We start from the raw sequence: 57360 nt of genomic DNA, 5'->3' as shown, positions 1-57360 counted from the left end.
TTTCCTCGCGCGAACGCCCTCACCCATCATAGTCAATCCAGTCCCGTTTCTTTCGTGCGCGAAGGCCATGTGGCCGCCTCACCCGTTTCCCTCATCTCTGCCCGTTCGAGCACCCGCATCTATTGCGGCGTCGTGAGCAATTGTGGCCCGGCGCCTTCTTCTCCAAGGACATCATCGGGATTGCGCAAAGGGCAATCTTTCAAGGAAAGACAACCACATCCGATGCACGAGCCGAGCTGATCGCGCAACTGCGTCAAGGCCGTGATCCGCTCGTCCAACATCGCGTGCCAGTCCTGACTGATCTTCGCCCATTCGTCCACCGTGATCGGCGTCGCGGGAAAGCGGTCGAGGTGCTGCTTGATGATCGAAAGCGACACCCCGGCCTTCTGCGCGACGCGGATTATCGCGATCCGGCGCAAGGTGCCACGGGCATAGCGCCGCTGATTGCCGCCTGTCCGCCAGCCCTCGATCAAGTTTTTCTTTTCGTAGAAATGGATCGTGGAGACCGCGACGCCGCTGCGGCGGGCCAACTCCCCGACACTTAGCGCTTTTTCCCGATTGACCGGCATCGTCCCAACCTCTCCACTTGCATTCGCTGCAAGAGGCAGCGGTCCGTGCGATCCACGAGGTGCCACAGATAGTGCTTGACCTCAACCATTGTTGAGGTTGTACGTGAAGTGTCGGATCGCCCCACAAGGGGCACCAGTCAGCGCAACTCGAGCGTCCGGAGCCGACATGAATTCTTCGCCTGCAAACCTGCCGAAAACCTGGGAAAGGTCGGCCTCTTCCACGACCGCCCGCAGGGGGAGGCTGGCATGAGCGAATCGCAAACCAGCCCCGAAACGCAGACCGAGCCCCAGACCTTGGAGAGCCAGACCCCGGACGACGCGAGCGCCTCGCCGCGCCGCACACGGACCATCATCGTCACCGTGCTCGTGCTGGTGGTGCTGATGGCCGCGCTGTATGGCTGGCGGACCTGGCGCATGGGCGGCGGCGCAGGCTGGCCCCAGCAGGCGACGCCGGTCACCGCGACCGTGCTTGCCGCGCGCACCGTGCCCGATACGATGGACGTCGTCGGCTCGCTCAGCGCGGTGCGCGAAGTCACGCTGGCGCCGGAAACCAGCGGGCGCGTCTCGGGTCTTCATTTCCGCGCCGGGCAGCACGTGGGTGCCAATGCCCTGATCGTCCAGCTCTATGACGGCCCGGAAAAGGCTGACCTGGCCGCCGCCCGCGCCCGCGCGGACTTTGCCGCGCTTCAGCTCAAGCGCTCGGAAGAACTGGCACCGACAGGCGCGGAACCGCGCGAAGTGCTCCAGCAGCGCCGCGCCGAACTGGCGCAGGCCCGCGCCGAGGTTGGCCAGATCGAAGCGCGCCTGCGCCAGAAGCAAGTGCGCGCGCCCTTTTCCGGCAAGCTCGGCATCCGCCGCGTGAACCCGGGCCAGTACATGAACCCAGGCGATCCGGTCGCCACGCTGACCGCGCTCGACCGGCTCTACGTCGACTTCACCCTGCCCCAGCAGGACCTGGGGCGCCTGGGCGACGGGACCAGCCTGACACTGACCAGCGATGCCTGGCCTGGCCGTACCTTCACCGCGCGCATCTCCACCATCGAGCCGCAGGTGAGCAAGGACACGCGCAACGTGACCGCGCAGGCCGTGCTCGCCAACCCCGACGGCGCGCTGCGCCCGGGCATGTACGTCTCGGTCGCACTGAAGCTGGGGGAACAGGACGACGCGCTCGTCCTTCCCGTCACCGCGATCCAGACCTCGGCGCAGGGCGACAGCGTGATCGTTATTCGCGGCGAAAACGCGCGCAAGGGCGGCAAGGCGGAGATCGTGCCCGTCACCACCGGCCGCCGCATGGGCGACGAGGTGGTCGTGACCGGAAAGCTATCGCCCGGCGACGTCGTCGTTGCGCAAGGCCAGCTGCGCGTGCAGCCGGGCAGCGAAGTCACCGTCGCGCAGCTGATCGGCAGCGAGGCCACCAAGACCCCCAAGGCAGCGACTCCGGCCAAGGCCGACAACGCCGATGCAGGAGCGCGGTAAGATGCGCTTCACCGACCTGTTCATCCGCCGCCCCATCGCGGCCATCGTGGTCAGCCTGCTGATCCTGCTGGTGGGCATCTCCGCCGTCTTCGGGCTGCAGATCCGCCAGTACCCGCGCATGGAAAGCGCCACGATCACCATCGACACCCAGCTTCCCGGCGCCACGCAGGACGTCATGCAGGGCTTCGTCACCACTCCCATCGCGCAGGAGATCGCGACCGCCAGCGGGATCGAGTACCTCTCCTCCACCTCGACTTCGGGTAAAAGCCATATCGCGGCCAAGCTGGTGCTGAACGCGGACGCCGACCGTTCGATGACCGAGATCCTCTCCAAGGTGCAGCAGGTGAAGTACCGCCTGCCCGAAGGGGCCTTCGACCCGGTCATCTCCAAGATCACCGACGGCGCCTCGGCGGTGCAGTATATCAGCTTCACCAGCCCGACGATGGCGCCTTCGCAGATCAACGACTTCGTGACCCGCGTTGCACGGCCCCTGCTGACCTCGGTTCCGGGTGTCGCTTCGGTCGAGATCAATGGCGGCGCGCCGCTGGCCATGCGCATCTGGGTCGATCCCGACAAGCTCGCCGGACGCGGCATGACGGCGGGCGACATTGCGACGGCACTGCGCGCCAACAACGTCCAGGCCGCCCCCGGCCAGCTCAAGGGCAGCGCGACCGCCATCAACATCACCGCCGAGACGGACCTTCGCAGTGCGGCCTCGTTCCGCGACATGGTGGTCAAGACGGGCCCGGATGGCATCGTGCGCCTGGGCGACGTCGCCACGGTCGAACTGGGCGGCCAGAACTACGACGATGCCGCGATGGGGGCGGGCAAAGACGCGATCCTGCTGCCGATTTCGCCTACGCCCGACGGCAACCCGCTCGAGATCGTCGATGCGGTCAACGAACTCCTGCCCCAGCTCGAGCGCATGGCGCCTCCGGGTCTGGAGATCAAATCGATGTTCGACCGCGCGCGCTTCGTCGACGCCTCGATCGAGGAAGTCGAGCACACTCTGGTCGAAGCCGTCATCATCGTGATCGTCGTCATCTTCCTGTTCCTCGGCACCTTCCGGGCCGTCATCATCCCCATCGTCACCATTCCGCTCTCGCTGCTGGGAACAGCCGCGCTGATGCTGCTCTTCGGTTTTTCGCTCAACCTCCTCACCCTTCTTGCGATGGTCCTTGCCATCGGCCTTGTGGTCGATGACGCCATCGTCGTGGTCGAGAACATCCACCGCCACATCGAGGAAGGTCTCTCCCCCATCAACGCGGCGCTCAAAGGCGCGCGTGAGATCGTGGGGCCGGTCATCGCCATGACCATCACCCTTGCCGCCGTCTATGCGCCCATCGGGCTCATGGGCGGCCTGACCGGCGCGCTCTTCCGCGAGTTCGCCTTTACCCTTGCCGGATCGGTGATCGTCTCGGGCGTCGTCGCCCTGACGCTCTCCCCGATGATGAGCAGCCGTCTCCTCCACAACAAGATGGGCGAGAGCCGCCTCGAAAAGACCATCGAGCGCTCGATGCACGGCCTCACCCACCGCTACGAGCGGCTACTCGGCAAGACGCTGGTCAATCGCGCGGCAGTCCTTGTCGCGGGAGCGGCGATCCTGGCGGCAAGCGTCGTCTTCTTCCTGGGCGCCAAGCGCGAACTCGCACCGCCCGAGGACATGGGCTACGTCTTCGTCCAGACCAAGGGCCCGCAGTACGCCAGCGTCGACTACACCGTGCGCTTCTCCAAGCAGGTCGAGGCCCTGTTCCACGACCTGCCCGAGTTCGACGGCAGCTTCTACGCGATGGGCGGCGCGCAAGGCGCCAACATCGGCTTTGGCGGCATCATCCTCTCGCCCTGGGCCGAGCGTGAACGTACCGCGGAGGACGTGCAGCAGGAACTGGCGGGCAAGACCGCAGGTGTCACCGGCGTCACCTCCACCGTCTTCCAGGACAGTCCCTTGCCCGCGGGCAGCGGCGGTCTGCCGGTGCAGATGGTGATCCGCTCGCCCGATGACTTCGCCGCGATCAACCGCACGCTTGACCAGCTCAAGGGCGCGGCCTGGCAGAGCGGCCTGTTCGCCTTCGTCGATGCCGACCTCGCCTTCGACAGCCAGCAGGCGCACATCACCGTGGACCGCGACAAGGCGGGCGACATGGGCATTCCCATGTCGGAAATCGCCGACACACTGGCGCTGATGGTGGGCGAGAATTACGTCAATCGCTTCAACTGGCACGACCGCTCCTACGACGTGATCACGCAGGTCCCGCGCGGTGAGCGCGCCACCCCCGGGGATCTCGGCGGCTACTACGTGCGCACCGGATCGGGCGATCTTGTCCCCCTTTCCACCGTCGCCAAGGTCGAGATCGAGCCCCAGCCCAACCTCCTGCCCCAGTTCAACCAGATGAACTCGGCCACGATGTCGGCCGTGCTCATGCCCGGCGTAACGATGGGCCAGGCGGTCGCCTTCCTGCAGGCGCAGGACCTGCCCGAGGGCACCAGCGTCGACTGGCTCTCGAACAGCCGCCAGTATGTCCAGGAGGGCAACCAGCTGACGGTCTCCTTCGCCTTTGCTCTGGTGGTCATCTTCCTGGTCCTCGCCGCCCAGTTCGAGAGCTTTCGCGATCCGCTGGTGATCCTCGTCACCGTGCCGCTGGCGATCTCGGGCGCGCTACTGCCGCTGTTCCTGGGCTTTGCCACACTCAACATCTACACGCAGATCGGCCTTGTCACCCTGATCGGGCTCATCACCAAGCACGGCATCCTGATGGTGTCCTTCGCCAACCAGATGCAGCGCGATGAAGGCTGGAGCCGCCACGAGGCCATCGCCCACGCCGCCGCGGTGCGTATGCGCCCGGTGCTGATGACGACCGCGGCGATGGTGGCGGGGCTTGTGCCCCTGCTCTTCGCTTCGGGCGCGGGCGCGGCCAGCCGATTTGCCATCGGTATCGTGGTGGTGATGGGCATGCTCATCGGCACGCTCTTCACGCTCTTCGTTCTTCCCACCATCTACACGCTGCTGGCGGGCGATCACCGCGCCCACGCGCCGGAGGACGAGGACGCCTCCGAAACCGACGCCGCCTCGCGTGAAGGGAGCCTTTCCCATGCCTGACACCCCCACCCCGCCCCGGCGTAGCGGGAGACGCCTTGCGGCTCTCCTCGCGCCCCTTCTGGTTGGCGCCTGCGCCGTGGGACCGGATTATTCCGCGCCCGCAACGCCGCCGCGCGCCGCAGGCGACTTCGTCACCACCGATGCCCGCTTCGATGCCGTAGCGCCGCTGCCGGACGACTGGTGGCACCTCTACAAGGACCCTGTCCTCGACGCCCTGGTCGAACAGGCACTGACCGCCAACACGGACTTGCGCGTGGCCAACGCAAACCTTGCCCGCGCGCAGGCCGTCCTGTCGGAAAGCCGCGCCGCGCGGCTCCCCACCACCAACCTCAATGGCGGGCTCTCCTGGGGCGATGCCGTCCAGTTCGGTGGCGGAGGCCAGGGGGGCGGTGGCGGCCAGGGCGGCGGCGGCTTTGCGAACCTCGGCGAAACGCAGGTCACCACCAACGCCAACGCCAGCCTTGCCTGGGAGGCGGACCTGTTCGGCCGCGTGTCCCGCTCCATCGAGGCCGCGCGCGCGGATGCCGCCGCGATCGAGGCCGCGCGCGACGGCGTACGCGTGCTGGTCGCGGCCGAGACCACTCGCGCCTACCTCCAGGCCTGCACCCAAGGGCAGGGACTGGACGTCGCGCGCCAATCGGTCGAGACCACGCGGCGCACGCTTGAACTGACGCAGGCGCTGGAGCGCGCGGGCTCAGTGGGGAAGGCGGACGTGGAACGCGCCGGGAGCGCCCACGCATCTGCACGCGCCGCCCTTCCCACCATCGAGGCCGGGCGCCGCGTCGCCCTGTTCGAGCTGGCGGCCCTGCTGGGCCAGACCCCGGATTCCGTCCCTCAGGCAGCGCGGTCCTGTTCCGCCCCCCCATCCCCCGGGGCCGCGCTACCGGTCGGCGACGGCGCCGCGCTTCTGCGGCGCCGTCCCGACTTGCGCGAGGCCGAACGCAACCTCGCGGCCGAGACCGCGCGGATCGGCGTTGCCACCGCGGACCTCTACCCGCGCATCTCGCTGGGCGGCTCGGGCAATTTCCTTCGCAACGACATGATCAAGGGGAGCGACTCGTTTTCCTTTGGCCTGGGCCCCCTGATCAGCTGGACCTTCCCAGACTTCGGCGCGGCCCACGCCCGTATCCGGCAGGCCGAAGCGCAGACCGATGCCGCGCTCGCCCAGTTCGACGGGCAGGTCCTGACCGCGCTCAAGGAAGTCGAGCAGGGCCTCTCGCGCGTCGCGGGAGGGGAAGCGCAGATGGCGGATCTGGATGAGGCCGAGACCCGCGCCGAACGCGCCTGGCAGTTGACGCAGCAGCGTCAGCGGGCGGGATCGTCCTCGGCGCTGGACGTGCTGGCAGCGCAAGCCGATCTGCTCGCCGCGCGCCGGGCCGTGGTGGAGGCGCGCGCGCAGCTCGCATCGGACCGGGTCGACCTGTTCAAGGCGCTGGGCGGAGGCTGGCAGACGCCGCCCGCCTCCTGATCCGCCTACCGTCACGCACACACGAAAAGGGCCGCTCCCCCATCGGGAAGCGGCCCTTTCTCGTAAGCGCTGCGCGCGAGCGGCTTACTTCAGGTTGTCGTTGAAGAAACTCTCGATTGCATCGAAGGGGATCACATCGGTCTTGTCGTAGAGGTCGACGTGGTTGGCGCCCGGGACGACATGAAGCTTGATGTTGTCGTCGTTCGCCACGTCCTCGCTGAAGTAGGCCGAGTGCGCCTCTTCGCCGATGACCAGAAGCGCCTTGCGCGGCGCGATCCAGTCGAGTTTGTCAAGCAGCGGGAAGTTCATGAACGAGGGACCGCTGGTCATCGTGAACTGCGCGATCGAATTGGGGTGATAGCCGCGCGGACGCGAGTAGAATTCCCCGAACTCGGTACCGACCGGGTTGTTCTCCGGATCGAGTTCAAGCAGCGCGCCGCGCGGGGTCAGCGTGGCGGGTTCGCCTTCGAATTCGGCGTAGCGGTGCTCGGCGATCTGCGCGAGCTGGGCCTTGCGGTCCTCTTCGCTCAGCGAACCGCCGAAGCCCTCGGCGTGCATGCGCGAAATGTCGTACATGCTGGCCGTCGCGATGGCCTTGATGCGCGGGTCGACCGACGCCGCGCTCAGCGCGAAACCGCCGCTGCCGCAGATGCCGAGCGCGCCGATCTTCTCACGGTCCACGAATTCACGCGTCCCCAGGAAGTCGACCGCCGCGTGGAAATCTTCCACGAACACGTCGGGCGAGGACAGGTGGCGGGTCTCGCCGCCGCTATAGCCGTTGTACGAAGGATCGAAGGTCAGCACCACGAAGCCGCGCTGCGCAAGCTCGTTGGCGTAGACGCCCGGGCCCTGCTCCTTCACGCCGCCATAGGGTGCGCCGATGACGAGCGCGGGAGCGGGCGTGGTCTCGTCGAAATCGACGGCGGTGTAGAGATCGGCCGAGATCGTGATGCCATAGCGCGTCAGGTAGCTGACGGGCGTGCGCACGACGTTGTCGCTGAGATCGAAAATGTAGTTGTCGGCAAGTGCCATGGGAAATTCCTTTTCTGGTCGGGGCGGGCGCGCAGCTGCCTGTACGGTCTTCGTGCGCGCCCTGCCGGTCAGCCCCGGTGCGACCCGAGGGGCTGTCGAGAGACGGGGTCTTGCCGGATCAGTCCTTCTTGACCGGACCCGACAGGTACTCCTCGTCGGAGACCGCTTCCATCCAGTTCACCGGGCTGCCGTCGATGGCTTCGGTGATGGCGATGTGCTGCATGTAGGTGGTGTCGGTCGCGCCGTGCCAGTGGCGCTTGCCGCAGTTGCACCACACCGTGTCGCCCGCGCGGATCTCGGTCTTTTCACCGCCTTCGCACTTGTGCCAGCCCACGCCCTGCGTGACGTAGAGGGTCTGGCCGGCCGGATGCGTGTGCCAGTTGGTGCGCGCGCCCGGCTCGAAGTTGACGATGGCGAAACCGGCGCGGGCGGGCTCGGGCGGATTGAAGATGCGGTCGATCCGCACGGTGCCGGTGAAGGTCTGTTCGGGGCCCTTGATGGCTTCGGCGGTGCCATTGCGAAGGACGACGGCGTCCTGCTTGGTGAGGTCGTTCGTGTCGCTCATGATTGTGTGCTCCTGCATTCGATAGCAGGCGAGGTGCCGGCCATCCCGGAATGGTTCCCATGTGCGCCCTCCCCCGCCGCTCGACAATGGCCTCGTGCCTATACACAGTGTTGAGTTGAACTCATGGACCCGACACGCAACTGCTGCGTTAGAGGGGCATCGTGCAAGGTCCTGCGCGCCCGTTTTGCGGTTGGAGACCGGACCACCGCGCACCCTCGACGCACCACATTTCAGGAGACTGCCCCATGTCGAAATTCGCCCTCGCCGCCGTCCTTGCCGGAGCGGGCCTTGCCTGCAGCGCCTCTGCACTCAGCGCACAGGACAAGGGCCAGGATGCCGATCAGGTCGTGGTCAGCCAGTCCGAAGTGGAAGGGACCAACCCGCCCGCCGACTACTTCACCGGCGAGGTGTACCTCTACATGCTGACCAAGCCGACCGCGCCCGGCCAGGCGGGCACCGCGCTCGTCACCTTCACGCCCGGCGCGCGCACCAACTGGCACACCCACCCGGCTGGTCAGACCTTCTACGTCACCCAGGGCTGCGGCTGGACCCAGGCCGAAGGCCAGGCCCCGCAGCGCGTCTGCGCGGGCGATATGGCCTACGTGAAGCCGGGCGTGCGTCACTGGCACGGCGCGACCGCGAACGAGGCGATGTCGCATATCGCCATCACCGAGTCGCTAAACGGCAAGAACGTGGAATGGCAGGAGCCCGTCACCGACGCGCAGTTCTCCGGCCCTGCCAACTGACCCCCGCGCCAGCAGCACACCGCAACCGCCTGCCGGGAAGAGAGTTATCTCCACCCTGCGGGCCGGTTGCGGTCTCGCGCGCAAAGGCTCATTAGGGGCCCATGTCCATAAGTCGCACCGACATCGCCGATTTCTCCTACTTCCTCGCGATTGCCCGCCACGGCAGTTTCCGGAAGGCCGCTCTCGAGATCGGCGTCAGCCCTTCGGCGCTCAGCCACTCGCTGCGGGGCCTGGAAGAGCGGCTTGGCGTGCGCCTCCTCAACCGCACCAACCGCTCGGTCACGCTGACCTCGGCCGGCGAGGAACTGCGCGAGGCGATCAGCGATCCCTTCGCCCGGATCGACCAGGCGCGCGACGCGCTCAACCGCTTCCGCGATACGCCCACGGGCCGCATCCGCCTCAATGTCGCGGCCGATGCCGCCGCCCTGCTCCTCTCGCCGGTGATCCCGGTGTTCATGGAGCGCTACCCCGATGTCGAGGTCGACATCGTCGCCTCCAACCGCATGGTCGATGTCGTTGCCTCCGGCTTCGATGCCGGGATCCGCTACGGCGGCACCGTACCCGAGGACATGATCGCGCAGCGCCTCTCGCCCGACATCCGCTGGATCGTCGCCGCAGCTCCCGCCTATCTGGAGCGCTTCGGCACCCCGCAGGACCCGGAGGAACTGAAGGAGCACCGCTGTCTGGGCGTACGGCTCGGCGATGACCGCATCTACCGCTGGGAGTTCATGGGCCGCGACGGCGAGGAATTCGACATTGCCGTCCCTGGCCAGATCACTGTCGATGAAAGCCGCTCGATGGTCTCCATCGCCATTGGCGGCGGCGGCCTGATGTATGGGCCCGAACCGGTTGTCGCGCCCTTCATCGCCAGCGGCCAGTTGCAGACCGTGCTCGATGACTGGGCGACCACCGGCCCGGGTTTCCAGATCTATTATCCCAGCCGCCGACAGGTGCCCACAGGGCTGCGCCTGCTGATTGAGCTCATCCGCGAGATGGCCCCGCTCGGCCTCTGAGGGGTGTCGTTGCGTTCCCGGGCCATGGATGAAAATGGCTCAACGCTCCATCGAACACGCGGCGGCTAATCGCAAAGCCTCCCCTGTCCTATCTGGAGAAGCGAACCACCGCTTTCCAGCATAGGACACCGATATGACCAAGGCTTACGGCGCCACCGCCGCCGACCGTCCGCTCGAGGAAATGACCATCACGCGCCGCGCGCCCGGCGCCAACGACGTTGCCATCGCCATCGATTACTGCGGCGTGTGCCATTCGGACCTGCACACCGTGCGCGGCGAATGGGGCGGCACGCTGTTCCCCTGCGTCCCCGGCCACGAAATCGTCGGCCGCGTCACCGCCGTGGGCGCCGATGTCACCGCCTTCAAGGAAGGCGATGTGGTGGGCGTTGGCTGCATGGTCGACAGCTGCCAGCACTGCAGCCCGTGCGAACAGGGCCTCGAGCAGTTCTGCGAGAACGGCATGACGCCCACCTACAACGGGGACTGCGAGGAAGCCCCGGGCCACACGCTGGGCGGCTATTCGCAGGACATCGTGGTGAGCGACAAGTTCGTGCTCAAGATCACCCATCCCACCGAGCAGCTCGCCGCCGTGGCGCCGCTGCTGTGCGCGGGTATCACCACCTATTCGCCGCTGCGCCACTGGAAAGCGGGCCCGGGCAAGAAGGTCGGCATTGTCGGCATCGGCGGTCTTGGCCATGTCGCGGTCAAGCTCGCCAAGGCGATGGGCGCGCACGTCGTCGCCTTCACCACTTCGGAAAGCAAGCGCGAGGACGCGCTGAAGCTGGGCGCCGACGAGGTCGTCGTCTCGCGCAATGCCGGTGAGATGGCCGCGCACCGGGGCAGCTTCGACTTCATCCTCGACACCGTCGCCGCGCCGCACAAGCTCGATGATTACACCGGCCTTCTCACCCTCGACGGCACGCTGACCCTCGTCGGCCTGCCCGACAGCCCCCACCCGTCGCCCAACATCGGCTACCTCATCATGGGCCGCCGCTCGATTGCCGGTTCGCTCATCGGCGGGATTCCCGAGACCCAGGAAATGCTCGATTTCTGTGCCGAGCACGGGATCACCGCCGACATCGAGATGATCCGGGCCGATGGCATCGACGAAGCCTACGAGCGCATGAAGCGTTCGGACGTGAAGTACCGCTTCGTGATCGACATCGCGACGATGGACGCCTGAGCCCAACCGGCCCGTCCTCTCCCCCATTCCATTTCAGGAGTACCTTCCATGAACCCCACTTATGATTTCTCCGGCCAGGTTGCCCTCGTCACCGGCGCCGCTTCCGGCATGGGCCTTGCCGCCGCCGAGGCTTACGCCAAGGCTGGCGCTTCGGTCGCCATGCTCGACAACCGCGCCGACGCGCTCGCCGAAGCGGCCAAGGGCCTTTCCGACAAGGGTTTCACCGTCCTTCCCGTCACCTGCAACGTGCTTGAAGCCAGCGAAGTCGAAGCGGCGGTTGCCAAGGTCGTGGAGACCTACGGCCGCCTCGACATGGCCTTCAACAACGCCGGCATCCAGAGCGATGTCGCCGACCTGGCCGAGACCGAAGTCGAAGCCTTCGACCACATGACCGGCATCAACCTTCGCGGCGTGTTCCTCGCCATGAAGTACGAGCTGGCGCAGATGAAGAAGCAGGGTTCGGGCGCCATCGTGAACAACTCCTCGCTCGGCGGCTTCGTCGGCGTTCCGGGCCGTTCGACCTACCACGCGGCCAAGCACGGCGTGCATGGCCTGACCAAGACGGCCGGGCTTGAATACGCCGCGCAGGGCATCCGCGTGAACGCGGTCGCACCGGGCATCATCAACACCCCGATGGTGGCCGAGATGATGGAACGCGAGAACGCGGTGGACGCGATGATGCGCGACGTGCCGATCGACCGGCTGGGCACCGCCGAGGAAGTTGCGAACGCCGTCATGTGGCTGTCGAGCCCGGGCGCCAGCTTCGTGGTCGGCCACGTGATCGCCGTCGATGGCGGCTACGTCGCCCGCTGATCCCGGCCTCCGACAAGACGAGAAGAGGACACTTCCCATGCCCCACGTCGCGATCAAGATGTACCCCGGCCATAACGAGGCCGAAAAGCAGGAACTGGCCGACCGCATCACTGCCCTCATCGCCGAGACCCTCGGCCATGGCGCGCATTCGGTCTCGGTCGGGATCGAGGACGTGTCCCCTTCGAAATGGATGAACAGTGTCTACGCGCCGGAAATCCAGGCGAAGGAAAAGACCCTGTTCAAGCGCCCCGGCTACGGCCCTCTGGCCTGATCCGGACGAGCGCCGACGGGACGATGAACGCATCTCATCGTCCCGTCGCATTTTCCTCAAGGCGGCAAACGGGAGCCATGAGGGGTGCCACTCGTCATTCCAATACGATACTGGAGAAGACAATGAACAAGCACATCCTCGCCGCGGCCGCAGCCGTCGCCATGCCCGGTGCCGCTTCGGCCGCCGAATCGGTCGCGCCCGACTACATGCAGCGCGCCGCCCCCGCGCTTGCCCGCTACACCGACAACGTCCTGTTCGGTGATGTCTGGAAGCGCGAAGAACTCTCGCCGCGCGACCGCAGCGTGGTGACCCTCTCGGTGCTCGTCTCGACCGGCAAGAGCGCGCAGATCCGTCCCCACCTCGAACGCGCGCTCGACAACGGCGTGACGCCCACCGAGATCGGCGGCCTCATCACCCAGCTCGCCTTCTACTCGGGCTGGCCCAACGCCGTCTCGGCCGTCCAGATCGCCGACGAGGTGTTTCAGGAGCGCGGCATCGAGGCGTCGGCCATCCAGCCCGCGACGACCCCGCTCAACGACAAGCCCGCCAACGATGGCCAGCGTGAGAACGCGGTGAACAACGGCGTGGGCCAGATCGCCCCGACGCTCGGCGAGATGACCAACGAAGTGCTCTTTGACGAACTCTGGCTGCGCCAGGACCTGGCCCCGCGTGACCGCAGCCTCGTGACCATCGTCGCGCTGACCGCCAGCGGCGACGCTGACCAGCTTGGCTTCCACCTCCAGCGCGGGATCGAGAACGGTCTCACCAAGGCGGAACTGGGTGCGGCCATGGGCCACCTGGCCTTCTACGCGGGTTGGCCCAAGGCCTTCTCGGGCGCGACCGCGCTCGGCAAGCTTGGCAACGGCAACTGATCGCCTGAATGACCGGCACCAGCTCACCCAAAGCGCACCGGGACGCAGGCGCGCAGCGTGAAGCCACGCAGGCGCTGACCATCGTCTCGCTCGCAACGGCCCTGGTGCTGGTCGTCTTCACACTCCCCCTCACAACGCTTGCCGCCACGTCCGAGGCGCTGGGCGCAGGCGCGGGCGCCCAGGCCTGGATCCTGAGCGCGATGCCGCTGGGCTGCGCCATCGGCCTGCTCCCCGGCGGCGCGCTGGCCGACGATTACGGCCGCAAGCGCGTGTTCGTGGCGGGCCTTGCCATCATGGGCGCAACCCTCGCCGCGGGAGGCCTGGCGACCGGCCCCATCCCGCTCATCCTCCTGCGCGTGGCGCAGGGCATGGGCGGCTCAGGCATCATGGCCGCCGGGCTCGGCCTCCTGGCTCAGAGCTTCCCCGATCCCACCCGCCGCCGCCACGCCACCGGCATCTGGGCGATGGCGCTGGGCGCAGGCGTTGCGGCAGGCCCATTGCTTGCCGCCGCACTTGAAGTCCTTGGCGGATGGGCCATGGTCTATCTCGTCGAAGGCATCATCTCGCTCACCCTCGCGGCGGCAGCACACCGCGTCCTTCGCGAATCCCATGCCGGAACGCCGCGCCCGCTCGACCTTGGCGGCACCATCACCCTCGGCGGAGGCATCGCCTCCCTGCTTGCCGCGATGACGCAGGCACGCGGCACCAATTCCGGCACGCTAGTTCTCGGCCTGATCGCTTTGGGCCTGCTCCTTCTCACCGCCTTCGTCCTGATCGAGAAGCGCCGGGCCGCGCCCATGCTCAACCTCGATCTGTTCCGCCGCCCCGACTTCACCGGAGCAACCCTGGGCGCCTATTTCTCAGGCGCGGGCGTGCTCGGCCTGATGTCGGTGAGCGCCACCGTACTCGAGCGCGCCTACGGCCTCTCGCCCGTGATCGGCGCGCTTGTCCTCATGGCCTGGTCCGCGACCAGTTCGGTGACCGCCATGGGCGCGCGCTACCTCCCCGAAAGCGCCACTCCGCCCCGGATCATCGTCGCCGGGCTTCTTGCCTGCGGGATCGGCCAGTTTGCGACCGGTTTTGCCGATGAAATGGGCGGCGTCATCGGCTTCATCCCCGGCATGCTGCTGGCGGGTGCGGCCAACGGCTACCTCAACGCCGCGCTCGGCCAGCAGGCCATCGCCAGCGTACCGCCGCGCGATGCGGCCATCGGCAGCGGCGCGAACAATACCGCGCGCTACCTCGGCTCGGCGACCGGCCTTACCCTGGTCGCGCTGATGATCGCGAATGCGCCGGGCGGCGATATTCTTGCCGGTTGGCGGCAGGCCGCGATCGTCTCGGCCGGACTGTCCGTTCTTGGTGCGGTCCTTTGCCTTGTGACCCTGCGGCCGCGCCGCCGGGAGCCCGAGCCTAGCTGACATCCCACCCCACGGCGCCAGGCCTTTCTGACGAGAACGCTATCAACGCTGCGCGCCTACTCTGTGCGGGAAGAGGCTTGCGCCATAAAATGATTGCGCTAACAGTAGCCCGACAAGAAGACATGGGAGCGGGTAATGAAAAGCGCGATATCAGCGGGCATGGCCCTTGTTCTGGGCGGAACATCGCTGGCGGCCAGCGCCGCGCCCGACAGCGCCGTGCGCCACATCACCATTGACGCTGCAAAGACCACAGGCCCGATGGACCGGTTCGCCACGCAGTCGGTCGGCTCGGACTTTCCCGGAACGCTCATCCGTCCCGACAGCCAGGCCCAGCTCCAGACCGTCTCCGATGAACTGGGCTTTCGCTACATCCGCTTTCACGACATCTTCCACGATACGCTGGGCACGGTGCAGGAGGTCGACGGGAAGATCGTCTACGACTGGACCGGGATCGACCGGCTCTACGATGCGCTGCTGGCCAAGAACATCCGCCCCTTCATCGAGCTGGGCTGGACCCCTGCCGTGATGCGCACGTCCGATCTCCAGCTGTTCTACTGGAAGGGCAACACCTCGCATCCCCAGCCCGACAAGTGGCGCGATCTGGTTCACGCCTTCGTCACACACCTGCGCGATCGCTACGGCGCGGCCGAAGTGCGCCGCTGGTACTTCGAGCTGTGGAACGAGCCCAACCTCGACGGCTTCTGGGAGAACGCCGACCGCGACGCCTATTTCGGCCTCTACGCCGACACCGCGCGCACCATCAAGGCCATCGACCCGGCCCTGCGCGTCGGCGGTCCCGCGACAGCGGGCGCGGCCTGGGTCCCGGAATTCCTGTCCTATGCCCAGGCCAATGGCCTGCCGGTCGATTTCGTCGCGACCCACAGCTACGGCGTGGAAGGCGGCTTCCTCGATGAGGAGGGCAAGCAGGACACCAAGCTTTCGGACAAGCCCGACGCGGTCATTTCCGATGTCCTGAACGTACGCGAACAGATCGATGCCTCGGCCTACCCCGGCATCCCGCTCTTCTTCACCGAGTGGAGCACGAGCTACACCCCGCGCGACTTCGTGCACGACAGCTACATCTCGGCCCCCTACATCCTCTCGCGCCTCAAGGGCACGCAAGGCGCGGTTCAGGGCATGAGCTACTGGGCCTATACCGACCTCTTCGAGGAACCAGGCCCGCCGCCCACCCCTTTCCACGGCGGCTTTGGCCTGATGAACAAGGACGGCATCCGCAAGCCCGCCTGGTTCACCTACAAGTACCTGAATGCCCTTCGCGGCGACGCCATTGCGGTCAAGGACACGCAGAGCTTCGTCGCGCGCGACGGACAGAATGTGGCCGCCGTGATCTGGGACTGGCAGCAGCCCGAGCAGAAGGTCAGCAACAAGCCCTTCTTCACCCGCCTCGTGCCGACCGCGAAAAGCCGCCCGGTCGAGCTGCATTTCGACCACTTGCGCCCCGGCACCTACCACCTCCAGGTCCACCGCACCGGCTATCGCCGAAACGACCCGCTCTCGCTCTACATCGACATGGGCATGCCCGCGGCCCTCGATGCCGACGAGATGGCGCAGATGCAGGCCGAAACCGCCGACCGGCCCGAAAGCGACCGCGTCGTCAGCGTGGCGCAGGATGGCACGCTTGACCTTTCGCTTCCCATGCGCCGCAACGACGTGACTCTCGTCACGCTCGCGCCCGCCACCAACTGATGCGCCGCGTGCGCCTGCCTCTTTCGGAGACCCTCTCGTGACCCTTTCCCGCCGCAGCCTGTTCAAGGGCACCGCCGCCGGCGCCGTGGCCGCATCCGCCGCACCGCTCGCCGCCAAGAGCCTCGCGCAGATGCCCGAGGGCTGGAGCACGGGCGCGAACGGCCAGCGCAAGGCCGATCTGGGCAACGGCTATTTCCGCAACCCCATCGTAGCGGGCGATCACCCCGATCCCTCGATCCTGAAGGACGGGGACGTCTACTACATGACGTTTTCCTCCTTCGATTCCTATCCCGGCCTCGTTATCTGGCGCTCGACCGACCTTGTGAACTGGGCCCCTGTCGGCCCCGCGCTCCACACCAATATCGGCACCGTCTGGGCGGTCGACATCTGCAAACACGACGGACGCTTCTACATCTACATTCCCGCCGCGCCCGCGGGGAAGCCCTGGGGCATCTACGCGATCTGGGCGGACAAGATCGAAGGCCCCTGGAGCGAACCGGTCGACCTCAACATCCCGGGCTGCATTGATCCGGGCCACATCGTGGGCGAGGACGGCAAGCGCTATCTCTTCGTCAACGGCATCCGCAAGGTACGCCTCACCGACGATGGCCTCGCCACCGACGGCGAGGTCGAGCCCGCCTACGATCCCTGGCGCTTCCCCGACGAGTGGGTGACCGAGAACTTCGCGCCCGAAGGGCCCAAGCTGCTGCGCCGGGGCGAATGGTTCTACATCGTCACCGCCGTAGGCGGCACGGCGGGCCCTGTTACCGGCCACATGGTCATTACCGCGCGCTCGCGCTCGGTCCATGGCCCCTGGGAGCATTGCCCGCACAACCCCATCGTGCGCACCACCAGCGTCAACGAACCGTGGTGGTCACGCGGCCACGCCACGCTCGTCGAAGGCCCCTCGGGCGACTGGTGGATGGTCTACCACGGCTACGAAAACGCGATGTACACGCTGGGCCGCCAGACCTTGCTCGAGCCGATCCGCTGGACGCAAGATGGCTGGTTCGAGGCGATTGGCGGCGATCTCTCGCTGCCCCTCCCGATCCCTGCCGGAGGCGCGCGTTCGGCCTCAGCCCCGGCGCTGTCGGATGACTTTACGGCCAACCGCATGGGCACGCAGTGGTCTTTCCACGCCCCCAAGGCCGAGGACGGGACGCGCGCCAGCTATCGCAGCTCCAGCCTCGAGATCGCCGCGCGCGGGACTTCGCCGGCCGATTCCAGCCCGCTCACCTGCACCGTCCCGGACCGCAGCTACGAGGCCGAAATCTCGCTCGACCTCCTCGATCCCGCTGCTGAGGCGGGCCTTATCCTGTTCTACAACGACAAGGCCTTCGCAGGCCTAGGCTTCACCGCCGAAGCCCTCAAGCTCTTCGAGTATTCGCAGGAACTGGAGTGGGCGGCCATTCCCCTGTCCACGCGGACGCTGCGGCTTCGTCTGACCAACATCGAGAACGTGATCACCTGGCACTATTCCACCGACGACGGGGCGACCTGGCAGCGCCACGGCACGCGCATGGAAGTCTCGGGTATGCACCACAATGTCTTTGGCGGCTTCTTGGCCCTGCGCATCGGTATCTACGCGGCGGGCCAAGGCTCGGTGCGCCTCCGCAACTTCACCTACGAGGGCCTCGCCGCCCCCACCAACAAGGTGATCCAGACCTGACTTCTCACAGCGTCTGGCCGTCGTCGATGCGAATGTCGGCGCCGGTGATGCAGCGGCTCTCGGCCGAGAGCAGGTGGAGCAATGTCGTATCGAGCGCGTCCTCGTCCATCAGGCGTCGACGCGGCATCGCCGCCACCTGCCGCTGGCCCGCCTCGGTCTCGAACCAGTCTCCGGCGAGTTCCGAGGCAAAGTAGCCCGGTGAGATCACGTTCACGTTGGGGCCGGTGCGCACCCATTCGTTGGCCAGTAACCGCCCGAGATGGCTCACCGCCGCCTTCGAGGCGCTGTAGGCGACAAGACCGCTTCCCTGCGTCTGCGCGGTGATGGAGGAGACCAGGACGATCCGACCGTCGGGTGCGCAATCTGCCGCGACCATGCGCCGGGCGGCCTCACGCGCCGTCAGAAAGGCCCCGCGCACATTGACCGCGAAGACGGCATCGAAATCCGCGACGCCCAGGTCGAGCGCCTTGCCGCTCCGGTTCATCCCCGCGTTGACCAGCACCGAATTGACGGAGCCGAAGTACGCCTCGATCCGGTCGAAGGCCGCGACAAGGTCCTCTTCCCGCGCGACGTCTCCGGCCACCGCAAGGGCCGCCCCTCCTTCTTCGCCGATCTCAGCCACCACGCGCGCAAGCGCCTCTTTGCGACGGGCCAGCAGCGCAACCTTCGCCCCGCGCCGCGCGGCCTTGCGCGCGACATGCGCACCGAGCCCGGAGGACGCTCCCGTAACCAGAAGCGTACGCCCTTCCATGCCACGTTCGGATGCCATCACCACTCTCCTGCTCGCCGCCACAGACAATATTACTTGCTTGATTAAATAATCATCTGCAAGGTGCGCCCTGTCAACACGGCAGGAAGGATGCGCCATGGATTTCGAGCTGACAGAAGAACAGTCCATCCTGAAGGACACGCTGCAGCGCTACCTCCAGGACCAGCACGATTTCGAAGCGCGTGGCCACACCCTGCGCGATCCCGTATGCGCCCGCGCGCTGTGGGACGGACTTGCCGAAATGGGCCTTACCGGCGCCCCCTTCGCGGAAGAGGTCGGCGGCTTTGGCGGAGGCCCGGTCGAGGCGATGATCGTGCAGGAGGCCCTGGGCGAAGCGCTCGTCTGTGCGCCCTGGAGCGAAACCGTGATCCTGTGTGGCCGCCTGCTCGAAGCCATCGCCACACCTGCCAGCTTCCAGCTTCTTGCAGACCTCGTTTCTGGACAGGCGCGCCCGGCGCTCGCGCATTGGGAGCCACAGGCCCGCAATTGCCTGCACCATGTCGCGACGACCGCCACCGCCGAGAGCCAAGGCTGGCGCCTCGACGGCGGCAAGGCGCTCGCCATAGGCGCGCAGGATGCGTCCCACCTTCTTGTCACCGCCCGAACGTCAGGTGCGGTGCGCGATGCGGCCGGAATTTCGCTCTTTTGCCTTCCCATCGACGCCCCCGGCCTGGACTTGGCCCCCGTGCGGATGATCGACGACCGCACCGCGTGCGATGTCACGCTTGCAGGCGTCCTGGTACCGGACACGGGCCTCCTTGGCGTCCGCGACGCAGTGGCTCCTGCTCTGGAACAGGCCGATGAAGACCTGCGCGCCGGTCTTCTCGCACAGGGTGCCGGGATCGCGCGCCGCATGTACGAGGACACCGTCGAATATACCCGCCAGCGCCACCAGTTCGGCCAGCCCCTCGCCCGCTTCCAGGCTCTGCAACACCGCCTAGTCGACATGCTGATGCAGGTGGAAATGGCGCAATCAGCAAGCCACCTTGCCACGCTGAGCCTGACTGCGCCTCCCGCAGAACGTCGCGCTGCAATCGAGGCCGCGACGATCGTGACCCACGAGGCACTGCGCTTCGTGGGCGAGAACGCGGTGCAACTGCACGGCGCTATGGGACTGACCGACGAGCTGGCTGTCAGCCACTACTTCCGCCGTGCCACGGCCCTCATACAGCAGCTGGGCTCGCACGACCACGCGGTCTCGACTTACGCCCGGACCTTGAAGGCCGCCGCCTAGGCCGAGGCCCCTCCTTGCTCACAAGCCAACCACGGCCCGCGCCAGGATGTTGCGCTGGATCTCGTTGGACCCGGCGTAGATCGAGGCCGCACGCTCGTTGAAATAGCGCAGTGGCGCCAGAGCCTGCCACGCCTCGCCCCCCACATAGCCGCCCACCGGCACCTCATGCAGCGGCGTCGGCCCGCCCGGGCGCACGGCATGGGGCTGATAGGCCAAGGCGCGGGGCCCCGCCGCCTCGAGCGTCAACTGCGTGAGCGCCTGCGCGGTTTCGGTTCCCAGAACCTTCATCATCGAGGACAGCGCCCCCACGCTCGCGCCCTTCTGAGCGCCCGAGAGCAGGCGCAATTCCATCGTGCCCAGAACCCGTATGCGCGCGCGCAAGGCCGCAAGACGCCCGGCGAAGTGCGGATCTTCGATCAAGGCGCGCCCGTCGCCTCCCGCCTCACCGGCCGCGAACCGTGCAAGCTGGGCAGCTCGGGCCGCCAGATCCGGCGCGTAAGCGCTCCCCCCACGCTCGAATTCGAGGAGGTACTTGGCCACCGACCACCCCTCCCCGACCGTGCCCAGCACCTGGTCGGCCGGAACGCGCACGTCGGAGAAGAAGACCTGCGACTGCACTTCCTCGCCCGACGCCATGAGCATGGGGTGCACCTCGATGCCGGGACTGTCCATCTCCAGCAGGAGGAAGGTGATCCCCTTCTGCGGACGATCCTCACGCGCGGTGCGCACGAGCGCGAACATCCAGTTGGCCTCGGCCGCATGGGTCGTCCAGATCTTCGATCCGTTGAGCACGAAGGCATCCCCGTCGGCCCGTGCGGCCATCTGCAGCGAGGCCAGATCCGAGCCTGCTCCCGGCTCGCTGTAGCCCTGGCAGAAGAAGACCTCACCCGAGAGGATGCGGGGCAGGAACCGGGCCTTCTGCGCCGGCGTCCCGAACCGCACCAGAACATGGGCGACCATGTGGATGCCCATGGGCGAGAGCGAAGGGGCTCCGGCCGCGATGCGCTCGCTCTCGAAGATGTAGCGCTGCGCCGCGCTCCAGTCCTGCCCCCCGTGTTCGACCGGCCAGTGCGGCGCTGCCCAGCCCTTTGCATGCAGGATCTTTTGCCAGCGCATACTGGCTTCGTGATCGGGATAGACGCTCGTTGCCAAGCGCCCCGCCGCGATCAGTTCCTCGTCCAGATTATCGGTCAGGAAGCTGCGCACCTCCTTGCGGAAAGCCTCTTCTTCGGCGCTCCAGTCCAGGTTCATGCTCAGGACACCCCCGCCACCGGAGCAGGCTCGCTCTTTACCATTGCGGCGAGGCGCTGCCCGATCAGATCCTCGGCATCGGCCACGATACGCTGTACCAGTTCGGCCACGCTTGGCACGTCGTGAATGAGCCCCTGGACGAGCCCCGCCGTCCAGATGCCCCGGTCCAGGTCACCGCTCTCCAGTCCCTCGCGTCCGCGCGCGCCCTTCACGAGGTGCGCGATGTCCTCGAAGGGACGGCCCTGCCCTTCCGCCTCCACGACCTCCAGCGAAATCGCGTTGCGCGCGACCCGGGCCGTATTGCGGTAGCTGCGGAAGATAAGCTTGGTCGCGCGCTCGTCGTTGGCGACAAGCGCCTGCTTGAAATTGGCATGGATCGGCGCCTCGCGCGTCGCGCAAAAGCGCGTGCCCATGTTGATGCCGTCCGCACCGAGCGCGAGGGCCGCGACAAGCCCGCGCCCATCCCCAAAACCGCCGCTGGCCAGGATCGGCACCGAAAGCCGGTCGGCCGCAGCCGGAATCAGGATCAGGCCCGGAATATCGTCCTCCCCCGGATGCCCGGCGCATTCGAAGCCATCGATGGAGACGGCATCCACGCCCATCCGCTGAGCGGACAACGCATGTCGCACCGCGGTGCACTTGTGGATCACCTTGACCCCGTTGGCCTTGAAATGCGCGACGTGCTCTTCGGGCCGATACCCCGCGGTCTCGACGATGCGAACGCCCGACTCGATGATTGCCGCGCGGTACTCGGCATAAGGCGGCGGCGTGATCGAAGGCAGGATCGTGAGGTTCACGCCGAAGGGCCTGTCGGTCATCGAACGCGTCCGCGCAATCTCCTTTGCGAGCGCCTCGGGCGTAGGCTGGGTCAGCGCTGTCAGGAACCCCAGAGCCCCGGAATTGGCAACGGCGGCAACGAGTTCGGCCACCCCCACCCACATCATGCCGCCCTGCACGACCGGATGCGCGACGCCGAATTCCCGTGTGAAGCGTGTCTGCAACATGCCCAGTGCCCTCCCATCGGCTCTTGTCAAATCTTGCGCCACTGTTATTTATTCAACCAATTAATTCAAGAGGGGAGTTGCAGGATGGCAAGCGAAGAGGCCTTGGACGCCGTGCGCGAGAGCGCACAAAGCATCAACGATGTCACCACGTACGCGCGTGTCGGAACCGTCGCGGTCATCACGCTCGACTCGCCCCCGGTGAACGCCCTGGGCGGTGCTGTGCGGCAAGGACTGATGGACGCCTTTGCCAAGGCAGAGGCCGATCCGGAGGCGCACGCCGTTGTGCTCGCCTGCGCGGGACGCACCTTCATTGCGGGCGCGGACATCCGCGAGTTCGACGCCCCCGATCCGGACGCTCCAGACCTTCTCGACGTCCTCGCCCGCATCGACGCCTGCCCCAAGCCGACTGTCGCGGCAATCCACGGGACCGCGCTGGGCGGTGGGCTCGAAACGGCGCTGTGCTGCCACTATCGCGTTGCCACGCCGTCGGCGAAGGTCGGCCTGCCCGAAGTCGCGCTCGGGCTTCTTCCGGGAGCTGGCGGCACGCAGCGCCTCCCCCGGATCGTGGGAGCGCAGACGGCTTTGGAGATGATGGTCCTGGGAAAGCCGGTCGCGGCCTCCCGGGCCCACGAGAACGGTCTGATCGACGCCATCATCGAGGGGGACCTGCTCAAAGGCGCCATCGCCTTTGCCGAGAACGCGGTGCACAGCGGTGCGCCGCCGGTTCCCGTACGCGAATGGAGCGAAGGCCTGTCGCTCCCGCACGATGCCGAACTCTTCGCCCGCTTCCGCGCCGACAATTCTCGCGCCTTCAAGGGCTACCAGGCGCCGGAGAACATCGTGCGCGCGGTCGAAGCAGCAGTAACGCTCCCCTTCGAGGCGGGCATGCGCCGCGAGGCCGAACTCTTCCAGGAGCTTTTTGCCAGCCGCCAATCGGCCGCGCTGCGCTACTTGTTCTTCGCCGAGCGCCAGACCGCGCGCGTCCCCGATCTCCCCGCCGACACGCCCAGGCGGCCAATTGCGCAGGTCGGGGTGATCGGTGCCGGCACGATGGGAAGCGGCATCGCCATGAATTTCCTCAGCGCCGGGATACCCGTCACGTTGGTCGAACAGGAGGAGGCCGCGCTCGAACGGAGCGTCGCCACGATCCGGCGCAACTACGAAATATCGCTGAAGAAGGGCAAGCTCACACAGGCGAAGCTCGATGCCTGCATGGAGCGGCTGCACCCCAGCCTCGACATGGCCGATCTTGGCGAGGCCGACCTCGTCATCGAGGCCGTCTTCGAGAAGATGGCGCTCAAGCAGGAGATCTTCGCCCGGCTTGATGGCATTGCCCGGCCCGGTGCTATCCTTGCCACCAACACCAGCTTTCTGGACGTCAACGCGATTGCCGCAGCGACCTCGCGCCCCGGAGACGTCATCGGCCTCCACTTCTTTTCTCCCGCCAATGTCATGCGTCTATTGGAGGTTGTGCGCGGCTCGGCGACACGCCCGGACGTCGTCGCGACGGCGATGAGCCTCGCCCGCACGATTGCGAAGATCCCGGTGCTTTCCGGCGTTTGCGATGGGTTCATCGCAAATCGCATGATGACCCCGCGCATGGACGCGGCGCAGGCGCTGATCCTCGAAGGCCCCCTCCCCTGGGAGGTCGACAAGGCCATGGTCGACTATGGGTTTGCGATGGGACCTTTCGCCATGCTCGACCTGGTCGGGCTCGACGTGATCGGGTGGGATCCGGCAACCAGCACGTCCTCCACGGTCACGCAGGTGCTGTGCGAAACCGGCCGCTGGGGCCAGAAACGCCAGGCCGGTTTCTACGACTATGACGAGACGCGCCGCCCCAGCCCTTCGCCTGTCACCGAAGCGCTCGTGCGCGAGTTCCAGTCCCGCGCCGAAACGCCGCCGCGCCGTTTCTCGGACGAAGAGATCGTCGAGCGCCTGCTGCTGCCTGTTGTCAACGAAGGCGCGCGCATTCTGGAGGAAGGCATCGCGCTGCGCGCCTCGGATATCGATGTGGCCCTGGTCATGGGCTACGGCTGGCCGCCTGCGACGGGCGGGCCGATGTTCTGGGCCGACACCGTGGGGCTCGGGAACGTCATTGGAGGGCTTGAGGCCATCGGCGAGGCACCCGCCCCGCTCCTGCGCCGTCTGGCCGAGGCAGACGCCACGCTCCACACCTGGCCCGAAGCCGCCTGAGGGAGATACGCGAAATGGCAGAGACTTCCCGGCTCGACACCAGCCGCCGCACGATCTTTGAAAGCGAGCACGAACTCCTGCGCGACCAGGTCCGCAAGTTCTTCGCCAGCCACCTTCTTCCCCACCTCGACCGGTGGGAGGAACAGGGCATCATCGACCGCGCCTTCTGGACGCAATGCGGCGAGGCGGGCCTGCTGTGCCCCGGCATCCCGGAAGAGCACGGCGGACTTGGCCTCGACTTCCGGGCCAATGCGGTGATCGGGGAGGAACTTGCCTACGCAGGTTCCTCGGCCGGCATCGTGCTGCAATCGGACGTCACGGCGGACTACATCGCCCACTACGGCTCACCCGAGCAGAAGGCGACATGGCTTCCCCGAATGATCTCGGGGGATGCGGTGGTCGCCATCGCCATGACCGAACCGGGCACCGGCTCCGACCTCCAGGCGATCCGCACCAGCGCACGGCGCGAGGGCGAGGAGTTCATCGTCGACGGTGCCAAGACCTACATCACCAACGGCCAGCACGCCGACCTCGTGATCGTGGTGGCCAAGACCGACCCGACGCTCGGCGCCAAGGGCCTCTCCCTGGTGCTGGTCGAGGCAGACCGGCCCGGTTTTGCGCGCGGACGCAATCTCGACAAGATCGGCCAGCATTCCGCCGACACCTCCGAACTGTTCTTCGAAGGCGTGCGGGTTCCGGCCAGCAATGTCATCGGTCAGGAAGGGCGCGGCTTTGCCTACCTTGTCCAGCAACTTCCCCAGGAGCGCCTGACCATTGCCGTGGGCGCGCAGGCGAGCGCCCAGCGCGCCTTCGACGAGGCGCTGTCCTTCACCCGCGAGCGCAAGGCCTTTGGCAAGGCCATCCTCGATTTTCAGGCGACCCGCTTTACCTTGGCCGAAATGGCGAGCGAACTCCAGGTGGGCTGGGCCCATCTCGACTGGGCGATTGCCCGCCACGTGGCAGGCGAACTGACCGTGGAGGAAGCCGCCGCAGCCAAGCTCTTCCACTCCGAACTCCAGAACCGCGTGTGCGACCGCGCGCTGCAGCTCCATGGTGGGGCAGGGTACATGAATGAGTACGCGATCGCCCGCCTCTGGCGCGACGCGCGGGTCTCGCGCATCTACGGAGGCACGAGCGAGATCATGAAGGAAGTGATCGGCCGCGCACTCTGAGCGGCCGACAGCTTCAGGTGTAGCGCGGATCCTCCCACCAGGGGAAGAAGTCGGGCATGTCCTGCGAGACCCGATCGGGAAACTGGGCAGGACGCTTTTCCAGGAAGGCCCCGACACCCTCGTGGGCATCACCGCTGCGCCCCCGGGCGAGAACCCCGCGGCTGTCGATGCGGTGTGCCTCCATCGGGTGTGCCATGCCCAGTCCCCGCCACATCATCTGCCGTGTAAGCGCCACAGAGACCGGCGCGCTCGCCTCGATATAGGATCGCGCACGCGCCTGTGCCTCCTCCAGCAGGCTTTCGCGCGGGACGACCTCGCTCAGCAGCCCTGCCCCCAGGGCTTCGGCTGCCGGGACCAGCCGCCCGCTCATCGTCCAGTCAAGCGCGGCCGAAATTCCGACGATGCGTGGCAGGAACCAGGATGAGGCCGCCTCGGGCACGATTCCCCGGCGCGCGAAGACGAAGCCGATGCGCGCCTCCTCGCAGGCGAGGCGCACGTCCATCGGCAAGAGCATCGTCGCTCCGATCCCGACGGCAGCGCCGTTCACCGCGCCGATCACGGGTTTCAGGCATTCGAACATGCGCAGTGTCAGCCGCCCCCCGTAATCGCGCGCGGCCTCGGCGGCATAGTCGATCGAACCGTCCGCGCGGACCGGCGAATCAGCACTGCCCGCCCCTTCGAATGCCTTGGTGCCCATTTCCAGGTCCGCCCCCGCACAAAAAGCGCGCTCGCCCGAACCGGTGACGATCACCGCACCGATCTCGTCATCGCTGTCGACCCGGTCGAAGGCGTGGATCAGTTCCTCCATCATCCGGATCGTATAGGCGTTGAGTTTGTCCGGGCGGTTCAAAGTGATCGTCGCCACCCGGTCGTGAACCGCAAGATCGATCTGCTCATAAGCCATTGCCGTACTTGCCATGGCACTCCTCTCCTCGTGTGAGTTCAACCACTCTGCGTGCCCCTTGGCAGGCCGGGAACTGGTCGGAACGCCTCCCATCGCGTCTGCCGCCGACGCTACCCTTCCAAAATTCATTGTTCAATTAATTAAATTCAATGGTACGATGCCACCGCGCCGGACCGAGACCGGCCAAGACTATCCGGGAGAGGGGAACAATGCCTGCCGAAACCGCCTATATCGTCGACGCGGTGCGAACCGCCGGAGGACGCCGCAAAGGAAAGCTCGCCGAGTGGCATCCCGCCGACATGGCCGGGGCCACGCTCGATGCGCTGGTCGCACGAACGGGCATGGACCCGCAGGGGATCGAGGACGTCATCATGGGCTGCGTGACGCAAGGGGGGGAGCAGTCGATGCACGTCGGGCGCAACGCAGTGCTGGCCTCCTCGCTGCCCGAAACGGTGCCCGCCGTCACCATCGACCGCCAGTGCGGGAGCAGCCAGCAGGCCCTGCACTTCGCCGCGCAGGCCGTGCTCTCGGGTACGCAGGACGTGGTCATCGCCGCCGGGGTCGAATCGATGACGCGCGTCCCCATGGGCTCAACGATGTCGCTCTTTGCCGAAGCGGGCCTGGGCATCCCCAAGTCGCCCCGCCAGGAGGAGCGCTACCCCGGCATCGTCTTCAGCCAGTTCAGCGGCGCTGAGGCAATGGCACGCAAGCACGGGTTCTCCAGGGACGACCTCGATATCTTCGCGCTCGAAAGTCACCGCAAGGCCATTGCCGCCACGAAGGCCGGACATTTCGAGGCCGAGATCGTGCCCCTTCCCATTGAAACGCCCGAAGGCCCCGAACTCCACCGACGCGACGAAGGCATCCGCTTCGATGCCACGCTGGAATCGATCCAGTCGGTCAAGCTGCTCGCCCCCGAAGGGGTTATCAGCGCGGCCAACGCCAGCCAGATCTGCGACGGTGCCTCGGCCGCGCTCATCGTCTCGGAGCGCGCGCTCAAGACCTTTGGTCTTACCCCGCTTGCGCGCATCCACAGCCTGACGGTCACCGCAGGCGACCCGGTAATCATGCTCGAGGAGCCGCTGTTTGCAACCGACCGCGCACTCGAAAGGGCCGGGCTCAAACTTGCGGACATTGACCTTTTTGAAGTGAACGAGGCCTTCGCCTCGGTCCCGCTCGCCTGGCTGCGCCATACCGGCGCCGATCCGGCAAAACTCAATGTCCATGGCGGGGCAATCGCGCTTGGCCACCCGCTCGGTGCCAGCGGAACGAAGCTCATGGCGACACTCGTCCACGCGCTGGGCACACATGGCAAGCGCTATGGCCTCCAGACCATGTGCGAAGGCGGGGGCATCGCCAACGTCACCATCATCGAGCGCCTCTGAACGGGAGAGCCCCCATGAAGATCGAAACCACAACCAGCGCCGTCATCACCGGCGGCGCTTCGGGCCTTGGCGAAGCAAGCGCGCGTGCTCTGGCCGCGCGCGGCGCGAAGGTCGCCATCTTCGACCTCCAGGCCGACAAGGGCGAGGCTCTGGCCCGCGAACTTGGCGGCACCTTCTGCCGGGTCGATGTGACCCGCGAGGAGGAGATTGCCGCTGGCTTCGCCGCCGCGCGGGCCGCCCACGGGCAGGAGCGAATCCTCATCAACTGCGCAGGCACAGGAAGCGCCTTCAAGACCGCCTCCCGCTCGCGCAAGGACGGGTCGATCAGCCACTTCCCGCTCGACGTCTTCCACAAGACCCTCGCGATCAACCTCATCGGAACCTTTGCCTGCATCGCCATGAGCGCCGCAGGGATGCTCACGCTCGATCCGATGGAGGAAGGTGAGCGCGGGGTGATCGTCAACACCGCCTCGGCGGCTGCCGAGGATGGTCAGGTCGGCCAGGCCGCCTATTCGGCCTCCAAGGCGGGCATCGTCGGCATGACCCTGCCGATTGCCCGTGACCTCATGGGCGAGGGCATACGGGTCAATTCCATCCTGCCCGGCCTGTTCGATACACCGCTGATGAACGCCGCGCCTGCCCTTGTTCTCGATGCCCTCGCGGCCTCGGTGCCGTTCCCCAAGCGCCTTGGCGATCCGGCCGAATTCGCCGCGCTCGCGCTGTGCATGGTGGAGACGACCTACTTCAACGCGGCGGCCGTGCGGCTCGATGGCGCTATCCGCATGCCGCCGCGCTGAAGCTGGTAAACCGCGCGAACGCCGCGTCAGTTGACGCCGCGTTCGCGCCCTTCCCAATAGGGATCGCGCAGCTTGCGGCGCATCACCTTGCCCGAAGGCGTGCGCGGCAGGCTGTCCACGAAGTCGACCGATTTGGGGACCTTGTGCCCACCGATCCGCGTGCGTGCGAAGGCAAGGATATCGGTGTCCTGCGCCTCTGCCCCCGGCTTCAGAACCACCACCGCCTTGACCGCCTCGCCCCAACGCGCGTCGGGCACGCCGATCACGGCCACTTCGGCAATCGCCGGGTGGCCGTAGATCGCGTTCTCGACCTCGGCCGGATAGACGTTCTCGGCCCCGGTGCAGATCATGTCCTTGAAGCGGTCGCAGATATAGAGATAGCCGTCCTCATCGAGATAACCCGCATCGCCGGTCTTGAGCCAGCCTTCGCCATCGAGGACCTGCGCCGTCTTGTCCGCCGCATGCCAATAGCCCAGCATGTTGGCGACCGAGCGGGTCTCCACTTCGCCCACCTCGCGCACGCCGAGCGCGCCGCGCGTAGAGGGATCGACAATACGTAGCTCCACGCCCGGCATCGGCAGGCCCGCTGCGCGCATCCGCTCGTTCCCCGCCGGGTCATGGTCTTCAGGCGGCAGGTAGACCACGGTCCCGCAGGTTTCGGTCATGCCATATTGCTGCACGAACTCGCAGGCAAAGACCTCGGTCGCCTCGCGCAGGAGATCGAGCGCGATGGGACTGGCGCCGTAGAGCATCGTGCGCAGCTGCGGAAAGGTCCGCTCGCGGATACCGGGACGGGTCAACAGGATCTGGATCGCGGTGGGCACCAGGAAGGTCTTGCTAACCCCCTCCCCGGCCAGCGCGGCGATGAAGGCATCGGGCAGGAACTCGGCGTGGATGAGCGTCGTCGCGCCATTGAAGAAGCCGACGATCGCCCAGCCCACCCCGCCAATGTGGCCAAGCGGCAGCGCGACAAGGTTGACGTCCCCCTCATCCCATTCGTTCCAGCGCATCCCGGCACGCATCGCATCGCGCCGCCCGGAGAGGATATTGGCATGGCTGAGCACCACGCCCTTGGGCTCGCCGGTCGTGCCCGAGGTGTAGAGCTGGAGTGCTGCGCTAGCCGGATCGACTTCGGGCAAGGTGCCGGAGGCGCCCGCCTGCCTTCGCCAGTCCTCGAACAGGCGGCACGAGCTTCCCGGTGCCATCGCGATGCAGCCTTCGGGCCCACCATAGGCTGCGAAGCTATCGAGATGGGCAAACTGGTCTGCCTCGAGGAACAGCAGGCGCGGCGCGCAATGCGCCAGGATCGCTTCGGCTTCGGGAACGGCCAGACGCCATTGCAGCGGCACCAGGACCGCGCCGAGGCGCGCGGCTCCGAACAAGAGTTCGAAGAAACGATCACTGCCCTTGCCGATGAAGGCCACCCTGTCCCCGGCGTTCACGCCCTCAGCCGCCAGCGCATGGGCGACCTCGGTCGCGCGTCGGTCCAGCTCGCGCCAGGACGTGATCCGCGCACCGAAGCGCATGGCCGCCCTGTCGGGGCGATCCTGCGCGAAATAGGCCGGGATATCTCCCAGCCGCGGCATGCGCTCGAAGTCGATGGCCTGCGCCTTTCCGGCAGGTACACCGCTTCGGTGAGTTCGGACGTCTCCCATCGTCGTTCCCCTGTCCCGTTATCGTTCCGGACGTCTTACCTATCGACTCTCCATCAAATTAATTACTCAATTAAAAAACGTCACGCAAGGCTGCTGTCAGAGCATCACGCTTTCCAGAAGGATCCCAGCGACATGCTCGCTGTAGCGGCAGCGCAGGTCGTCATCGATATCCTCCACACCGAAGGCGAACTTGAGCGAATGGCGCGCATTGAACAGGTGGTCGCACGAGCCGATCACCGAGAAATAAAACATCATCGGGTCAATTGGACGAAACAGCCCCTCACGCTCACCCTGCTCGAGAATACGGCGCTGCGCATCGGCCAGGGTCAGGGTGAAACGCTCGGCAATGAACCGTGCGGCCTCCGAATCGCTTTCGAGCGAAAGCGCGGCCACGAGCCGATTCATGTAGGGGTAGCGCCAATAGGTCTTGATCACACCGAATACATGGTGGCGCAGCTTCTGATCCGCGGGCATGTCCGCGCTCACCAGCGCCTCCAGGTTGCCGAACGTGCCGCCCGCATCGCGCTCCAGCAGAGCCATGAAAAGGCCCGCCTTGCTGCCGAAATGGTAGCGGATCAGCGCCGCGTTGAGCCCCGAATGTTCGGCGATGTCGGCAAAGGTCACGTCGGCCGAGTTGCGCTCGACCATGAGGCTGCTCGTGGCATCGAGCAACAGATCCGCCGTCGAGGCCTTCGCGCCCTTCTTGCGCCGTCCGGGCGAGCGCTTCCTCGCGCCTGCTTCACCAACTGCCACTCAAACCTCCCTTGCGCCTGCCCCTGCAGGCCGATGTCGGACAGGACTACCGCGCGTCATAGCCGCGTGGACACGTAGCCCAGTTCAATCGCCCGCTGCGCCGTGCGCAGCCGACCGTTCTCTTCCAGCTTGGCGCTGGCCTTCTTCATGTGAAACCGCACGGTGGGCGTCGCGAGCCCGAGAATCGTTGCGATTTCGCTGTCGGTCTTCCCCGCCGCCACCAGCTTGAGGCATTGCACCTCGCGCCGGGTGAGCGCGCACAAGTCGATCTCGGGCGCGCCATGCGCGAGGGTGTCGCAGGCCGAGATGAAGCGCGCGGCCAGCCCGTGGAGCCGGAGGGCATGCGCCTCGAACAGGGGGCGCACATCCACGCCTTCCCCGTCGCTCGCCCAGACCACCGCACCCAGCGTGCTGCGCGGCAGACGTACCGGCGCGATGATCGCGCTGCGCACAGCATAGTTCACGCTGCGCCCCAGTTCTTCCAGACGGGGCGTCACCTTGACCGGGCGCCAGCTGCCCACGGCTCCGTCCATGTAGTAGAAGGGATCGCCCAGGTTGCGGATCAGCGCCACCATGGCGTTGCGCAGCGCCAGATCGCCCTTCTTCCAGTATCCGGCCGCGGGGCGGGTGAAATCGAACAGGCTCGCAACCGGTTCGCCGCGCTCGTCCAGCGTGGGCCGCGCCGAACTGATATCGGCACAGGTCGCGACGAGCGGCAGCCCGAGGGACCGCCCTTCCTCGCGCAATTGGAGCGCCAGTTGTGCCAGTTCGCTGTTACCCGCCATACCCCTATCAGATCCGATAGCTTCCGCTTCGGAAGTACAGAATGTAATTATGCAAGTAAACAAAATAAGGCCAAACCCCACAAAGGGGAGGCAGGAGAGGGGAACGAGAGATGCGCAGAACAGCACTGGCCAGCAGCACGGCGTGGATGGCGATCGGAGCCGCCTTCCTGCCCCTTCAGGCAGCCCGGGCTCAGGACGAAGCCGCAAGACCAATGAGGGCCGAGCCCAGCATGCCCGAAATCATCGTCACCGCCCAGCGCAAAAGCGAAAGCATCTACGAGGTACCGCTGGCCGTGCAGGCGCTGGGGCAGGATACACTGGAAGACCTGCGCATTGACGACGTCAACGCGCTGGCGACGGCGGTCCCGGGCCTGAGCGTTGCGCCCGCCTATTCGGGCGTGCCGATCTTCACCCTGCGCGGCATCGGCTTCAACACGGTCAATATCACCGCGACCTCGACAGTCGGCATCTACCAGGACGAACTGGCCTACCCCTACCCCTCGATGGCCGGAGGTCCGATCTTCGACCTTGAACGCGTCGAGGTGCTCAAGGGCCCCCAGGGCACACTCTATGGGCGCAACACGACCGCGGGCCTGATCGACTTCATCACTGCCAAGCCCTTGCTGGGTACGACCTCGGGACGAGTCCAGGCCGAGTTCGGCAACTACCAGACGTATAACCTGGAGGGGATGCTCAACCTGCCGCTTGGCGATATCGCAGCGCTGCGTGTTTCGGGCCGCTGGGAGAACAGCGACAAGGGCTGGCAGGTGGACCAGCTGCGCGGGGATCGCCTTGGCGAGAAGGACCGTCTGGCCGGGCGCGCCTCGCTGCTTATCGAGCCGGGAGACGACTTCTCGGCCTTTCTGTCGGTCTCGGGCTGGCGCGACCGTTCGGACACGCAGGCGGGCCAAGCTATCAGCCTCAACCTTACCAACCGCCTCTCGCTGGCCGCGCCATCGTTCGGGCCGGGTGATGCCAACGTGCCGGGCCTGCTCGACTACCTCGACACCTACCAGCCGAACAAGGCCAGCCAGGCTGGGTTCAATACCACACAGCAGCTTTCGCAGACCCTGGGCCTTGCCCCGGGCATCGGTGCGCCAAAGGCCGACAGCGATTTCATTTCGGCCCAGCTGCGGCTGACCTGGAGCCCCAACGACCGCCTCAGCTTCATCTCGATCTCGGGCTACAACGACTTCTCGCGAAATGACGTGGTCGACTTCTCGGGCGCGCCCTACGAGATCATCGCCACGCGCTACGACGCCGGGATCAAGTCGTTTCAGCAGGAGTTCCGGGCCGAGATCGACGGGGATGGCTTCGACCTCACCCTCGGCGGGTATTACGCCCACGACAAGATGCACGAGAGCACGGTCTTCCTCATCGGGGAGAACTCCTCGGTGCGCTACCTGCGTCTCGCCACGCTCGGCCTCATGGCCGATCCTGTAGCCAATGCGATCTTCAATACCTCGGGCTATACCCCGGCGGACGTCGTCAATGCGTTCCGGGCTGGCGGGGGCGGAGCGCGCTCGAAGTCGGAGACGATGAGCGCCTTCATGAACGGCGAAGTCGAACTGACCTCGCAGCTCACGATGTCGGGCGGCATGCGTGTGGGGATCGACAAGACCGAACTCAACGGGTGCTCCATCGACGTCAACGGCAACTACCTGCCCATCGTCAACACGGCCGCACGCGCGATCATCTTCCAGACCTATGGCGTCATCGCCCCCGAGGTCGTGAAGAACGGCTGCACGACCTACGATCCGGTCACCAACACCGACCACGAGGTCTATTCGCGGCTCAACGAGAGCAATTTCTCCGGCCGCCTTGCGCTGCAGTACGAGCCCAATGCCGACACCCTGCTCTTCGCCTCGGTCGCGCGCGGGATCAAGTCGGGCAATATCCCCATCGTCCCGGCCAACCGCGCGGTGCAGTTCACACCGGCGACGCAGGAGAAACTCACCGCTTACGAGATCGGCGCGCGCCTGGGCTTCTGGGGCCACCGCGCGCAAGTCAATGTGACGGGCTTCTACTACGACTACACCGACAAGCAGTTCAGCTCCTACGTGCCCGATCCCACCTTCGGCGCGCTGCAGAGGCTGGTGAACATACCCAAGTCCCGCGCCTGGGGCATCGACGGCGAAATCGTGCTCCAGCCGATCAACGAACTGACCCTGACCTGGAACGCGACCTACCTCGACACCAAGGTCAAGAACTACACCGGCGCCAACGCGGCCGGGATCCCGACCGACTTCACCGGCGCGAACTTTTCCTTTGCACCCAAGTTCTCGACCAGCGGAACCGCGCTCGTGGTCGTGCCGGTGTCGACCAACTTCGATTTCCGCGCCAGCCTCAATGCCAGCTACCAGTCCAAGACCCACTCCGACTTCGGCGAGGATCCGCTCTTCGCGATCAAGGACTATTTCCTGCTGAACGGCAGCATCGGCGTGCAAAGCGCGGACGGAAACTGGGGCCTCTCGCTCTGGGCACGCAACCTTACCAACACCTATTACTGGACCAGCGTGGTCGACAACCAGAACCTCAACGTGCGCTTCGCAGGCATGCCGCGCACCTATGGCCTTACCCTGTCCTACGGCTTCTGAAGGAGACACAGATGGCCCTCACGCAGACAGCTTCCGCTTCCGCCTCCTCCGCCAACGCGGGGCCCGGCGCGAAGCCCGCCCCTCGTCCCGCCATCGACTTTGCCAGGCCGGCGCGGGCTCCGGCCTGGTACGAGCCGGACTCGGTGGCCTGGCAGGTCTACAAGAACCCGGTCTCGCTGTTCATCGGGGGGATCACGGCGGTCCTCCTGGAACTGGGCGAGCCCAGGGTGCGCGAAGGGGTCTGGGGGCATTCGATCTTCCCCAAGGACCCGATCACACGCCTTCGCCGCACCGGGCTCGCCACCCATGTCAGCGTCTATGCGCCGCGCGAGGTGGCGAGCAAGCTGATCGGCGGGGTCGTACGCATGCACGAGAAGGTGCGCGGCACCACGCCCGACGGGGAGCCCTACCACGCCAACGACCCGGTCCTGCTCGACTGGGTTCAGGCCACCGTCGGCTATGGCTTCATGGAGGCCTATGCGAAATGGTGCCGCCCGCTCAGCGACGAACAACGCGACCGCTTCTACGCCGAGAGCAAGCCCATCGCAGGGTTGTTTGGGGCGACCGGAGCCCCGCTGAGCCTCGCCGAGCAGAAGGCCTGTTTCGAAGACATGCGTCCGCGGATCGTGGCCCATTCGATCGTCTTCGAATTCCTCTCGATCATGGAGCGCACGCCGGCCGTTCCCACGCCCTTGCGCCCGTTCCAGCGCATGATGATCCGCGCCGCAATCGCCACGCTACCCGAATGGACGCAGCGCCAACTGGGCCTCACCGACAGGCACTTCCGCCTTGCCGGTTGGGAGCGCCGGGTGATCCGCGCGCTGGGCGCCCTGTTCGAGCGGATCCCCTTGCGCAGCGCTCCTCCGGCGCAGGCGTGCCTGCGCCTTGGCCTTCCGGCAAACTGGCTCTACCGGCGCCGAGCCTGACGCAGCGGTTCGCGCCTAGCGCTCTTGCCCCTGACGGCGCACGTGCTCGGCGACGGCGCGGATATGGTCACGGCTAAGGCCCGAGGCCATTTCCTGCATCTTGCCCGTGGTCATGGCCGTGACGATGCGCTCCAGCGGATAGGTCGCCAGCGTCTTGACCGAGGGCGCGCCTGAACTGGCCGCGCTGTGGCAGCTGGCGCAGCGCGCGCCATAGACGGCCTTGCCCACGCTTGCATCCGATCCCGCCTTGACCTCGCGCACCGGGGCATCGGCGAAGCGGGGTGTCGTGGCCGTACGCCTGCCGAAGGCCTGCAAGCGGTCGGTCCCCACGATCACCATGCCATCAACCACGGCCGGTTCGTTGTACTTGCCCGAAGTGTAAAGCGCATTGCCACTGTTCCAGAGCGGCGTCAGCGTTGCCGCGTCGAAGGCGTGGAGCCGGGCCCCGGGCGCGTCGGGCTGGTAGATGTCGACGCTGCGCGGGACATTGGTGTCGAGCACCCAGACCACGCCGCCCTTGCCCTCATGGCTCGAGACGACAGGGGCGCCCGGGTTCTGCAAGGTCACCGTCATCTCGCGCGCATCGACACGCAGGAACGGCGCCTTGCCAGCCTGTGCCACGACGCGGGCGCGCACCAGGCTGGGCGGGACATTAGTGCCAAAGTCCTCCCCCTCCTTCGCGCTTCCGGCGTAGTAGAGATAGTGCGCCCCCTGCGCGCTGCGAAAGTGGGCAAGGACACTGCGGCTCTTGGCCGAGTTGCCCATGCCGATGCTGTCCGAATAGGGGCCGAAGATCAGCGTGGGCCCGCGCGATCCGAACGCGGGCTGGTCTTCAGGCGCCAGCAGCGAAGGATCGGAAGCCGGGTCCTCGCTACAGGCCGGACGGCGCGTGGTGCCCCCCGGCATGTGGTCGCGATCAAGGAGGAAGGCGAGCCCCTGCTTCGCCGCGCCCAGGCCCAGCAGGCGGTGCGAAGTTGCACGCCCGGGCTCCAGATCGAAGGCCACCGCTCCACTGCTCGCAATGTCGATGTCCGAGGCCGCCGTCTGGCAGTAGTTGAAGGGCGAGAAGGTTCCGGCAAGGACCAGCCCCTTGTCCGCGGTGTCGCGGAACTGGAGGATCGACTGCCCCCAGGCGTGATCAACGTCCGGGTAGACCCCGGCAATGCCGCCCTTGTTGAGCGCGTTTAGGACGCTCGCCCCCGAGGCGATGTAGATGCGCCCTTCCGGGTCGATGGCCGGTCCCGAGGCGCCCCACATGCCGCCCTGCTCCATCGTTTCACTCGGCATCGAGGAGAAGGCACTGGAAATCGCCGGTTGTCCGCGGCCCTCGCCTTCGCGCGCCGTGTCGACCGAGACGAGGAAGCCCTGCATGTCCGGCCCGAAGGCGACGTAGAGCTTTTCTCCGTCTTCGCTCAGCGCCAGCGCGCCGCGCTGGAAGTAGATCTGCCCTTCGACGAAATGCGAGGTCCCATTGCGGTTTACATCATCGGTCACGGTGCGCGCGCTGACCTCCAGCGGCCAGCCGGGCAGTTCCTCGCCGCTGCGCAGATCGAGCGCGTGGATGTCCCAGATCCAGTCGCCCCGGCAGCTGGTCACGTAGAGACGCCCGGCCTCGCGGTCGATCACGGGGGTGGCGAGGTTGCCCATCTGGCCGTCCTGGCACGGACTGGATGTCAGTCGGCGCTTCCACAGGATCGCGCCCGCCTCGACGCCCGCCTGGCTCCCGGCGTGGATCGCATAGGCATAGCCCGTGCTGGTGACCGCATAGGCCAGCGCGAGGCGCTTTGCGGCAAACGCGCCCTCGGTGAAATCCAGATCGCCAATGTAGAGTGGCGAGGCGAAAAGGCGCGCGGGCTTCGCGCCAAAACCATCGAGCTTGGGCGACTGCCAGATCTGGCCGAAGTCGGACGCCGTGACACTCTGGGGATCCAGAGCCGGTTCGCGGTCGGTCCAGCCCTCGCGCCCGGGAGAGACGTGATAGGTGAGCTTTTCGGCCGCGCCCGAGGGCGCCTTCTGCGCGCCCGCATTCGCCATCGCGACGCCAGCCAGGGCCAGGAACCCAGCCCCCAGCATCGCTTTGCTCATCGTCCGTGCCATTTCGCTTCCCCTGCCTGCCGTGCGCCGTGTTCGCGCAGCCTAGGATAGATGCGCCGGAACAAGGCCCGACGCTTGCCACTTCTCGGCACGCGGATAGGCACCGTGCGGCCGCTCGACCCGGCATCCACTTGTGGGGAGCCTGCCCGACCATCCCACACACCGTACGAGGAAATGCCCGCCATGGTCACGCGTCGAACACTGAACGGTCTCATCGGCGGTGCCTGTGCCCTGGCCTCGACAGGAGGGTTCACCACACGCGCCATGGCCAGTTCCGCTTCCGACATCGCTTTCGCTCCGCCTCCGCCCGACATCTGGGACAGCCATGGCTGGGTACGCCGCGCCGGTGGCCGGTTGCACTATGCAACGCTCGGCACGCTAGGTGACCAGCCCCCGGTCGTGCTCCTTCACAAGCTGGGGGGCTGGGTTGCGGATTGGCGCGGGGTTGCGCCAGTGCTTGCCAGGGACCGCATGGTCATTGCCATCGACCTGCCCGGACACGGTGCCTCGACCTGGGACGGCACGCCGCCCGAGGTCCAGAGCGTACACGAAACCGCGATGCTCGTGCGCGGGGCGTTGGAGGAGCTGGGCCGCGAGATGGGCTTTGCGAAGGTCCACCTTGCCGGGACCTCGCTCGGCGGATGCGTGGCGGTCGCGCTTGCCTCGCTGTGCCCGCAGATAGTGGAGCGCCTTGCCCTTCCTTCCTGCGTTCTGGGCACCGCCCGCACCTGGGAGGAGGTCATGGAGAAGGAAGCTGGTCAGGCCGGAATGTTCACCCCCGAAGGCGATCCCCTCCCCAGCCCCGCCGCGCTGTCCAAGGCCGTCTTCCACCTCGACGATGCGCCGCGTATCGCCGCCGAACAGAACACCAGCCGCCGCCTTGCCGGACGCTGGATCCGCCCGCAGGAGCGCGGCGTCGCGCTCACGGATTTTCCCACCCTCATGCGCCAGGTCGAGGCCCCTACGCTGCTACTCTATGGTGAACGCGACACCTTCTTCCTGATCTATCGCGAAGAGGCCGAAGCCCAGCTTCGCGATGTACGCTCGGTGATCCTTCCCAAAGCCAGCGGCTTTCCCGTGCAGGACCAGCCCGCCGCCACGGGCGCGGCGCTGGCGGCCTTCCTGGCAGGCCCGGCGGGCTGACGCGCGTCCCCTCTCCTGCCTTTCCCGTACCGCTCTGGGGCCCCTGCACAATGCCCCGGTATGGCAAGAGGCGACCGCATTGCAACGACTTGCCCGGGAGGCGAGCGGCGCTCGGGTGCGTGAGGAATGTGCCCACAGCCTGCAATTTGCGGGATCACCCCGAGTTGGACTTGGGAGAAACCCCGATGAGCCATCCCGTCCCCTGACGCTAGAGTGCCCCTTCGCCGCAGGGCGTGCGGCAGGGGCGCAATCGGGCGCCGGGAGGACGATGAAATGGATCACGACGTGCAGCCAGGGGGCCGCCGCGCCCGACGTGCCGCAGCCCTCGCAGGCGCGCTGCTGACCTCGGCGCTGTGGCAGGTGCCGGCCCAGGCCCAGACGCTGGCCGACGATTACTGGATCAACCTCCAAGCCTATTACCCCAAGGTCGACACCAAGGTGCGGGCCACCGCCAACACGCAGAGCGCCATCGGCACCGACATCGACATGGAGCGCGATCTCGCGCTCGACCGTAACGAGGTCGTCCCCGCCGTCTCGCTGGGCTCGCGCCTGGGCAAGGTGATCGTGGGTGCCGACTTCTTCCGCCTCGAACGCAGCGGCGAGATCGGGATCGCGCGCGACATCGTCTTCGACGGCACCACCTATCCCGCATCGGCCAGTATCGGCAGCAGCTTCGAGAGCGACGTCTACCGCTTCACGGTGGGCTATGCCTTCGTCCAGAAGCCCGATCTGGAGATCGGCGCTGCCCTGGGCCTCCACGCCACGGACTTTCGCATCTCGCTGTCGGGCGAGGCGGTGATCGGAAACGATGCCGTGCAGGCGACCACCCGGGTCAAGAAGGTCTTCGCGCCGCTGCCTACGGTCGGCCTGTTCGGCACCTGGCAGGTGGCGCCGCGCCTCGAGGCCAGCGGCCGGGTGGATTATCTCTCGCTCAAGATCAAGGACTACGACGGCAAGCTCGTCAACGTGCAGGCCGGGCTCAACTACCGCGTTCTCGACCACCTCGCGCTGGGAGTGGCCTACCGCTATGTGGACTACCGTCTGGGTATCGAGAAGGACGCCTGGAACGGGCGCGTGCGCTACAAGATGAACGGCCCGGCGCTCGTCCTCCAGGCCTCGTTCTGAACCGAACGGGACGAGAGCTCAGGGGCGTTCCATCAGCTTGAGGAGCGGCACGCAGACCAGACCCGAGACGATGGCCGCGAGCGCAATCGCGGCAGGTGCCTGGGCCGCGTGCGGAAAACTGTGCGTCGCGATGGCGATGGCCGCGCCCGGGTGGCGCGAGGCGGCCGCCAAGGCCAGCGCCTTGCGGTTGCCCACCTCCTTGCCGCCCAGCATGTAGCCCGCGAGCACCCCTGCCACGACCGCCAGCGCCAGGACCACCAGCGTGCCCTGCCCGACAACGTGCGAAATCGCCGGGATAAGCCCTGCGGATAGTCCCACCACGCCCAGCAGCAGCAGAATGGTCCCTGCCCGGCTCGCCTTGCTCCCGACCTTGTCGACATGCGGGCCCAGCAGCGGCCGCGCGATCAGGCCCAGCACCAGCGGGATCAGAACCGTCACGACCAGAGGCGCGGCCACGCTCATCGGGGTCAGGCTATGGGCATGGGCCTTGAGCAGCGCAGCGGCGACCGGCATGCCCCAGGGGGCAATCAGGATCGAGGCGAAGGTCGCCATGACGAGGAGACCTGTCGCATAGCCCGCACTCGCCCCCATCTTGAGCTGCTTGGCCGGCAGGATCGGCGGCAGGGGCGAAAAGGCGATAGCGACAAGCGCGACCTTGACGTCCGGCGAGATGTCGAGCCACCCCGCCAGGACGATGGCAACGGCAGGAACGACGAGGTACATGGCGGCCAGCGCGCCCAGCCCCTCGCGCCAGTGCACCACCATGTAGCCCAGGTCCGCGAAGCGGGCCCGCAACGCCAGCGCGAAGACCATCAGCATGATGCTGAAAGCCAGCGCCAGCTTGAGCACGAACAGAAGGCTCATCGCGTTCCCCTACTGCGCCTGTCGGCCTTCGCGCCGCGAGTGATCAGCGTGGCGGATTGACCACGACGTACTGCACCGAAGAGCCCGCGTACTGGGGCTGGTACCAGGTGTTCCCGCATTGCGAGTAGCTGATGCCGTTCACAATCACCGTGCTGCAGTTGGGCGGAACGCTGCGCACGATCGAGCCGACTACGGCCGCCGTGACCGCGACGGTGGCCGCGGTTCGCACCGGGTGCCAGTGATCGTCCCAGCTGTCCCAGTGGTCGTGATGATGGTGGCCGCCGTGGTGGCTGTTGTTCTCGTAGTGATTGATGGTCACGTGCGAGCTGCCGCGCGCGGGGGGACGGTGCCCATGGCTGGGGCGATTGTGGCTTGGCCTGTTGTGGTTGGGGCGCCCGGCATTGGGCCGGTTGCCTCCCCCGTGGCTCGGCCGTCCACGGGGCGGCGCCATGAGCGCGGCCTGTCCCGGCGCCTCGCGGACGGCCTCCGGAAGCGGCGTGGCCATGTGCACGCCGCGCGACGCGGCATCGACCGCAAGCGCAGGGAGCGGCACAGCGGCCAGAGCGATGGACAGCGTGCCGAAAGCCAGCACGCGCATGGGGTCACGAGAGGTCATTGCGCCGTCTCCTCGGCTTCGGGAACTTCGCTGATCGCGATGGGCGTGGCACCCGCGGGCGGCGTGAAGGCCAGTTCGGCCGCACTGACCGGGGTGGTGGTATCCCAGGTCAGGACCGCCGTGTACTGGGGCATCGCGGCATCGTCGCGGTTGGTGATGACCAGCTTGCAGGGAAGCGGCCGGGGCCCCTGGTCGATCCAGACCTGCCAGTCGACGCGCTGCTGGCGAAACGCATAGTGCATGCACGTGCGGGAGCCGATGGTCTCGGGACGAATGACCATTGCGCCAAGGATCCGGCTGCGCATGGTCTGGTCGGTCCCCCAGATGAACAGATCCGCCAGCGGCACTTCCAGACCGAACTCGGTACGCGCCTTGTCGATGGTCTGGCCGATCGTCGGCGGGGCATCGAACGTGGCGTAGTAGTTCAGCTTGGGCGCGAAGAGACTGAAGCTCTTGCCGTCGTAGAACATCTCGCGGGTCTGAGTGTCGGCCGTGCTGACGACGCGGAAGGCATCGGGCCGGTGCACCTTGACCTCGACATGGGCGCCGAACTGGATTTTCTGCCCGGCCTCGAGCACGATTTCGCTCGTCGCTTCGGAGGTCACGGTGAAGCTGGCCAGCTGCTGGAGCGAGGCGCTCATCTCATCGAGGGCGGCCATCGCGGCCGGATCGATCGGATTGTCGGGGACTTCGGCGTCCGCGTCCTCCTGCGCGCCGGCCATGTGCGGAGCACCGACCGCCAGACAGGCCAGCGCAAGCGCTACGTGTCGCAAGTTCGCTTTGAACATAGACGTACATCCTTCCTCATACCGGGCGAACGCCCCGGACAGGCCCGGGATCGTGCGCGGTCCGCCCCTTTTGCCGGATCGTGTTCCAGTCCAACGACTATCGCCGCGCCCGCGCCCTCTCCCCATCGGGAAAACTCCTGAGTGCCCGGAGGTCTGACCCTTGCCGCGCCATCCCTTCCCGGCCCGTCACCTCCCGGCCAATCGGGATCATTGGGGAAACAGGAAGGTGGCGACGAAGCGGGCGCCCCAGTTCGGGCCGCCTTCGGGCCGCTCGGCGTAGTAGCGCGCACCCACCGCCAGACTGATCGGCTGCTTGCCGACCGAGTAGACATGGCTCACCACGAAGTTGATCGGCACCGTCCAGGTGTCACGCTTCCAGTCGCGCGTGGTCTCGGTGTTGATCGTGAAAGCGGTGGAATCGGGCAGTGTCTTGGTCACGAAGGGCTGGATGAAGGTGGCACTGACGCCCGGCTCGATGGAATCGCCCGCAAAGGACCAGATGTGGTTGGCAAGGAGGCCGTAGGTCATGCCCCCGCCCTGCTTGAGCACGACGGCGGTCGGCCCCGCGCCCCATTTCTCGGCCGAGAACCCGGTCTTCCCGGTGGGGTAGAGGATCGCCGGTCCGACACCCCAGACCAGCCCGTTCTTCGCCTCCTTGGGCGAGAGAAAGAAGCTCTGCACCACATCGCCAAGGCCGCTCATCCCCCCCGCGCCTTGCACCGTCTCGCCCTGGGTGATGATAGGCACGATGGTACGGGTGATGAGGTTCCAGTCCTCCCCGACCGAGAAGGGGATGACCGGCTGCACGTTCACGGTAAGCCGGTCCCCGTCGGCAGGGCCGTAGCAGCAGTCGTAATTGAACTGGAGGGGCACCGAGATGAGGTTGGCGACTGGATTGGCGAGCTGCTCGGCGAGCCCCGCGCTCGAACTCTGTTCGGCCGGCGCATCGCCCGTCACCGAAACCGCCTCGTCCTCCTGCGCCTGGGCGAGCGGCGCCGCCAGCATCAGAAACACGCTGCTCGCAACGGATATGGCTCGTCTCATGTCGAAATTTCTCCTGGCAGTGGCTTTGCCTCGCGCATCCTCCCGGAAGCGCCAGCGTGCGGGTATCGGGATTAACCCGCAGTCCCCAAGGGCCCTGCGGACGCGCCATCACAGCACGGCGCGTCCCCGGCTGCGTCAGCCCGCAGGCATGTTCATGTGGATCGGCACCGTGAAATCGAGCCAGAAGGAGGTCCCTTCGAGACGGTTGGTCGTGTCGATCTCCTCCATGATCCGGCCCCGGAATGTGGCCGGAACGCCAGCCATCATCACCGTCGTCGCGGCGGTCGCGCCCACCGCGACGACTTCCCCCCGGAAGGGGCCCAGCATGCCGCGGTCATCGCTGACCTGCTTCTGGTAATAGCCCTGGACGCCCAGCGAGAACTTAGGCGAAAGCGTCTTCTCGATGGCGCCCTCGATGTGGATTTCATCGCCGCTGTCATAGCCGGAATCGCGGTTGTCGCCGTTTGCCGTGTACCCGGCCTTGGCGCTGAGATCCCAGCCGCTTTCCGGGTCGTGCCAACTCAGGGCGAGCGAGCCATCGACGGCCCAGCGGTGCAGCGAGAGGTTGGCAAGGCCGCTCTCGCGGTAGTGGCCGATCGGCACGTTGGTCATCGTCGAGACCTGGATGTGCAGCTTGTCCGCCTGCCACCCCAGTTGCGTCAGGACCACCGGGTCTCCGGTGGTGAGCGCGCTATCGTGGAGAGAGCCTGTCAGCGTCGTCCCGCCCGCCGGTCCCGTCAGAAGCCCCTCGGCATCGATGATCGGCGCACCCAGCGGCATGGTAAGGCCCACCGCCAGCGTTCCGCCCAGGAAATTGGTCGAAGGCACCGCAAGCAGGGTGGTGAAGTCGGCAACGATCGTGGTGTCGAGACCCAGCGTGATATTGCCATTGACCGGAATGCGACGGTTCGCCTCGGCCGAGCCGTCATAGACCCAGACCATCTTGTCGAAATAGACCCCTTCGAGCGGGGGCATCACCGCGGTCCCGGGGCCACCCGATCCCAGCAGGTAGAGCGAAGCTCCGCTCTCGGTCGCCTCGGCGCCCGGAGCTCCGAGCGCAAGGCCCGCCATCCCCAGGACGAGGGCCAGAGGCCGGTGACATGCCCACTTCATCATACGATCTCTCCACTCCTATGGGATCGTGGGTAGCCTAGGATGCCAGGCCCGGCGGCGAATCCGGATTTACCCGCAGGCACGGCGTGGATCGTTCCCCCCACGCGCGCCTAGAACGCCTCGCCGATGCCGAAGTAGTAGGCCGCGCCGTCCTTGCCCCAGGCCACGTCGAAGCGCAGGTTCACGTTGTTGGCCTTCGATGCGAGGTAACGCAGACCCGCCCCGCCCGAAGCCAGCGTATGGCTGTGCTTCCAGATATCCCCGCTCGATGCGGCAATGCCGCCGACACCGGCGAAGCCGACCACGCCCAGCTTTGGGGTGAGGCGCTGGCGCACCTCCAGCTGGAAGGCCCAGGTGGCCCCGTCGCGGTAACGCCCCGCCTCGTAGCCGCGCAGATCCCCGTTCTTGCCGAACATGCACAGGTCGTAGAACGGCGCATTGCCCTTCACCGCGCAGGCCGTCTTGCGCACGGCCAGCACCGTAGTGTCGGTGAGCGAGAAGTAGCCGGTCGACAGCAACTCCAGCTTGCGATGTTCAAAATCGCTGCCGAGAAAGTCGGCACCGAACATCCAGGTTCCTGTTACGAGGACCCCCTTGCTGGGGTTGAAGGGATGGTTGCGGGTATCGAACGTGAAGGAGGGGCCTATGGCCGCAACCGTACTGCGCCGCTCGATGGAGGGCAGGTTCAGGTCGGGGCGGTTGGGTGTCGGGATGCCGATGCTCGAGCGAATGCGCAGGTAACTCACGCGCGCGCCGACATGCAGGTTGGAAAGCAGACCCTTGTCGAAAAGCCGGGCCTCGCCATCAAGATAGGCCGAAGTGCCCCGGTTGCGCAGGTCGACCGAAACCCCCGCATCCCCGGCATTGGGACCGATACCGTAGAAATTAAGCCGGGCATCGCCATAGCCGCCCATCGCCGCAACCCGGAACCGGTCCTGACCAAAGGACATCTGGTGGTAGAAGCCTGCCCCCCAGGTATCAGTGCTGGTATACCCGGCTCCGACACCTGTCACCCAGGGCGTCGGCTCGTCCTTCGGGTTGTAATAGAGCACCCCCGTCAAAGCGAGACCGGTGCCGAGTGCCGGATTGGAGACGGGGATCGGCGCGATAAGCAAGTCCTTGCCAAATCGAACCTTTCCTCCCTCTTCGGGGTCTTGTGGTGCCCCCTCCTCATCCATCGCCTGCAGCGTATCCGCCTGCGTGTCGATCTCCCTGGCGAGGTCTGCGGACTGCGCCCGCAGCGGGGCCGACAGAACCAGCGCCCCGGCCAGAGCGACGCCCGTCCCCAGAAATCGTACCTGCCGCCCTGTCCTCATCACGCTCCCCGCACCGTAGTGGTCGCGGGTAGACTAGCCCGGCCTCAAGCGAGGCAGCCATCAGGTGTTCCCCCATGGCTGGGACATGTCATCCCGCTCCGGTTCGGGCGCGCATGCAGCCGCCTCGGGATTTCCCCCGATGGCCGCAGATGCCTGTACCCGCCATGCTCGGACCATGTTGCACCGCATTGCGCTCGTCTCGCTCGCCGCCTACCTGGTCGGCGCACCGCTTCCCGCTCTGGCGCAGGGCCTGGACGAGGGCGCTGTCGGCCCGGCCGCCCCCACCGACGAATTCGAGGCTGAAGCCCGCGCCGCGTCCGAAGCCGAGGCGATCCCCCGGGTCGAAGAGGAAAGCGCACCGCACGAGCCGCGCCGCCGACTCTTCCCCCTGGGCGGCAACGCAGCGCGGGCACGGGGCTACCGCATCCCCGAGCCCTATGGCCTGGGCATGCTGATGGTATGGAACACGACCAACTTCAATTCGCACGACCTCTCGGCCGCCGTGGCGAAGGGAGCGGCCCCGGAGCCGGATGCAAACATGCTCCCCCTGCCCTCGGTCACCACAAGCCGGCTCGAGGGCGACAACCGCATGCTCGGCTTCAAGGCCGATCTATGGGTCTTTCCAGGCGTCAACGTCTTCGCTTCGATAGGCAAGGTGCGCGGCACCAACCGCATCGACATCGACATCGACGCCGATGCCGTCATCCCATTTCCCTTCTGCCGCCCCGCCCGCCCGTGCGGCACGGTGCATCTTCCGGTCGAGACCAAGGTCAACAACACCACCGTCACGCTGGGCACCCTGCTCGTCTACGGCAACGAACACTGGTTCGCGCTCGGCTCGATCGCAAAGACCGTGAGCATTTCCTCCAAGGAGCGCTCCGACGTCAAATCAACCAACCTCGGCCTGCGGGCCGGGCCCCGCTTCCGCCTAGGCGAAGACACCTATTTCGCCCCCTATGTCGGAGGAAACTACTTCGACCTCGACACCACCGTTCGCGGCGTCGTGGACAGCGGCCCGGTCTTCGAGGATGGCGAGGCGCTGTACCTGCGCTACGAGGTCGGGATGAAGACGAGCCACCCGTACGCGCTGGTGACGGGGTTCAACTTCGAGCTCAATCGCCACCTCTCGCTGCAGGCGGAAATCCAGGCAGGCGCCACTTCGACGCGCGTGCTCGCGACCACCGGGGTGCGCTTCTGAGCAAGAATGCACACTCAGGGTTTATACCGATACCGACCTTCAGGTAATCCCGATATCTCCTGAACCGATGGCCGTGCATTGTCCGACTAATGCACGCGTCCGGAGGAGGGATCAGGTGGATCAGAGCACAAGCCCCGATCTGAAAGAGATGGTTCGGTTGGAAGGTGGGACGTTCTGGATGGGCTCGGACGAGCACTATCCCGAAGAAGCGCCTGCCCACCGGGTTCAGGTCGATGCGTTCTGGATGGATGCAACTCCGGTCACCAACCGTGAATTCCGCCGCTTCGTCGAGGCAACCGGGCACGTGACCTTCGCCGAGATTCCGCCCGACCCAGCGGACTATCCGGGCGCCCTGCCCGAACTGCTCTACCCCGCCTCGCTGGTGTTCGAAGCGCCCCGCCGGCCCGTTTCGCTCCGCGACATCTCGCAGTGGTGGGATTACAGGCCCGCCGCAAACTGGAAACAACCGCTGGGCGAAGGCTCCGACCTGGAAGGTCTAGAGGATCACCCGGTCGTACACATCGCCTACGAGGACGCATGTGCCTTTGCCAGATGGGCTGGCAAGGACCTGCCGACCGAGGCCGAGTGGGAATTCGCCGCCCGCGGCGGTCTCGACCGCGCAGAATTCGCCTGGGGCGATGAGCTCCTTCCCGGCGGCATTGCCCAGGCCAACACCTGGCAGGGCGCGTTTCCCAACGAGAATACGCTGCTTGACGGCTACCTGCGCACGTCACCCGTGCGCACCTACCCCGCCAATCCATACGGAATATATGACCTGATAGGGAATGTCTGGGAGTGGACCAGCGACTTCTACTCGCAAAGCCATCAGGGGCACGCCGAAAAAGAAGGTTGCTGCGCGCCGCGCAACCCGCTCGGAGGCCCACAGGAAGAAAGCTACGATCCGGCCATGCCCGGCATCCGGATCGCGCGAAAGGTCCTGAAGGGAGGCTCGCACCTGTGCGCCCCCAATTACTGCCGGCGCTACCGCCCTGCCGCCCGGCACGCCCAGCCGATCGACACCTCCACCAGCCATGTCGGCTTTCGCTGCGTCGTGCGCGGCGCGCCGGGAGGCGATGGTGAATAGGGGGTAGACCCGAGATTAATTTGCCATTAATACTAGAATTCGATTGTATAAATGATCCCCATGTGAAAACAAAATAAACATAAAAATACAAATGTTACAAAAATAAGAATTCACACATCCGCAAACCCTTTGGATCGCGCTTCGGATGAAAGGGGACTTATGCATTCTGTAGCAACGAAAGCTGTCAATCCTGGACAAGGCGTCCTGCGCGCCTTCGAACGGAAAGCGAGTGCTTCAGACCTGAAGGGGGAGAGAGGCGCCCATCTCGACGTCTTGCGGGCTCGCAACGACGAGCGCCGTCAGATCGCGCGCGAATTGCACGACATCACCGCCCAGTTGTTGCTCGAACTCCAGTTCGAGCTGGCCTGTTCCGATCAACAGGGCGGCAACTGGTCCGGCGGCAGTGCGCGCGAGATCGTCGCCCGCCTGCAGGACCAGATGCGCTGCCTGACCTACATGCTGCATCCGCCCGAGCTGGAAAAGTACGGCCTCGACGGTGCGCTGGAGGCCTTGGCCCTTGGCATGTCCGCCCGGACCGGGATCGACATCCGCTTCAAGGTGCGTGGCTACCGTGACGGTTTCCCGCCGGAAATGGAGCTGGCGGTCCTGCGCATCGCCCAGGAAGCGCTGATGAACGTGTTCAAGCACAGCCGTTCGGATCGTGCCGAGATCCGGCTTCATTGCACCTGCAACTGGCTGTGCCTGCGCGTGCGCGACTTCGGCGTGGGCAACAAGAACCGCAAGGCCATTGTCTCGGGCCTGGGCGTGGGCCTTCGCGGCATGGCCGCACGCATGTCCGAAGTGGGCGGCGAAGTCCGGGTTTCCCCCCTTGAGCGCGGGACCGCGGTTACGGCGGTGGTGCGCAGCCCGCTGGGCATCTGCAACGAGATGACCTGCCCCAAGTCCTGCCCGGGCCCTTCGGCCCGGTGGCGCTTCAAGGCTCGATGATATTGTTGCGCACCGCGTACCGTACGAGGTCCGCGGTGCTTTTGAGGTCGAGCTTGCGCATGGCCGCGGCGCGGTGCGTTTCGACCGTCTTGATCGAGAGCTCCAGGATCGCCGCGATCTCCTTGTTCAAACGCCCTTCCGCAATCAGCTGAACGATCTCGCGCTCACGCGGGGTAAGTGCGGTAGCCGAAGCCTCGCGCGCGGCCATCTCCACGAAGCGATCGAGCAGGGTCTGCGAGACATTCCCCGAAAAGTAGGGCCTGCGCAGCGAAAGCGCTTCCACCGCGGCCAGAAGGTGCTTGCTGGCCTCCGATTTCAGGAGATAGCCTCTGGCACCGGCGGTCAGCAGTTCGGCGAGAACGTCCTCGCGGTCGTGCATGGTGAAGACCAGCACCTCGGTCCGGGGAAGCTCCTTCTTGATCGCACGGGTCAATTCCAGTCCGTTCATCATCGGCAGCGAATAGTCGATGATGGCGATATCGGGCCGCACCGAGCGCACCACTTCCAGCGCCTCGCGGCCATCGCCCGCTTCGCCCACCACACGCCAGTCGGGATGCGAGGAGATGACTGAGCGCACCCCCAGGCGGATGGCCTCATGGTCGTCGGCCAGAACGATACGGCGCACAGGACTGCTCATTTCACCTCTCCGGTCGAGCGGCGGCAACATGTCAACGTCAGCATGGATGCGATCATGGAATGACAAGCCGCCCCGGCCCATAGGGGTTGACCCGCATTCGTGCATCGGCGCGTCCCACATCGCATGGCATTTGTCCCCTCGCGTACCAAGTTTCCCGGCCGAACCGGGTCAGTCTTCAAGACCTAGCGGGTTACTACGGATAGTAAACCATCGAGTACGCACCAGGAATTGCAGTCCAAGGCAACGGGATACTTCGTGTAGCCCCATGGCTTCGGACCATTTTGATTCCCGCGCAGCTCGCAAACATGAAACCTCGATCGCCTTGACCTGGGAATGATCGAAGCCCGACCTCCCCAAAGCTTCGACACCGCATCCGCTGCGCCAGGATTGCGATTCCGCGCCCCTCACCCGCGCTCTTCCCCGGCTCGAAAGCCGGGTGGTTCCGCCCCCGTTTATCCGGCCTAATCCCGATGGGCTCGCGGCACGGCCATGGGGCATTCTTGGAGCAGGGTCGGAAAGGCTCATCGCCACCGGGTTTCTCCGACCCTATAGTTTACCCGAGCGCATCGATCGCTCCTGGCCCGGGTTCACGCCATCTTTCAGCCGCCCGCCACGGACGGCTCGCCGGACCGCCACCGTCCCTCACCCCCCATGGTGGCGGTCCGGCCCCCTGACCCGACATGTCCCTGAACCGCCTTGTTCTCGCCCCACAAACAGGTACCTTCCCCTTCATGATTGCACGCACCCCGCTCCGCAGGTCCGCCTGCATCGCCCTTCTGCTCGCCACCACGTCGGCCTGCGCCAGCCTCGATGCGCGCGAGGAACGCCAGAGCGCCCTTATCGGCCCCACCTGGCAACTTGCCGGGATCGCGGAAGGTGGTTCGCAAACCACTCTCACCGCGCAGCAATCGCAAGAGCTCACCTTGACCTTCAACGTGAAGGGAGAAGCGCACTTCCGCCTCGCGTGCAACACCGGCAACGCCAGATGGACCGCGCAGTTCATGGAGGGCCGGATCCAGATCACCCCGATTGCCACGACCCGCAAACTCTGCCCCGATCCCGAGATCGCCAACCGGGTAGGCCGAGAATTGCCCGGAGACCGGCGCTACCGCTTCTCGCCCGACGAGAAGACCATGTTCATCCAGTCCGATACCGTCACCTTCCGCTTCGTCGACAGCGCGGACTGACACCTGCTCCCGGAGGCCTACGGGCCCTTCGCACCGCTTCTGGTTGCACAGCCTCTCGTCAGGCTGCACGCCTTGGCGTACACTCCTGTGTGCAAGGGCCATCACGAGTCCTGAGAGGAAAGAAGATCGCGTCGGGAGAACGGCGAGAAGGCCGGGTCCCGAACCATCGGGAGAGACCGCATGAACATAAGCCCCCAGCAATTCCGGGCCTATGCGGATGGGGAACTGAGCGGCGAGGAAGCGCGCGCGGTCGAAGCGGCCATTGCCGCAGATCCCGACCTTGCCGCCCGGCTCGAAAAGGTGCGCCGTGCGAAGGGCAAGGTTCGTCCTATCCCTCTTTCGGCAGCGCGGTCGGCCCGCGAGATTCACGCTATAGGGCGCGAGGGCGCAATCCTGGATTTCACCGCCGCCAAGGCCCGACGTGAGCAGGCAAACGCGGCAGGAGAGCCCCGCCGACATGGCGCTGCGCCAAGGAGCAAGGTCCCGATTTTCCAGCGCCCCGGCCTCGCGCTTGGCCTGTCACTGGCGCTTGTCCTGGGGGTACTGATTGGGAGCAGTCTCGACCTCGCCCGCTTTGCCGGCACGTCTGGGCAGGACGCTGGCGGACAAGATGTGGGCAACCTGCGCGATGCAGGCGACAGGCTACTTGCCGCAGGCGCCCTTGCCACGGCCCTCGAAAGCGACCCGCGCACATCCCCGGGGGACGAGAGACTGTTTCACATTCTGGCGACCTACCGGAGCGATGATGGCACCTACTGCCGTCGTTTTGCAGGTTCGATCGGCGTGGGCCTCGCCTGCCGGGGGGCGGATGCCTGGAGGCTCATTGTCCTCGATGCGGATGGGCGCGCCGACCTGATCCAGCCGGGATCGCATCTGGGGGAGCCACTTTCGGCAGAAGCCGAAGCGGAGGTTCTGTCGGCAGGCTGGCCCTGAATGCCACATGACACATGCCGCATCCTCTCAAGGACACAGCCGAGATGAAAGCGAGACCGGCCCCGTAACTCGGCAGCCGGAAACCGGCCTCGCGGCTCGTCCACTCCCCATGGTCGAGGTCCGTGGCCGCGTATCCTAGTTTTTTGACATTATAAATCTATTTCAGAACCTTAACCCCAAATTTCATGACCTGCTCACGCTCTGTATCCGGGCTCTGCTCCATCGCCGAGCCGATCAGCAGCAACGCCGGACCATCGCCAAGGGCTGTGCGCGAGGCCAGCGGCAGCAGGTCGAGACGGGTGTGAAAGTGGCGCTCGTCGGGCAGGCTCGCGTTCTCGACCAGAGCGACCGGCGTGTCGGCCGGAAGGCCCGCCGCAATCAGCTGTGCCGACAGCGCAGGAGCCGCCGCCTTGCCCATGTAGACTGCCAGCGTCGCCTCGGGATCGGCCAGCCGCGCCCAGTCGAGTTGCAACTCCTCGCCCGCACGCGCATGGGCGGTCACAAAGGTCAGCTTACGGGCAAATCCCCGCAGGGTGAGCGAGGTCCCGATACCCGCGGCCGCCGCGCTGGCTGCGGTGACGCCCGGACAGACCCGCACCGGCACACCAGCTGCGCGGCACGCGTCCAGTTCCTCTGTCGCGCGCCCGAAGATCGAGGGGTCCCCGCCCTTGAGGCGCACAACGCGCTCGCCCGCGAGCGCCGCCTCGACGATCAGCGCATCGATGCTCTTCTGATCCTTGGAATGACGCCCCGACCGCTTTCCCACGTAGACAAGGCGTGCGCGCCGGCTTGCCAGCTCAAGGATGCCCGGACCCACCAGCGCATCGTGGAAAATCACGCTCGCCGCGCCGATGAGGCGCTCGGCCTTGCGGGTGAGAAGCTCGGGATCGCCGGGGCCTGCGCCCACGAGCCAGACCGAACCTTCGCAAAAGTCGTCGTAACGGGGGGCAGTCATTCGGCAGGCTCCCTTGGCTGAGTGGCACAGGTTTCCAGAAGGCGCGCAATGGCCGGGCGGCAGGAGCCGCAGTTGGTCCCCGCCTGCGTGCTCTGCCCAACGGCTTCGACGCTGTCGGCACCGTCCGCGCAGGCCGCGGCAATATCGTTGGCGCCGACGCCATGGCACACGCACACGATCGGCCCTCTATCGGGAAGCGGCGTGCTCGGCCGCCCGGCAAGAAGCTCGCAGGCGCTCGCACTGTCCTGTCCGAGCTGGCCTGCCACCCAACTGCGCGCGGGCAGCTGCCCCGCACGGGTGAGATAGATCGCCGCGGCCAGCGTGCCGTCCCCGGCGCGCACCGCCACGCGGCGCATGCCCCGGACGGTGTCGGCCACCTCGAGCCGTTCGCCTTCGGGAAGTAAAGCGTCGAGATCGACCGCGCCTTCTCCCGCCAATTCGTAGAGCCAGCCCTCGGCGATTCGTGCGCGGGCCCAGTAGGCAAGACCCTTGGGCGCGATGGCATCGCGGCGGACAAGGAACGCCTGCCAGTCGGCCGCAACGGTCTCCAGCCTCGCTGCACTGTTCTTGAAGCCGGGCTGACCGGATACCGGATCGACCTGAGGCCCCGGCAGGCGGTTGGCCCGCCCCTCTCCGCTCATGGCATCGCTCCAGTGCATCGGCACGCAGATCTCGCCAGGGCGCTGCCCCTCTTGCACATCGACACGAAACACCGCGCGGCCCTGCCGGGTCACGACCCGCGCGAGCCCGCCAGCGGTTACGCCATAGCACGCGGCATCGCGCGGATGCACTTCGAGCAGCGGCTCGGGCCGGTGCTGCGACAGGGTTGGCGAGAGGCCCGTGCGAGTCATGGTGTGCCACTGGTCACGGTAGCGCGCGGTGTTGAGGCGCAGTGGGAACGCCGCATCCTGCACCCGCTCGGGCGCTTCAATGCGGATCATCTGCGCCTTGCCCGAGGGGGTCGGATAGCCCGAAGCCAGAGGCCGCGCACCGCCCCACTGGAAGGGTTCAAGCGCGTCGTAATCTGCGCTGGAAATATCGCCAAGATGCGTGAGATCGAGGCACTTTCCGCGCGCCTGTGCGAGACCTGTCATCCGTGCGTACTCGCGGAAAACGGCCGCCGCATCCTCCCAGGCGAACGCCTCCCCCCACCCCATCGCCGCCGCGACATCGGCGATGATGCGCCAGTCGGCCCGCGCCTCGCCGGGCGCATCGAACAGGCGGCGCTGGCGCGAGATGCAGCGCTCCGAATTGGTCACCGTACCATTCTTTTCGCCCCAGGCCTCGGCGGGCAGAAGGATATCGGCATACCGGGCGGTGTCGGTGTCCGCGATGACATCGGAGACCACCACCGTCGGGCAGCGGGCGAGAGCCTCGCGCACGAAGGCGCTGTCGGGCATCGAGACCGCCGGATTGGTCGCCATGACCCACAGGAACTTGACCCGGCCATCGTGCACGGCCCGGAACAGGTCCACGGCCTTGAGCCCCGGCCCCGAGCACAGGACAGGTGCATTCCAGAAGGCCGCCGCTGCGCGGCGTTCCTCCTCGGAGAAACCAAGGTGACAGGCGAGCGTGTTGGCAAGGCCGCCCACCTCGCGCCCGCCCATCGCGTTGGGCTGACCGGTGATGCTGAAGGGCCCCGCGCCGATCCAATTGATGCTGCCCATCGCCAGGTGCAGGTTGATGATGGCGTTGCCCTTGTCGGTCCCGCAGACCGACTGGTTCGCCCCTTGCGAGAACAGCGTGACCATGCGCGGGTGTGCGGCGACGAGCGTGCACAGTTCTTCGAAAATCTCAGGGTCGACACCGGGATCGCAGGCAAGATCGTCCCAGAAATCGGGCGCGACCTCGACATGGGCGGACATGTAGGCGGCATCGACAAGCCCCTGTGCGTGCATGCGGGCGAGCAGCGCATTGAACAGCGCAATGTCACCATCGGGCGCGATGGGCACGTGCAGGTCAGCCTGTTCGGCGGTCTCGGTGCGGCGCGGATCGATCACCACGATCCGGGTCCCCCGGCGCGCGCGGGTCTTCTCGATCCGCTGCCAGACGACCGGGTGGCACCAGGCCGTGTTGGAGCCGACCAGCAAAATGAGATCGGCCGCGTCCAGGTCCTCATACGAACACGGGACGACGTCCTCGCCGAACGCGCGGTTGTAGGCCGCCACCGCACTTGCCATGCACAGGCGTGAATTGGTGTCGATGTTGCCCGAGCCGACAAAGCCCTTCATCAGCTTGTTGGCGGCGTAGTAATCCTCGGTCAGAAGCTGGCCCGAGACATAGAAAGCGACGCTGTCCGGGCCATGCTGCGCGATGCACGCGCGCATGCGCTCGGCAACCTCCGCGCTCGCCTTGTCCCACGACACACGTTCGCCCGCGATCCGGGGATGGAGAAGACGTCCTTCCAGCCCGACCGTCTCGCCCAGGTGCGTGCCCTTGGAGCACAGGCGTCCGGCGTTCGCCGGGTGCCTGGGATCGCCGGCAACCGAGACCTCCCGGCGCGCGCCGCTGGCAACGTCGGCCGTGATGCCGCAGCCGACGCCACAATAGGCGCATGTCGTGCGGATCGGGCCCGTGTCGCCCATGGCGCTCAGGCCTCTGCCTCGGCAGGCGCCGCCTCGGCGCCCCCACCCAGAACCGCGGCGCGCAGGAGGTAGATGCGCCCGGCATCGACCCGGAGCGGGATCGTGGGCACGCAGCCCTCGTCATCGCCCAAGGCGCGCCCATCGCGCAGCGAGATGTTCCAGTTGTGCAAGGGGCAGGTGACCACATCGCCATGGACGATGCCCTGGCTCAGCGGTCCCTTCTTGTGCGGGCAGGCGTTCACGATGGCGAAGAACTCCCCGCGCAGCGTGTGGAAGATCGCCAGTTCCTGCGCGCCTTCCACCGGAAGCGTGCGCGCGGTGCCCGCCTCGATCTGTCCGACCGGGCCAATATCGAGCCAATCGCCAATCATCATGCCTTCTCCAGCTGAAACGAGGAATCGGAGGGACGCACCGTTGCCAGGTGCTGGTGCAGATCGGCGCGCTCGCCCGCCGCGCGCTTGGCCCAGGGGTCATCCTGCATGAAGCTCTGCGAATGGTGGAAGCGGGCGGCGTAAGCGCGCACGGTCTCGGGATCGGCGAGAGCCAGCTTGACGTGCTCCAGCCCGACGCGTTCGATCCAGGGCGCAGTGCGTTCGAGGTAGCGCGCCTCCTCGCGATAGAGCTGGATGAAGGCAGCGCACATCTCCATCGCCTCCTCTTCGGTGGCCACCTTGCACAGAAGATCGGTTGCGCGCACCTTGATGCCGCCATTACCGCCCACGTGCAGTTCGTAGCCACTGTCGACGCAAACCACGCCGAAATCCTTGATGGTCGCCTCCGCACAGTTGCGCGGGCAACCCGAGACAGCGATCTTGAACTTGTGCGGCATCCAACTGCCCCAGGTCATGCGCTCGATCTTGACGCCAAGTCCCGTGGAATCCTGCGTACCGAAGCGGCACCATTCCGAACCGACACAGGTCTTCACCGTGCGCAGAGACTTGCCATAGGCATGGCCCGACACCATCCCGGCCGCGTTGAGATCGGCCCAGACCGCAGGCAGATCTTCCTTCTTGATGCCGAAGATGTCGAGGCGCTGGCCGCCGGTCACCTTGACCATGGGCGCATCGTACTTCTCTACGACGTCCGCAATCGCACGCAGTTCGCGCGGATTGGTGAGCCCGCCCCACATGCGCGGGACGACCGAATAGGTGCCGTCCTTCTGGATGTTGGCGTGCATGCGCTCGTTGACGAAGCGGCTCTTCTGATCGTCCTCGTAAACCCCGGGGAGCGCGCAGAGCAGATAGTAATTGAGCGCGGGGCGGCACGAAGCGCAGCCATCGGGCGTCGACCAGTGCAGCTCCTGCATGACGTGCGGGATCGAGGTAAGGTTCTTCTCCAGGATCAGCGCGCGCACATCGTCGTGGGTGAAGCTGGTGCACTTGCACATCGTGGCAGGCCCGGTCTCGACCTCGCCGCCCAGTGTCACGGCCAGCAGGCTCTCGACCAGATTGGTGCACGAACCACACGAGGCCGAAGCCTTGCACCCGGAGCGCACCGCGTCGAGCGAATGCGCGCCGCCCTCGATGCACGAAACCACCTGGCCCTTGGAAACGCCGTTGCACCCGCAGATCTCGGCATCGTCCGAGAGGGCCGCAACGGCCGCGTTAGGGTCCAGCAGCGCACCTCCGGACGCGAAGGCCTGGCCGAAGATCAGGGCCTCGCGGATCTCCGAGACGTCCTCGCCCTTCTTGAGGAGGTCGAAGTACCACGAGCCATCGGCGGTATCGCCGTAAAGCACCGCGCCCACGATCCGGTTGTCCCTGACGATGACGCGCTTGTAGATCCCGCGGGCGGCATCGCGCATGACGATGTCCTCGCAGCCCTCCCCGCCCGAGAAGTCCCCGGCCGAGAACAGGTCGATCCCCGAAACCTTGAGCTTGGTTGACGTGACCGAACCTTCGTAGCCGGTCGCCCGGTCGGTGACATGGTCGGCAAGCGCGCGGCACATGTCCCACAGCGGCGCGACAAGACCATAGCACAGGCCCCGGTGCTGGACGCATTCGCCCACCGAGAGCACATTGGGGTCGGAAGTGACCATGTGGTCATCGACAAGGATGCCGCGCTCAACCTCCAGGCCGGACTCCTTGGCAAGCCCCGTCGCGGGACGGATGCCGACGGCCATGACGACGATGTCAGCGGGGATCTCGGTGCCGTCTTCCAAGCGGACGCCCGCCACGTGCCCGTCCTTGCCGATGATCTCCTTGGTGTTCGCGCCGGTCAGGATAGTCTGGCCGCGCTTTTCCAGTTCGCTACGCAGCAGGAAGCCCGCCGCCTCGTCGAGCTGGCGCTCCATGAGCGTGGGCATGAGGTGGATCACGCTCACCTTCATGCCGCGCAGGCTCAGGCCATGGGCAGCCTCGAGGCCGAGCAGGCCGCCGCCGATCACGACTGCGCTTCCGCCCT

General features: G+C 66.4%; 49 protein-coding genes (2 of these 49 only partly in view). 26 read left to right on the top strand and 23 right to left on the bottom strand.

Features of this window, described 5'->3' with window-relative positions; translation table 11 throughout:
• A protein-coding gene (locus tag LC060_RS05800; RefSeq protein WP_226633418.1) for a glycoside hydrolase family 2 TIM barrel-domain containing protein crosses the window boundary here: on the bottom strand, positions 1-27 show its 5' portion. It extends 3222 nt beyond the left edge of the window; 27 of the gene's 3249 nt are visible here — the first part of the coding sequence; its start codon is at positions 25-27; the stop codon falls past the left edge of the window.
• A gap of 92 nt (positions 28-119) precedes the next feature.
• Complete coding sequence (gene soxR, locus LC060_RS05795) at positions 120-569, bottom strand: redox-sensitive transcriptional activator SoxR (protein WP_226633417.1); 450 nt, start codon at positions 567-569, stop codon at positions 120-122.
• A 246-nt stretch (positions 570-815) separates the two neighbouring features.
• Here soxR and LC060_RS05790 point away from each other — a divergent pair, with 246 nt between their 5' ends.
• The 3 genes from LC060_RS05790 to LC060_RS05780 are packed head-to-tail and all read left to right on the top strand — an operon-like array spanning position 816 to position 6610.
• Complete coding sequence (locus LC060_RS05790) at positions 816-2045, top strand: efflux RND transporter periplasmic adaptor subunit (protein WP_226633416.1); 1230 nt, start codon at positions 816-818, stop codon at positions 2043-2045.
• Between the two features lies 1 nt (position 2046).
• A complete protein-coding gene (locus tag LC060_RS05785; RefSeq protein WP_226633415.1) occupies positions 2047-5142 on the top strand; it encodes an efflux RND transporter permease subunit in 3096 nt (1031 codons plus the stop codon).
• Positions 5135-6610 carry an efflux transporter outer membrane subunit gene (locus tag LC060_RS05780; RefSeq protein ID WP_226633414.1) on the top strand — a complete coding sequence of 492 codons (1476 nt, stop codon included), beginning with the start codon at positions 5135-5137 and terminating at the stop codon, positions 6608-6610. The genes LC060_RS05785 and LC060_RS05780 overlap by 8 nt, the downstream gene beginning before the upstream one ends.
• Before the next feature lie 84 nt (positions 6611-6694).
• Here the strand turns inward: LC060_RS05780 and LC060_RS05775 are convergent, their stop codons facing one another.
• Together LC060_RS05775 and LC060_RS05770 are read right to left on the bottom strand one after the other, a co-directional pair.
• A complete protein-coding gene (locus LC060_RS05775) occupies positions 6695-7642 on the bottom strand; it encodes an alpha/beta hydrolase (RefSeq protein ID WP_226633413.1) in 948 nt (315 codons plus the stop codon).
• A gap of 118 nt (positions 7643-7760) precedes the next feature.
• Positions 7761-8207, bottom strand: coding sequence for a cupin domain-containing protein (locus LC060_RS05770; protein ID WP_226633412.1), 447 nt, complete (start codon positions 8205-8207; stop codon positions 7761-7763).
• A gap of 245 nt (positions 8208-8452) precedes the next feature.
• Between LC060_RS05770 and LC060_RS05765 the strand changes: the two genes are divergently transcribed.
• The 9 genes from LC060_RS05765 to LC060_RS05725 all read left to right on the top strand — a co-directional run bounded on the left by LC060_RS05765 (position 8453) and on the right by LC060_RS05725 (position 17899).
• Positions 8453-8953, top strand: coding sequence for a cupin domain-containing protein (locus LC060_RS05765; protein ID WP_226633411.1), 501 nt, complete (start codon positions 8453-8455; stop codon positions 8951-8953).
• Positions 8954-9054: 101 nt separating this feature from the next.
• Positions 9055-9966: a LysR family transcriptional regulator gene (locus tag LC060_RS05760; RefSeq protein ID WP_226633410.1), complete on the top strand. Its 912-nt coding sequence runs from the start codon at positions 9055-9057 to the stop codon at positions 9964-9966.
• A 133-nt stretch (positions 9967-10099) separates the two neighbouring features.
• Entirely contained in the window at positions 10100-11149 is a 1050-nt protein-coding gene (locus LC060_RS05755) for an NAD(P)-dependent alcohol dehydrogenase (protein WP_226633409.1), read from the top strand.
• A gap of 48 nt (positions 11150-11197) precedes the next feature.
• On the top strand, positions 11198-11962 hold the full coding sequence (locus LC060_RS05750; protein ID WP_226633408.1) for an SDR family NAD(P)-dependent oxidoreductase: 765 nt from the start codon (positions 11198-11200) through the stop codon (positions 11960-11962).
• A gap of 37 nt (positions 11963-11999) precedes the next feature.
• A complete protein-coding gene (locus LC060_RS05745; protein ID WP_226633407.1) occupies positions 12000-12233 on the top strand; it encodes a tautomerase family protein in 234 nt (77 codons plus the stop codon).
• Positions 12234-12355: 122 nt separating this feature from the next.
• Entirely contained in the window at positions 12356-13105 is a 750-nt protein-coding gene (locus LC060_RS05740) for a carboxymuconolactone decarboxylase family protein (RefSeq protein WP_226633406.1), read from the top strand.
• 8 nt (positions 13106-13113) lie between these two features.
• Positions 13114-14523, top strand: a complete 1410-nt coding sequence (locus tag LC060_RS05735; protein ID WP_226633405.1) for an MFS transporter — start codon at positions 13114-13116, stop codon at positions 14521-14523.
• A 135-nt stretch (positions 14524-14658) separates the two neighbouring features.
• Positions 14659-16230: a GH39 family glycosyl hydrolase gene (locus LC060_RS05730; protein ID WP_226633404.1), complete on the top strand. Its 1572-nt coding sequence runs from the start codon at positions 14659-14661 to the stop codon at positions 16228-16230.
• Positions 16231-16267: 37 nt separating this feature from the next.
• Positions 16268-17899, top strand: coding sequence for a family 43 glycosylhydrolase (locus LC060_RS05725; protein ID WP_226633403.1), 1632 nt, complete (start codon positions 16268-16270; stop codon positions 17897-17899).
• Positions 17900-17903: 4 nt separating this feature from the next.
• Here the strand turns inward: LC060_RS05725 and LC060_RS05720 are convergent, their stop codons facing one another.
• Positions 17904-18668: an SDR family NAD(P)-dependent oxidoreductase gene (locus tag LC060_RS05720; RefSeq protein WP_226633402.1), complete on the bottom strand. Its 765-nt coding sequence runs from the start codon at positions 18666-18668 to the stop codon at positions 17904-17906.
• A 97-nt stretch (positions 18669-18765) separates the two neighbouring features.
• Here LC060_RS05720 and LC060_RS05715 point away from each other — a divergent pair, with 97 nt between their 5' ends.
• On the top strand, positions 18766-19902 hold the full coding sequence (locus LC060_RS05715; RefSeq protein WP_226633401.1) for an acyl-CoA dehydrogenase family protein: 1137 nt from the start codon (positions 18766-18768) through the stop codon (positions 19900-19902).
• An 18-nt stretch (positions 19903-19920) separates the two neighbouring features.
• On the opposite strand, the gene LC060_RS05710 is transcribed toward LC060_RS05715, so the two are convergent.
• Positions 19921-21153 (bottom strand): acyl-CoA dehydrogenase family protein, encoded by a 1233-nt coding sequence (locus LC060_RS05710; RefSeq protein ID WP_226633400.1) that lies wholly within the window; start codon positions 21151-21153, stop codon positions 19921-19923.
• A gap of 2 nt (positions 21154-21155) precedes the next feature.
• The gene (locus tag LC060_RS05705; RefSeq protein ID WP_319005403.1) at positions 21156-22157 is read right to left on the bottom strand and encodes a nitronate monooxygenase family protein; all 1002 of its coding nucleotides are present in this window, start codon (positions 22155-22157) and stop codon (positions 21156-21158) included.
• Between the two features lie 84 nt (positions 22158-22241).
• Between LC060_RS05705 and LC060_RS05700 the strand changes: the two genes are divergently transcribed.
• Together LC060_RS05700 and LC060_RS05695 are read left to right on the top strand one after the other, a co-directional pair.
• Positions 22242-24353 (top strand): 3-hydroxyacyl-CoA dehydrogenase NAD-binding domain-containing protein, encoded by a 2112-nt coding sequence (locus tag LC060_RS05700; protein WP_226633399.1) that lies wholly within the window; start codon positions 22242-22244, stop codon positions 24351-24353.
• 14 nt (positions 24354-24367) lie between these two features.
• Entirely contained in the window at positions 24368-25525 is a 1158-nt protein-coding gene (locus LC060_RS05695; protein ID WP_226633398.1) for an acyl-CoA dehydrogenase family protein, read from the top strand.
• Between the two features lie 13 nt (positions 25526-25538).
• Here LC060_RS05695 and LC060_RS05690 read toward each other — a convergent pair whose 3' ends face one another.
• A complete protein-coding gene (locus LC060_RS05690) occupies positions 25539-26429 on the bottom strand; it encodes a crotonase/enoyl-CoA hydratase family protein (RefSeq protein ID WP_226633639.1) in 891 nt (296 codons plus the stop codon).
• 209 nt (positions 26430-26638) lie between these two features.
• On the opposite strand from LC060_RS05690, the gene LC060_RS05685 reads away from it, so the two are divergent.
• Positions 26639-27814 (top strand): acetyl-CoA C-acetyltransferase, encoded by a 1176-nt coding sequence (locus LC060_RS05685; RefSeq protein ID WP_226633397.1) that lies wholly within the window; start codon positions 26639-26641, stop codon positions 27812-27814.
• Between the two features lie 14 nt (positions 27815-27828).
• Positions 27829-28611, top strand: coding sequence for an SDR family NAD(P)-dependent oxidoreductase (locus LC060_RS05680; protein WP_226633396.1), 783 nt, complete (start codon positions 27829-27831; stop codon positions 28609-28611).
• A gap of 26 nt (positions 28612-28637) precedes the next feature.
• Here the strand turns inward: LC060_RS05680 and LC060_RS05675 are convergent, their stop codons facing one another.
• The 3 genes from LC060_RS05675 to LC060_RS05665 all read right to left on the bottom strand — a co-directional run bounded on the left by LC060_RS05675 (position 28638) and on the right by LC060_RS05665 (position 31804).
• Positions 28638-30266, bottom strand: a complete 1629-nt coding sequence (locus LC060_RS05675) for a long-chain-fatty-acid--CoA ligase (RefSeq protein ID WP_226633395.1) — start codon at positions 30264-30266, stop codon at positions 28638-28640.
• Positions 30267-30362: 96 nt separating this feature from the next.
• Complete coding sequence (locus tag LC060_RS05670; protein ID WP_226633394.1) at positions 30363-31019, bottom strand: TetR family transcriptional regulator; 657 nt, start codon at positions 31017-31019, stop codon at positions 30363-30365.
• A gap of 56 nt (positions 31020-31075) precedes the next feature.
• Complete coding sequence (locus LC060_RS05665) at positions 31076-31804, bottom strand: helix-turn-helix transcriptional regulator (protein ID WP_226633393.1); 729 nt, start codon at positions 31802-31804, stop codon at positions 31076-31078.
• Positions 31805-32034: 230 nt separating this feature from the next.
• Here LC060_RS05665 and LC060_RS05660 point away from each other — a divergent pair, with 230 nt between their 5' ends.
• Together LC060_RS05660 and LC060_RS05655 are read left to right on the top strand one after the other, a co-directional pair.
• On the top strand, positions 32035-34401 hold the full coding sequence (locus LC060_RS05660; RefSeq protein ID WP_226633392.1) for a TonB-dependent receptor: 2367 nt from the start codon (positions 32035-32037) through the stop codon (positions 34399-34401).
• An 11-nt stretch (positions 34402-34412) separates the two neighbouring features.
• Positions 34413-35327: an oxygenase MpaB family protein gene (locus tag LC060_RS05655; RefSeq protein WP_226633391.1), complete on the top strand. Its 915-nt coding sequence runs from the start codon at positions 34413-34415 to the stop codon at positions 35325-35327.
• 15 nt (positions 35328-35342) lie between these two features.
• On the opposite strand, the gene LC060_RS05650 is transcribed toward LC060_RS05655, so the two are convergent.
• Positions 35343-37412 carry a c-type cytochrome gene (locus tag LC060_RS05650; RefSeq protein ID WP_226633390.1) on the bottom strand — a complete coding sequence of 690 codons (2070 nt, stop codon included), beginning with the start codon at positions 37410-37412 and terminating at the stop codon, positions 35343-35345.
• A gap of 192 nt (positions 37413-37604) precedes the next feature.
• Between LC060_RS05650 and LC060_RS05645 the strand changes: the two genes are divergently transcribed.
• Both LC060_RS05645 and LC060_RS05640 read left to right on the top strand, forming a co-directional pair.
• Positions 37605-38564, top strand: coding sequence for an alpha/beta fold hydrolase (locus LC060_RS05645; RefSeq protein ID WP_226633389.1), 960 nt, complete (start codon positions 37605-37607; stop codon positions 38562-38564).
• A 273-nt stretch (positions 38565-38837) separates the two neighbouring features.
• Complete coding sequence (locus tag LC060_RS05640) at positions 38838-39689, top strand: hypothetical protein (RefSeq protein WP_226633388.1); 852 nt, start codon at positions 38838-38840, stop codon at positions 39687-39689.
• 18 nt (positions 39690-39707) lie between these two features.
• Here the strand turns inward: LC060_RS05640 and LC060_RS05635 are convergent, their stop codons facing one another.
• The 6 genes from LC060_RS05635 to LC060_RS05610 all read right to left on the bottom strand — a co-directional run bounded on the left by LC060_RS05635 (position 39708) and on the right by LC060_RS05610 (position 45430).
• Complete coding sequence (locus tag LC060_RS05635) at positions 39708-40553, bottom strand: hypothetical protein (protein WP_226633387.1); 846 nt, start codon at positions 40551-40553, stop codon at positions 39708-39710.
• A gap of 43 nt (positions 40554-40596) precedes the next feature.
• Positions 40597-41169 carry a hypothetical protein gene (locus LC060_RS05630; protein WP_226633386.1) on the bottom strand — a complete coding sequence of 191 codons (573 nt, stop codon included), beginning with the start codon at positions 41167-41169 and terminating at the stop codon, positions 40597-40599.
• Complete coding sequence (locus LC060_RS05625) at positions 41166-41957, bottom strand: DUF2092 domain-containing protein (RefSeq protein WP_226633385.1); 792 nt, start codon at positions 41955-41957, stop codon at positions 41166-41168. The genes LC060_RS05630 and LC060_RS05625 overlap by 4 nt, the downstream gene beginning before the upstream one ends.
• 207 nt (positions 41958-42164) lie before the next feature.
• Positions 42165-43001 carry a hypothetical protein gene (locus tag LC060_RS05620; protein ID WP_226633384.1) on the bottom strand — a complete coding sequence of 279 codons (837 nt, stop codon included), beginning with the start codon at positions 42999-43001 and terminating at the stop codon, positions 42165-42167.
• A 135-nt stretch (positions 43002-43136) separates the two neighbouring features.
• The gene (locus tag LC060_RS05615) at positions 43137-44117 is read right to left on the bottom strand and encodes a transporter (RefSeq protein ID WP_226633383.1); all 981 of its coding nucleotides are present in this window, start codon (positions 44115-44117) and stop codon (positions 43137-43139) included.
• A 107-nt stretch (positions 44118-44224) separates the two neighbouring features.
• Positions 44225-45430, bottom strand: a complete 1206-nt coding sequence (locus tag LC060_RS05610) for a BamA/TamA family outer membrane protein (protein WP_226633382.1) — start codon at positions 45428-45430, stop codon at positions 44225-44227.
• Positions 45431-45515: 85 nt separating this feature from the next.
• On the opposite strand from LC060_RS05610, the gene LC060_RS05605 reads away from it, so the two are divergent.
• The 3 genes from LC060_RS05605 (at position 45516) to LC060_RS05595 (ending at position 48660) form a co-directional block, all read left to right on the top strand.
• The gene (locus tag LC060_RS05605; RefSeq protein WP_226633381.1) at positions 45516-46628 is read left to right on the top strand and encodes a porin family protein; all 1113 of its coding nucleotides are present in this window, start codon (positions 45516-45518) and stop codon (positions 46626-46628) included.
• A 148-nt stretch (positions 46629-46776) separates the two neighbouring features.
• Positions 46777-47712, top strand: coding sequence for a formylglycine-generating enzyme family protein (locus tag LC060_RS05600; protein WP_226633637.1), 936 nt, complete (start codon positions 46777-46779; stop codon positions 47710-47712).
• A gap of 273 nt (positions 47713-47985) precedes the next feature.
• Complete coding sequence (locus LC060_RS05595; protein WP_226633380.1) at positions 47986-48660, top strand: sensor histidine kinase; 675 nt, start codon at positions 47986-47988, stop codon at positions 48658-48660.
• Here LC060_RS05595 and LC060_RS05590 read toward each other — a convergent pair.
• A complete protein-coding gene (locus tag LC060_RS05590; protein WP_039387993.1) occupies positions 48647-49297 on the bottom strand; it encodes a response regulator in 651 nt (216 codons plus the stop codon). The two genes, LC060_RS05595 and LC060_RS05590, sit on opposite strands and share 14 nt — an antisense overlap.
• A 731-nt stretch (positions 49298-50028) precedes the next feature.
• Here LC060_RS05590 and LC060_RS05585 point away from each other — a divergent pair.
• Both LC060_RS05585 and LC060_RS05580 read left to right on the top strand, forming a co-directional pair.
• Positions 50029-50484 carry an META domain-containing protein gene (locus LC060_RS05585; protein ID WP_226633379.1) on the top strand — a complete coding sequence of 152 codons (456 nt, stop codon included), beginning with the start codon at positions 50029-50031 and terminating at the stop codon, positions 50482-50484.
• A gap of 180 nt (positions 50485-50664) precedes the next feature.
• A complete protein-coding gene (locus tag LC060_RS05580; protein WP_226633378.1) occupies positions 50665-51417 on the top strand; it encodes a hypothetical protein in 753 nt (250 codons plus the stop codon).
• A 157-nt stretch (positions 51418-51574) separates the two neighbouring features.
• Here the strand turns inward: LC060_RS05580 and cobA are convergent, their stop codons facing one another.
• The 4 genes in view from cobA to nirB are tightly spaced (at most 5 nt apart) and all read right to left on the bottom strand, a layout consistent with a single transcriptional unit that may run on beyond the window.
• On the bottom strand, positions 51575-52372 hold the full coding sequence (gene cobA, locus LC060_RS05575; protein ID WP_226633377.1) for a uroporphyrinogen-III C-methyltransferase: 798 nt from the start codon (positions 52370-52372) through the stop codon (positions 51575-51577).
• On the bottom strand, positions 52369-54957 hold the full coding sequence (locus LC060_RS05570) for a nitrate reductase (protein ID WP_226633376.1): 2589 nt from the start codon (positions 54955-54957) through the stop codon (positions 52369-52371). Before LC060_RS05570 ends, cobA begins: the two co-directional genes overlap by 4 nt.
• A gap of 5 nt (positions 54958-54962) precedes the next feature.
• Positions 54963-55328, bottom strand: coding sequence for a nitrite reductase small subunit NirD (nirD, locus tag LC060_RS05565; protein WP_226633635.1), 366 nt, complete (start codon positions 55326-55328; stop codon positions 54963-54965).
• A protein-coding gene (gene nirB / locus LC060_RS05560; RefSeq protein ID WP_226633375.1) for a nitrite reductase large subunit NirB crosses the window boundary here: on the bottom strand, positions 55328-57360 show its 3' portion. 472 nt of this gene lie beyond the right edge of the window; 2033 of the gene's 2505 nt are visible here — the last part of the coding sequence; the start codon falls outside the window, past its right edge — the gene reads right to left on this strand; it ends in the stop codon at positions 55328-55330. The genes nirD and nirB overlap by 1 nt, the downstream gene beginning before the upstream one ends.

The organism is Novosphingobium profundi (assembly GCF_020524485.1).
Lineage (GTDB): Bacteria > Pseudomonadota > Alphaproteobacteria > Sphingomonadales > Sphingomonadaceae > Novosphingobium > Novosphingobium profundi_A.
This window is presented reverse-complemented; position numbering and strand designations above follow the sequence as displayed.

Coding starts and splice junctions, on each gene's coding strand:
- soxR (WP_226633417.1), bottom strand. CDS start 569: ATGCCGGTCAATCGGGAAAAAGCGCTAAGTGTCGGGGAGTTGGCCCGC.
- LC060_RS05790 (WP_226633416.1), top strand. CDS start 816: ATGAGCGAATCGCAAACCAGCCCCGAAACGCAGACCGAGCCCCAGACC.
- LC060_RS05785 (WP_226633415.1), top strand. CDS start 2,047: ATGCGCTTCACCGACCTGTTCATCCGCCGCCCCATCGCGGCCATCGTG.
- LC060_RS05780 (WP_226633414.1), top strand. CDS start 5,135: ATGCCTGACACCCCCACCCCGCCCCGGCGTAGCGGGAGACGCCTTGCG.
- LC060_RS05775 (WP_226633413.1), bottom strand. CDS start 7,642: ATGGCACTTGCCGACAACTACATTTTCGATCTCAGCGACAACGTCGTG.
- LC060_RS05770 (WP_226633412.1), bottom strand. CDS start 8,207: ATGAGCGACACGAACGACCTCACCAAGCAGGACGCCGTCGTCCTTCGC.
- LC060_RS05765 (WP_226633411.1), top strand. CDS start 8,453: ATGTCGAAATTCGCCCTCGCCGCCGTCCTTGCCGGAGCGGGCCTTGCC.
- LC060_RS05760 (WP_226633410.1), top strand. CDS start 9,055: ATGTCCATAAGTCGCACCGACATCGCCGATTTCTCCTACTTCCTCGCG.
- LC060_RS05755 (WP_226633409.1), top strand. CDS start 10,100: ATGACCAAGGCTTACGGCGCCACCGCCGCCGACCGTCCGCTCGAGGAA.
- LC060_RS05750 (WP_226633408.1), top strand. CDS start 11,198: ATGAACCCCACTTATGATTTCTCCGGCCAGGTTGCCCTCGTCACCGGC.
- LC060_RS05745 (WP_226633407.1), top strand. CDS start 12,000: ATGCCCCACGTCGCGATCAAGATGTACCCCGGCCATAACGAGGCCGAA.
- LC060_RS05740 (WP_226633406.1), top strand. CDS start 12,356: ATGAACAAGCACATCCTCGCCGCGGCCGCAGCCGTCGCCATGCCCGGT.
- LC060_RS05735 (WP_226633405.1), top strand. CDS start 13,114: ATGACCGGCACCAGCTCACCCAAAGCGCACCGGGACGCAGGCGCGCAG.
- LC060_RS05730 (WP_226633404.1), top strand. CDS start 14,659: ATGAAAAGCGCGATATCAGCGGGCATGGCCCTTGTTCTGGGCGGAACA.
- LC060_RS05720 (WP_226633402.1), bottom strand. CDS start 18,668: ATGGCATCCGAACGTGGCATGGAAGGGCGTACGCTTCTGGTTACGGGA.
- LC060_RS05715 (WP_226633401.1), top strand. CDS start 18,766: ATGGATTTCGAGCTGACAGAAGAACAGTCCATCCTGAAGGACACGCTG.
- LC060_RS05710 (WP_226633400.1), bottom strand. CDS start 21,153: ATGAACCTGGACTGGAGCGCCGAAGAAGAGGCTTTCCGCAAGGAGGTG.
- LC060_RS05705 (WP_319005403.1), bottom strand. CDS start 22,157: ATGTTGCAGACACGCTTCACACGGGAATTCGGCGTCGCGCATCCGGTC.
- LC060_RS05700 (WP_226633399.1), top strand. CDS start 22,242: ATGGCAAGCGAAGAGGCCTTGGACGCCGTGCGCGAGAGCGCACAAAGC.
- LC060_RS05695 (WP_226633398.1), top strand. CDS start 24,368: ATGGCAGAGACTTCCCGGCTCGACACCAGCCGCCGCACGATCTTTGAA.
- LC060_RS05690 (WP_226633639.1), bottom strand. CDS start 26,429: ATGGCTTATGAGCAGATCGATCTTGCGGTTCACGACCGGGTGGCGACG.
- LC060_RS05685 (WP_226633397.1), top strand. CDS start 26,639: ATGCCTGCCGAAACCGCCTATATCGTCGACGCGGTGCGAACCGCCGGA.
- LC060_RS05680 (WP_226633396.1), top strand. CDS start 27,829: ATGAAGATCGAAACCACAACCAGCGCCGTCATCACCGGCGGCGCTTCG.
- LC060_RS05675 (WP_226633395.1), bottom strand. CDS start 30,266: ATGGGAGACGTCCGAACTCACCGAAGCGGTGTACCTGCCGGAAAGGCG.
- LC060_RS05665 (WP_226633393.1), bottom strand. CDS start 31,804: ATGGCGGGTAACAGCGAACTGGCACAACTGGCGCTCCAATTGCGCGAG.
- LC060_RS05660 (WP_226633392.1), top strand. CDS start 32,035: ATGCCCGAAATCATCGTCACCGCCCAGCGCAAAAGCGAAAGCATCTAC.
- LC060_RS05655 (WP_226633391.1), top strand. CDS start 34,413: ATGGCCCTCACGCAGACAGCTTCCGCTTCCGCCTCCTCCGCCAACGCG.
- LC060_RS05650 (WP_226633390.1), bottom strand. CDS start 37,412: ATGAGCAAAGCGATGCTGGGGGCTGGGTTCCTGGCCCTGGCTGGCGTC.
- LC060_RS05645 (WP_226633389.1), top strand. CDS start 37,605: ATGGTCACGCGTCGAACACTGAACGGTCTCATCGGCGGTGCCTGTGCC.
- LC060_RS05640 (WP_226633388.1), top strand. CDS start 38,838: ATGGATCACGACGTGCAGCCAGGGGGCCGCCGCGCCCGACGTGCCGCA.
- LC060_RS05635 (WP_226633387.1), bottom strand. CDS start 40,553: ATGAGCCTTCTGTTCGTGCTCAAGCTGGCGCTGGCTTTCAGCATCATG.
- LC060_RS05630 (WP_226633386.1), bottom strand. CDS start 41,169: ATGACCTCTCGTGACCCCATGCGCGTGCTGGCTTTCGGCACGCTGTCC.
- LC060_RS05625 (WP_226633385.1), bottom strand. CDS start 41,957: ATGTTCAAAGCGAACTTGCGACACGTAGCGCTTGCGCTGGCCTGTCTG.
- LC060_RS05620 (WP_226633384.1), bottom strand. CDS start 43,001: ATGAGACGAGCCATATCCGTTGCGAGCAGCGTGTTTCTGATGCTGGCG.
- LC060_RS05615 (WP_226633383.1), bottom strand. CDS start 44,117: ATGATGAAGTGGGCATGTCACCGGCCTCTGGCCCTCGTCCTGGGGATG.
- LC060_RS05610 (WP_226633382.1), bottom strand. CDS start 45,430: ATGAGGACAGGGCGGCAGGTACGATTTCTGGGGACGGGCGTCGCTCTG.
- LC060_RS05605 (WP_226633381.1), top strand. CDS start 45,516: ATGTCATCCCGCTCCGGTTCGGGCGCGCATGCAGCCGCCTCGGGATTT.
- LC060_RS05600 (WP_226633637.1), top strand. CDS start 46,777: ATGGTTCGGTTGGAAGGTGGGACGTTCTGGATGGGCTCGGACGAGCAC.
- LC060_RS05590 (WP_039387993.1), bottom strand. CDS start 49,297: ATGAGCAGTCCTGTGCGCCGTATCGTTCTGGCCGACGACCATGAGGCC.
- LC060_RS05585 (WP_226633379.1), top strand. CDS start 50,029: ATGATTGCACGCACCCCGCTCCGCAGGTCCGCCTGCATCGCCCTTCTG.
- LC060_RS05580 (WP_226633378.1), top strand. CDS start 50,665: ATGAACATAAGCCCCCAGCAATTCCGGGCCTATGCGGATGGGGAACTG.
- cobA (WP_226633377.1), bottom strand. CDS start 52,372: ATGACTGCCCCCCGTTACGACGACTTTTGCGAAGGTTCGGTCTGGCTC.
- LC060_RS05570 (WP_226633376.1), bottom strand. CDS start 54,957: ATGGGCGACACGGGCCCGATCCGCACGACATGCGCCTATTGTGGCGTC.
- nirD (WP_226633635.1), bottom strand. CDS start 55,328: ATGATTGGCGATTGGCTCGATATTGGCCCGGTCGGACAGATCGAGGCG.